Genomic DNA, 56,212 nt, shown 5'->3' with positions numbered 1-56,212 from the left:
TGGGGCGGGTCGTCGGGCAGCCGGGCGGCTGTCAGCCGGCCCGCGCCGAGCGGCAGCGACACGGCGGCGTCGGGTTCCTCGTCGATGCCGTAGGCGATCTCCAGGGAGCCGCCGCCGATGTCGAGGACCAGCAGCCTGCCCGCGGACCAGCCGAACCAGCGGCGGGCGGCGAGGAAAGTGAGCCGGGCCTCGTCCTCGCCGGTGAGGACGGTCAGCTCGACTCCGGTGTCGGCACGCACGCGCGCGAGGACGTCGTCGGCGTTGCCCGCCTCGCGCACGGCCGAGGTGGCGAACGGCAGGAGGTCCTCCACGCCCTTGTCCTCGGCGGCCTGCAGGGCCTCGCGCACGACCGCGACCAGCCGGTCGACGCCGTCGGGGCCGATCGCCCCGTCCTCGTCGAGGAGCTGGGCGAGGCGCAGTTCCACCTTGTACGAGTGGGCGGGCAGCGGGCGGGCGCCGGGGTGCGCGTCCACCACCAGCAGATGCACCGTGTTCGAACCCACGTCGAGGACACCGAGTCTCATGTACGGAACGCTACTGCGGGCGGCGCCCGCGGTGGTCCCGTCCCCGCGCTTCGGCGACTTACCCTGGAGCCGTGCCAAAGACGAAAAAGGCGAAGGACGAAAAGTCGGCCAAGAGGGACAAGAAGGACGCGCAGGGCTCGAAGGACGCGAAGGACGCGCAGCGCGTCACGGGCGGGGCGGGTGACGAGAAGGGGCTCGACTTCGCGCGCGCGTGGGTGGAGTTCCCGGACCCCGCGGACGACGAGCAGGTCTTCCGGTGCGACCTGACCTGGCTGACCTCCCGCTGGAACTGCATTTTCGGCAGCGGCTGCCAGGGCATCCAGGCGGGCCGCGCGGACGACGGGTGCTGCTCGCTGGGCGCGCACTTCTCCGACGAGGACGACGAGAAGCGTGTCGCCGGGCATGTGGCGAGGCTCACCCCGGACATCTGGCAGCACCACGCCGAGGGCACGCGCGACGGCTGGATCACCGAGGACGACGAGGGCTCCCGGCAGACCCGGCCCTTCCAGGGCTCCTGCATCTTCCAGAACCGGCCGGGGTTCTCCGGGGGCGCGGGCTGCTCGCTGCACATCCTGGCGCTCAAGGAGGGCCGGGAGCCGCTGGAGACCAAGCCCGACGTGTGCTGGCAGTTGCCGGTGCGGCGGACGTACGAGTGGATCGACCGGCCCGACGACACGCGCGTGCTGCAGGTGTCGATCGGTGAGTACGACCGGCGGGGCTGGGGTCCGGGCGGGCACGACCTGCACTGGTGGTGCACGTCGGCGACCTCGGCGCACGGCGCGGGCGAGCCCGTGTACGTGTCCTACCGGCCGGAGTTGATCGAGCTGATGGGCAAGGCGGGGTACGACCGGCTGGTCGAGCTGTGCGAGGAGCGGCTGGCCTCGCAGTTGCCGTTGGTGGCACCGCATCCGGCGGATCCCGGGGGGCGGTGAGGCCGCGGGCCGGGGTTCGGTGAGACCGAGGGGCGGGGTTCGGTGAGACCGAGGGGCGGTCTCGTGCCGGGTTACGGGTCCGACGGGCTCGGGGTGCCGCTTCCCGGCGGGGGTGACGAGTCGTCCGGGCCGCCCGTCGGGGACGGTTCACCGGTCGTCGGGTCCGGGCCGGGCGAGGTCGGCGGCGGGTCGTCGGTGGGCGTCGGGTCCGGGTCGCCCGGATGCGGGGTGGACGGGCCCGGGCCCGGGGTGTGACCCGGGAGGGACGGACGCGTGGCGCCGTCGGGGGTGCTGGGACGCGGGTCCGGGCGGGACGGGGTGGGTGCGCGGCCGTAGCCCTGGATGGTGACGACGGCGTGGCCGGGCGACACGGCCACCCGTGCGCTCCAGTGGCCGGACGGCTCGCGCAGGTGGTCGACGTACACCCGGACCGTCACGGACTCGCCGGGGCGCAGGGTGCCCGAGGACTGGCTCAGGTAGAGCCAGTCGGCACCGGCGGACACGGACCAGCGCACCGCGACGTCGCCGGTCGCGGTCAGGGTGACCAGCGTGGTCCCGCCCCGGTGGCCGGCCGTCACCCCGAGGTGGCCGGTGCCCTTCTCGCCGGTACCGGGGACGCCGACGACCTCCACGGAGACGTCGGCCCCGCCGTTCCCGCCGAAGCCCGGGCCCGGGGTGGTACTCGCGTTGCCCGCGTTCTCGTAGCCGCCGCCCGCCGGCTCGCGGGCCGGGCCGTCCGGATCCTGTGCCTCGCTGGCGCTGGCCGGGCGGCCCTCCTCCCCCTCGACGACGGGGGTGCCCCGGTGGGCCGCCCACAGGGCCAGCACCGGGGCCGCCACGACGGTGGCGACGACGGTGGTGGTGACGGCACGCGCGCGCATGCGGTCCCGCCGGGCGGCGCGGTCCTTGGGGTCCATCGGGAAGCCGCGCCGGTCGAAACGGGGGGCGTTGCCCCGCGCGCGCGGGGTGTGGGGCGGGGCTTTGTGCAGGACCGCGCGGGGGGCCTCCAGGACGGGCAGCTCGGCCGGGGTGACGCTGGTGCCGGGCCAGCGGCCGGGGATCGCGCGCTCGGCGGTACGACGGCAGCGGGGGCAGTCGTCCACGTGCCGGACCAGTTCGCGGCGCAGGGCGCTGCTGAGGACGTAGCGGTTGTCGCCGGTGAGGCGGGCGACACCGGCGCAGGTGCCGGTCTCGACGACGGCGAGGGCGGCGCGGGTGCGTTCCACCTCGCAGGCGGCGGAGGCGAGCAGTTCACGGGCGGCGGCGAGGTCCATGCCGAGGACGGCGGCCACCTCGTGCGGGGCGAGGTGGTGGCGCACGGCGAGTTCGAGCGCCTCGCGCTGCTCGGGGGTGGTGCCGGCGGCCTCCGGCCAGGCGAGGAGGGCGAGTTGGCTGCGGTGGCGCTGGTGGGTGTCGTCGTTGGCGGGGGTGGCTGCGGTGGTGGGGTTGGCTGGGGTGGTGGGGTTGGGCGAGGTGGTGGGGTTGGGCGAGGTGGTGGGGCGGCCTGCCGCGTGGCTGCTCGGACGTTTCTGCTTGGCCTCGGCCAGGTGGCGCAGGCAGGCCCAGCGGGCAAGCGCGTACAGCCAGGCCCTGCGGTCGGCCGGGGACGCGGGGGCACGGTGGCCGCGGCGTTCGGCGAGCGCGAGGACGTCGCCCAGGGCGGTGGTCGCGGCGTCGTGGTCGCAGAGCACGGAGAGGCAGTACGTGAACAGGCCGTCCAGATACGCGTCGTACGCGGCGTACCGCGCGGGCGGACGCTGCGCCGGGGGCTGTGCCAGCGCCCTCGCCGCGGCGCGGTCACGCGCTTCCCGGTGCGCCCGGTGTGCGCCGGTCGTGCGGGTCGTGGTTTCCGGACTGCTCCTCATCACTCGGCGACCGTAGGGGGCTATGGGTGGCGCGAACTGGCGCGTTGGGCACTTTTAATCCGTACGGGTGAAACGATCCCTCATAAGGGGACAGGAACCCGCCCTTCCGTGGCCGGGACGGGGTTGTCGTCGTCCGTTCGGGGTGTGTGCCACGGGTGCGGAGTGCCTGCGGCGTCTGCGGGGTGGGTGGGGGTGCGCGGTACCTGCGGCGCCTGTGCGTGTTGTGGGTCGGGGCCGCGCCGGGGGGGGTCCGTCCTCGGAACGGCGCGGAATCGGTCGGCCACAGATCTTTCCCGGCGCGGACGCGCCAACCGCTGCGGGCGGACACCCCCCGACACGACCCCTCCTCGCCGTACGCGGCTACCGGCCGCGTAGCTGCGGGCAGTCGTGCCGCTGGGGCGGCACGGGTGGGCGCAGCGGCACCCCGCCAGCGCCAGGCCCGCGACCCCGCCCCGCACCCACCCCGGGCAACCCCGAACGCCGGACCACGTGGCCCACCCCCACCCCCGGGTCCGCTGTCAGTGGGGGCGGTTACCGTTCGTGCATGGCTGCCCGTACGAAGTCCGCCAAGGAACGGCCGTCCTACCGCTGCACCGAGTGCGGCTGGCAGACGGCCAAGTGGCTCGGCCGCTGCCCCGAATGCCAGGCATGGGGCACGGTCGAGGAGTACGGCGCGCCCGCCGTGCGTACGACCACGCCGGGGCGCGTGACCACCTCCGCGGTGCCGATCGGCCAGGTCGACGGCCGTCAGGCGACCGCCCGCTCCACCGGCGTGCCCGAGCTGGACCGCGTGCTCGGCGGCGGCCTGGTGCCCGGTGCCGTGGTGCTCGTCGCGGGCGAGCCGGGCGTCGGGAAGTCCACGCTGCTGCTGGACGTGGCGGCCAAGTCCGCGAGCGACGAGCACCGGACGCTGTACGTCACCGGTGAGGAGTCGGCAAGCCAGGTGCGGCTGCGGGCCGACCGGATCCACGCCATCGACGATCACCTGTACCTCGCCGCCGAGACCGACCTCGCCGCGGTGCTCGGGCACCTGGACGCCGTGAAGCCCTCGCTGCTGATCCTGGACTCCGTGCAGACCGTCGCCTCGCCCGAGATCGACGGCGCCCCGGGCGGCATGGCGCAGGTGCGGGAGGTGGCCGGTGCGCTGATCCGCGCCTCCAAGGAGCGCGGCATGTCCACGCTGCTGGTGGGGCACGTCACCAAGGACGGGGCCATCGCGGGGCCGCGGCTGCTGGAGCACCTCGTGGACGTCGTGCTGCATTTCGAGGGCGACCGGCATGCCCGGCTGCGGCTGGTGCGGGGAGTGAAGAACCGGTACGGGACGACCGACGAGGTCGGCTGCTTCGAGCTGCACGACGAGGGGATCACGGGGCTCGCCGATCCCAGCGGGCTGTTCCTCACGCGGCGGGCCGAGCCGGTGCCCGGCACCTGTCTGACCGTCACCCTGGAGGGGCGCCGGCCGCTGGTCGCCGAGGTGCAGGCGCTGACCGTCGACTCGCAGATCCCGTCGCCGCGGCGTACGACCTCCGGGTTGGAGACCTCGCGGGTGTCGATGATGCTGGCCGTGCTGGAGCAGCGCGGGCGCATCAGCGCACTGGGCAAGCGGGACATCTACAGCGCGACGGTGGGAGGAGTGAAGCTCTCCGAGCCCGCCGCCGACCTCGCCGTGGCGCTGGCGCTGGCGAGCGCGGCCAGTGACACTCCACTGCCCAAGAACCTCGTCGCGATCGGGGAGGTCGGTCTCGCCGGGGAGGTGAGACGGGTCACGGGCGTGCAGCGCAGGCTTTCCGAGGCGCACCGGCTGGGCTTCACGCACGCGCTGGTACCGGCCGATCCGGGCAGGGTGCCCGACGGCATGAAGGTGCTGGAAGTCGCGGACATCGGGGACGCCCTGCGGGTGCTTCCGCGCTCGCGTCGCCGAGAGGCCCCACGGGAGGAGGGGGACCGCCGGTAGACTTTGCCCTGGTCTCGCCCGTCCGTACGGCCGAATGTGCGACACGGGAGCGCCAGAAGAACCTGCGACCGGAGGAGTGCAGTGGCAGCCAACGACCGGGCAGCAGCTCCCGGAAAGTCCGGTGGGAGTGCCGGTGCCGATGGCCTGATGCGCGCCTCACTGAGCGCCGTGGCGCCCGGCACGTCCCTGCGCGACGGCCTGGAGCGGGTCCTGCGCGGCAACACCGGCGGTCTGATCGTGCTGGGTTCCGACAAGACCGTCGAGCAGATGTGCACGGGCGGTTTCGTGCTGGACGTCGAGTTCACCGCGACCCGGCTGCGGGAGCTGTGCAAGCTCGACGGCGGCATCGTGCTCTCCTCGGACCTGTCGAAGATCCTGCGGGCTGGGGTGCAGCTCCTTCCGGACCCGACCATTCCGACCGAGGAGACCGGTACCCGGCACCGGACTGCCGACCGGGTCAGCAAGCAGGTCGGGTTCCCCGTTGTGTCGGTGTCGCAGTCGATGCGGCTGATCGCCCTGTACGTGGACGGGCAGCGCAGGGTGCTGGAGGACTCCGCCGCGATCCTGTCGCGGGCCAATCAGGCACTGGCGACCCTGGAGCGCTACAAGCTGCGCCTCGACGAGGTCGCGGGCACGCTGTCGGCGCTGGAGATCGAGGACCTGGTGACGGTGCGGGACGTCTCGGCGGTCGCGCAGCGGCTGGAGATGGTGCGCCGGATCGCCACCGAGATCGCCGAGTACGTGGTGGAGCTGGGGACCGACGGGCGGCTGCTCGCCCTGCAGTTGGACGAGTTGATCGCCGGGGTGGAGCCGGAGCGCGAGCTGGTCGTGCGCGACTACGTGCCCGAGCCGACCGCGAAGCGGTCGCGGACGGTCGACGAGGCGCTCGCCGAGCTGGACAAGCTCAGCCATGCCGAGCTGCTGGAACTGTCCACGGTGGCGCGGGCCTTGGGGTACACCGGGTCGCCCGAGACACTGGACTCGGCGGTGTCGCCGCGCGGGTTCCGGCTGCTGGCCAAGGTGCCGCGGCTGCCGGGCGCGATCATCGACCGGCTGGTGGAGCACTTCGGCGGGCTGCAGAAGCTCCTCGCCGCCTCCGTCGACGACCTCCAGACGGTCGACGGCGTCGGCGAGGCGCGGGCCCGCAGCGTGCGCGAGGGACTGTCGCGGCTGGCGGAGTCGTCGATCCTGGAGCGTTACGTCTGAACTCCCGGCCGGCCGCGGTCAGTCGCTGGTGAGGACGAAGGACGTCTGCACCTTCTCGAACCCGGCCGCCTTGGCCTCCACCAGGTAGGTGCCCGCCTTGGCCGAACCCGCCGGGGGCGTGCCGCACTCGGGGGTGCTCGGCTTGCGGTCCCACTTCACGGTGTAGGTGATGCCGCTGCCCGCGGCCACCCGGTAGGGCAGGCTGCCCCCGCCCTTGACGCAGTCGTCCGAGGCCCAGTAGGCGTCGTCGGCGTCGGCCGGGGTGATCGTGAAGACCGCGTGCTCCGGGCCGAGATCGACCTTGCAGTCGCTGCCGGAGGTGTTCCGCGCGGTCAGTTCGAAGGCGGGGGTCTGGCCGGGCGCGTAGCTGTTGCGGACACTGCGCAGGCTCAACTTCACCGCTCCCGGAGTGCAGTTGGGCAGGGACGACCCGGCGGGCAGGGTGTCGCCCGCGCCGACGCCCGTCACCGCGCCGCCGCCCGCACCGCCGGACGACCCGTCCGATCCGTCGCCGCCGGACTGCCCGCCGCCGGAACCGGACGACCCGGCGCCCGACCCGGCGCCGCCCGAACCCGCCCCGGAACCCGAGCCGTTGGAGTCACCGTCCCCGGACTCGTCGCGCCCGCCCGGGGCCTGGCTGATCGCCGGCCCGGAACCCGAGGGGCCCGGGGTGATGGACGGTGCCGGGTTCTTGCCGTCGGCCCCGCTCTTGCCGCCGCTGCCGCCGTCCCCGCCGCCGGAGACCACGATCCAGGTGATCAATAGCGCCAACAGGGCGAAAAGAGACAGCAGTACGGCCCTCCGTCGCCAGTAGATGGAGGAGGGAAGCGGCCCGACCGGATTGCGCAGTGATCCCACGGCGCAAACTGTACGAGAGATCGGCGCGTTCCCTTGTCCCACCCGCCGTTCGGGTTCGCAACTTTTACGGATCATCATTCCGGCAGACCGGCCCCTGGGCCGCCACCTGGTGGCGGTGTTCCCGCGCGGCGGCCCTCCCGTGGCAGGATCGGAGGGTCATGACTGCGCCCACGAAGCCCTCGCCAGGCGGACCCTCCGACCCCGCCGCGTCCGGTGTGCCGCTGCACGCCCCCGTCATCGACTGGTTCGACGAGCACGCCCGCGACCTGCCGTGGCGGCGCCCCGAGGCCGGCGCCTGGGGCGTGATGGTCAGCGAGTTCATGCTCCAGCAGACGCCGGTCAGCCGCGTCCAGCCGGTGTACGAGCAGTGGCTGGCCCGCTGGCCGCGCCCCGCCGACCTCGCCAAGGAGGCCCCCGGCGAGGCCGTCCGCGCCTGGGGCCGGCTCGGCTACCCGCGCCGCGCCCTGCGGCTGCACGGCGCCGCCGCGGCCATAACGGAACGGCACGGCGGCGACGTACCGTCCGACCACGCCCAGTTGCTGGCGCTGCCCGGCATCGGCGAGTACACGGCCGCCGCGGTCGCCTCCTTCGCCTACGGCCAGCGGCACCCCGTACTGGACACCAACGTCCGCCGGGTCTTCGCCCGCGCGGTCACCGGCGTGCAGTACCCGCCGAACGCCACCACCGCCGCCGAGCGGAGGCTCGCCCGGGCGCTGCTGCCCGAGGAGGAGGCGAGCGCCGCCCGCTGGGCCGCCGCCTCGATGGAGCTGGGCGCCCTGGTCTGCACGGCGAAGAACGAGTCGTGCCACCGCTGTCCGATCGCCGCCCAGTGCGCCTGGCGGCTGGCGGGCAAGCCCGCGCACGACGGGCCGCCGCGGCGCGGGCAGACGTACGCGGGTACCGACCGGCAGGTGCGCGGGCGGCTGCTCGCGGTGCTGCGGGAGGCGCCCGGGCCCGTGCCGCAGGCCGCCCTCGACCAGGTGTGGCAGGAGCCGGTCCAGCGCGCCCGCGCCCTGGACGGCCTGGTCGCCGACGGCCTGGTGGAACCGCTGGCGGACGGGCTGTACCGGCTGCCGCTGGGCTGACCCACCGGTGGCTCCGGGGCGGCGGACACCTCCGTGACAGCCTGGCCGCCGTCCCGGTGACGGCTCCATCGGTGGGCAAATCACCCGATGTCGCCATCAAGTGGGCTGCCGTCTTACCCGGTTCCTACTTCCGTTACACAACCGACGGACAGCCGAGGGTTTGCCGCAGGCTGCTTCGCACAGCGCCGTGACAACGCTTCCCTACCTTCGTTTGCGTGCCCAGGGGGCACGGACGACCAGGGACCACAATCAGTGGGCCGGCGGATGACCACCGTCGGCATACGGGGATCGGAAGGCGGTTGACATGGGCGAGGTGCTCGAGTTCGAGGAGTACGTCCGCACCCGGCAGGACGCGCTGCTGCGCAGTGCCCGGCGCCTGGTCCCCGACCCCGTCGACGCCCAGGACCTGCTGCAGACCGCGCTGGCGCGGACGTACGGGCGCTGGGAGACCATCGAGGACAAGCGGCTCGCCGACGCCTACCTGCGCCGGGTGATGATCAACACCCGGACCGAGTGGTGGCGGGCGCGCAAGCTCGAGGAGGTGCCGACCGAGCAGCTCCCGGAGTCCCCCATGGACGACGCCACCGAGCAGCACGCGGACCGCGCCCTGCTGATGGACGTCCTGAAGGTGCTCGCCCCGAAGCAGCGCAGCGTCGTGGTGCTGCGACACTGGGAGCAGATGTCGACGGAGGAGACCGCCGCCGCGCTCGGCATGTCGGCGGGAACGGTCAAGAGCACGCTGCACCGGGCGCTCGCCCGGCTCCGCGAGGAGCTGGTCGCCCGCGATCTGGACGCACGGGCGCTGGAGCGTGAGGAGCGGGAGCGTTGCGCGGCCTGACCGACGGTCGGACTCCCGGGGAGGCCCGGAGAACCACGCAGGCGGCGAGTACGGCGGTGGCCGTGTTCGTCGCCCTCGGCGTTTCCCTGTCCGGCTGCGGGACCGGCGGCACCGGCGCCCGCGACGAGGGCCCGGCCCACGCGGACGCGGTGGGCGGTCCCGCCTCCTCCCCCGAGCCCGCGGCGAAGAACTCTCCCTCGAAGGTCCCCGACCGCGTGGACGCGGTGCGGCTCGTCAAGGCCGACCCCAAGGTGTCCCCCGAGGTCAAGCGGGGCCTGAAGCCGTGTGTCGCCGACGAGTACCCCCTCGACGTGTCCTACGGCAGGCTGACCGGCGGCTCGGCGGACGACGTCGTCGTCAACGTGCTGACGTGCGGTGACGCGGTGGGCGTGGGCAGTTACGTGTACCGCGAGAAGGACGGCGGGTACCAGAATGTGTTCAAGGCGGAGGCGCCCCCGGTCTACGCGGAGATCGACCGCGGGGACCTGGTGGTGACCAAGCAGGTGTACGACAAGGGGGACCCGGTCTCGAGCCCGTCCGGCGAGAACGTGACCACGTACCGCTGGTCGTCGAACCGGTTCACCGAGGAGTACCGCACGCACAACGACTACAGCAAGGCCGCCGGGAACGCGCCCACCCCGGCACCCGAGCCGGACGGCTGACCCGGCCGTCGCGCCGGCCGCCGTGAACCGGTGGGGCCGCTCGCACCGATGACCCAGTGAGAGCGCGAAAGACGACCGAGTGACAGCGCGAAAGAGGTGCACGGCCGGTCCCGGCACCCCGTTCGACCCGACCACACCCTGAGGACTGAGAGCACCGGGATGGCAGACCAGACCCACGTCCTGTTCGTCGAGGACGACGACGTCATCCGCGAGGCCACCCAGCTCGCCCTGGAGCGGGACGGCTTCGCGGTCACCGCGATGCCCGACGGGCTCTCGGGCCTGGAGTCCTTCCGGGCCGACCGCCCCGACATCGCCCTCCTCGACGTCATGCTCCCCGGCCTCGACGGCGTCAGCCTGTGCCGCCGCATCCGGGACGAGTCCACGGTGCCGGTGATCATGCTGTCGGCGCGGGCCGACTCCATCGACGTGGTGCTCGGCCTGGAGGCGGGCGCCGACGACTACGTGACCAAACCGTTCGACGGCGCGGTGCTGGTCGCCCGCATCCGGGCGGTGCTGCGCCGCTTCGGGCACGCCGGGGGCGGCGGCCGGGGGGATGCGGCCGGCGCCGCGGAGACCGGGGGCGTGCTCACCTTCGGCGACCTGGAGGTGGACACCGACGGGATGGAGGTGCGCCGGGCCGGGCGGCCGGTGGCGCTCACCCCGACCGAGATGCGGCTGCTGCTGGAGTTCTCCTCGGCGCCGGGCACCGTGCTCTCGCGCGACAAGCTGCTGGAGCGCGTGTGGGACTACGGCTGGGGCGGTGACACCCGGGTCGTCGACGTCCATGTGCAGCGGCTGCGCACCAAGATCGGCCAGGACCGGATCGAGACGGTCCGCGGCTTCGGCTACAAGTTGAAGGCCTGAGCGGGGGCACAGGGATATGCGGGGGTTCTTCCGACACCGGACCGCCTCGCCCTCGGGGCAGCCGGACGAGCCCACGAGGCCGGGCGGGCGTGCGCACGTCCTGCACGCGGGGCGCATCGGCGCGGACGGCGTCGGCACACACGGTCCCGCCGCCCGGACGCGCGGCGCGCGGACTCTCGGCGCCCGCCTGCCCGGGGCCCGCCTGCTGGGTGCCCGACTGCTGGGTGCCCGCGGCATCCGCACCGGGCTGCGCTGGAAGCTGAGCGCGGCCATCGCGCTGGTCGGCGCGCTGGTGGCGGTCGCGCTGAGCCTGGTCGTGCACAACGCCGCCCGGGTCTCGATGCTCGACAACGCCCGTGACCTCGCCGACGACCGGGTCCTGATCGCCCAGCGCAACTACGAGCTGTCCGGTCGGCAGAACTTCCCCAACGCCCAGATCGACGACCCCGAACTGCCGCCGGAGCTGCGCCGCAAGGTCGAGGCGGGGCGCCGGGCCACGTTCGTCTCGGAGCAGCCGAACGGCGTGACCCACATCTGGGCGGCCGTGCCGCTCAAGGACGGGCACGTGATGTCGCTGCACTCCGGTTTCACCGACCGCAGCGCCGACATCCTCAAGGACCTGGACCAGGCCCTGGTGATCGGCTCGATCGCGGTGGTGCTGGGCGGCAGCGCGCTCGGGGTGCTCATCGGCGGTCAGCTCTCGCGGCGGCTGCGCAAGGCCGCCGCCGCCGCGAACCGGGTCGCGGGCGGGGAGGCGGACGTCCGGGTGCGGGACGCCATCGGCGGTGTCGTGCGGGACGAGACGGACGACGTCGCGCGCGCCGTGGACGCGATGGCGGACGCCCTGCAGCAGCGGATCGAGGCCGAGCGCCGGGTCACCGCGGACATCGCGCACGAGCTGCGCACCCCGGTGACCGGCCTCCTGACGGCCGCCGAGCTGCTGCCGCCGGGCCGGCCGACCGAGCTGGTCCTCGACCGGGCGAAGGCGATGCGCACACTCGTCGAGGACGTCCTGGAGGTGGCCCGGCTCGACGGCGCCTCGGAGCGGGCCGAGCTGCAGGACATCATGCTCGGCGACTTCGTCTCCCGGCGGGTCGCCGCCAAGGACCCGGCCGTCGGGGTGCGGGTGATCCACGAGTCGGAGGTCACCACCGACCCGCGCCGGCTGGAGCGCGTGCTGTTCAATCTGCTCGCCAACGCCGCCCGGCACGGCCGTGCGCCCGTCGAGGTCAGCGTCGAGGGCCGGGTGATACGGGTCCGCGACCACGGGCCGGGCTTCCCCGAGGACCTGCTGGCCGAGGGCCCGAGCCGGTTCCGCACCGGCAGCTCCGACCGGGCGGGTCACGGTCACGGCCTCGGCCTGACCATCGCGGCCGGTCAGGCCCGGGTGCTGGGCGCCCGCCTCACCTTCCGCAACGTACGCCCGGCCGGGGCGCCCGCCCACATACCGGCCGAGGGCGCGGTCGCCGTCCTGTGGCTCCCGGAACACGCGCCCACGAACACCGGGAGCTATCCGATGCTGCCGGACCGCTCGGGCGGCGGGGCGTCGCCGTCCCGGGAGGCGTCCTCGAAGCGCTGACGTCCGGCACCGGGGCCGGACCACCGGGCTGAGGCCCGAAAACCGGGGGCCCGCACGGGTCCCGCCGTGGGATGCTCGCCACCGGGTCCGGAGCGACGCACCGGCCATGCGAGGGGACGACGACATGGAGCCCGCACACCTCCGGCGTGCCATCGAGGCAGGCCGGGCGACCGCGGCGGAGCTGGGCCTGGAGGCCGACGCCGTGAGTGTCGTCCACGACTCGGACCGGGTCGCGCTGCGCCTGCTGCCGTGCGACGTGCTGGCCCGGGTGGCGCCCGTGGGTCAGCGGGCCGACGCCGAGTTCGAGGTGGAGGTCGCCCGCCGGCTCTCCGAGGCCGGCGCCCCGGTGGCGGAGCTCGATCCCCGGGTCGTCCCGCGGGTTCGTACGCGCGACGCCTTCGCCGTCTCCCTGTGGACCTACTACGAGCCGCTGGCCTCGCCGGTCGCGCCGGCCGCCTACGCGGACGCGTTCCGGCGCCACCACGCCGCCCTGCGCAGGACCGAGCTGTCCGCGCCGCACGTGACCGACCGGGTGGCCGCGGCGCTGCGCGAGGTGAGTGACCGTCGGCGCTCCCCGGATCTGCCCGACGCCGACCGGGAGTTCCTCCGCGACACCCTCCGCGGCCTGGGCGCCTCGCTCGGCACCGGCCTGAGCGGCGAGCAGTTGCTGCACGGCGAGCCGCATCCGGGCAACCTCCTCAACACGAGGAGGGGACCGCTCTTCGTGGATCTCGCCACCTGCTGCCGGGGACCGGTCGAGTTCGACCTCGCCCACGCCCCCGAGGAGGTGGCACAGCACTACGCGGGGGCCGACCCGGACCTGGTCCGCCGGTGCCGGGCCCTGAACTGGGCGCTGTTCTCCGCCTGGCGCTGGCGCCGCGAGGACGGAGGGCCTCCACCGGGTCCGGGCCGCCCTCGGCCCGCGCTGACCCGGCGGAAAACCACACCGGCTGTCCGCCCACCCCGCCGTCGGCACCGGACGCCACGGGGCGGGGGCCACGGGGCAGTCGTTGAGGGGCAGGCGCCGCGAGGGCCCCAAGCGGACGCGGCGGCCGACCGGGAGGACGGAGGGCCTCCACCGGGTCCGGGGCGGACGCGGCGGCCGACCGGTCCGGTGCAGGCTCCCCGCCTGGCGCCGGCGCCGCGACGACCGGATGCCGGACCGGGCCCACTGGAGGACGGAGGGCCTCCACCGGGTCCGGGCCGCCCTCGGCCCGCGCTGACCCGGCGGGAAACCACACCGGCTGTCCGCCGACGCCGCCGTCGGCTCCGGGGGCCCACGGGGCAGGCGGGCGCGGTGGCCTGCCGGTCCGGTGCGGGCGCCCCGCTCACGGTTCAGCGCACGCGGAGCCTCCCGTGCGCGGACGCGCTCAGCCGGATCCGGGTGGCCGCGGTGTACGGCGCGCTCGCGCGCTCGGCCTCGGCGACCACGGCGTGGAGCGCGGGCAGGACGGAGTCCGGGGGCGTGCCCGGGTGCAGCCAGACCCGGAGACCGACGTCCAGGCGCTGTCGGCGGCCGGGCAGTACGCGGGCACGGGCGCGGGCGACCCCGGACACGGCGGCGGCGCGGGCGGTCAGGGCCTCCGCCAGGGCCTGGGGGCGCACCGCGGAGCCGGGCGCGGGCAGGGCCAGGTCCCGGGTCGGACCCGAGCGGAGCTGTGCGAGGGACCAGTACGCGAGGAACACGGTCAGGGCGAGGGCCACGGCCAGGACGGTGGGGGTCCACCAGCCCTCGGTCCGGAGCTGTGCCAGACGGGCGCGGTCCAGCAGGACGGCGCCCGTGCCCGCGGTCGGCCACCACGACGGCAGCCGCTCCCGGAGGGGACCGCCCGTCAGGGCGAGCCACGCGCCCGCCAGGAGCGGCGGGAGCCCGGCGACGGCGAGGACGGTCCGGTTGACGGCGGTACGAGCGCGGCGCCTCACCTGCCACCCGCCGGGGTGCGGGCGGGCACCGGCACGGGCCGGTCCGGCGTGGGACCGGAGGGCGCCTCCCGCCCCGGGTCCAGGGGCGGGCGCCAGACCGGCTCCGGGACGACGGTGACCCGCAGCCGGGGGACGCGGCGCAGTTCGCAGGCGGCGAGGGCGGCGCCCGCGGCGGAGCCGACGGCGTCCCGCGTCCGCGCCCGGTCGCCGAAGCGGAGGCCGGCCCGGACGCCGACGCGACGCCTGCGCACGCGTACGCGCACCGCTCCGGTCCCCGCCACGTCCGCCACCGCGTCACGGACCAGGGACCGCACCACGGAACGGTCCACGGCAGCGTCCACGCGGGCCGCCGGGGCCCGGACCGTGGACTGGTGGCGCCGGCCCGGGGTCACCGCGAGGAGGATCAGCCAGACGCCGAGCAGGGCGGTCAGCACGCCGGCGGCGACCACGGCCGGGTCTCCCGGTCCGTGACCGGAGAGCCAGTCCACGGTCCCGGCCCGCCACGCCGCGGCCGTCCGGTGAGCGGCGTGCACCTGGACCATGTCGAAGGCGAGCGCGCCGCAGGCCGCGGCACCCACCGCGGTGAGCACCGCGACCGGCACCCGGCGCTCGGACCACCAGCGGCGGGGCGTACGGCCCGCGTCGCCCTCCGGAGCGGGGGGCACCGGTACCCGGGGCACGGCCAGCGAGGTGACCGTGACCCGCGTGGACGCCACGTCCAGACCGGTCAACTGCCCCGTGCGGGCGGCGACATGGCGCTGGACGTCCCGCACGGTGTCGGCGAGGGGCGGCGGGTAGGGCAGAACCGCCCCGAGGGACAGTTCCGCCCGCCCGCCGCGCACGGAGGCCGCGGCCCCGGTCGCCCGGGAGGCGTTCCCCCCGGGGAGCGCCTCGGTGACCGCCCGCTCGGCGATCCGGCGCACGGCCCGTTCGGAGACGGTGGTGGTGCCCCGCCCGGCCGGGGCCGTCATCGCCGGCTCCGGCCGAAGGCGTCCCGCACGTCCTGGACGCCACCGCCGTCCTCGACCCACCGGCCCAGCGCCCAGCCGAGGCCGCCGAGTGCGGCCACGAGCAGGAAGGCGCCGAATCCGCCGAAGTAGCCCGCGAACGCCAGCGTCATGCCCGCGGCCATTCCCACCACTGGTGTGCTCATGTCCCTCCGCCTCTCACCGCGTACGACCTCTCACCGCGTACGACCCGCCGTGTGCTCCGTGCCCGGGCGGCGTCACTCCACGCGGGCCCCGGTGCTCTCGGACTCGTCCTCGTCGGGCAGGTGGACGTCGTTGACGGTGATGTTGACCTCGACGACCTCCAGGCCGGTGATCCGCTCCACCGCGTCGACCACGTTCTCCCGGACGTCCCGGGCCACGTCCATGACGGAGACGCCGTACTCGACGACCAGGTCCAGGTCGACGGCCGCCTGCCGTTCGCCGACCTCGACCTTGACGCCTCGTCCGACGTTGGCGCGGCCGCCGGGCACGCGGTCGCGCACGGCGCCGAGGGTGCGGGAGAGGCCGCCGCCCATGTCGTGCACGCCCGGGATCTCGCGGGCCGCGATGCCCGCCACCTTCACGACGACGACGTCGGCGATCGAGGTGCGGCCCCGGTCGGCCGCGGGCTGGTCGGCCCCGGCCGTGCCGCCGGACACCGCCGTGGTGCGGGGCGCCCGTCCGATCTGCGGGGCGGACGGGTCCTTGGGGGCGGGCGCGGTCTGCGTCGTCTCCTTGGGAGCGGATGCGGTCTGCGTCGTCATCGTGGGTTCCTCTCGGCTTCGTCCTCGACGTGCTCTCACTGGTGAGACCCGGCCCGCGCGGTTCTGTGACGCGGGACCGGGACCGGAAACGCATCGGCGGGGTGCCACAGGTGTGACACCCCGCCGACGCGCCGCGTCAGCCGGCGGGCGTCAGGACGCTGTCGATGATGTAGACGGTGGCGTTGGCGGTCGGGACGTTGCCGCAGACCACCTTGGCGGAGTCGTTGACGGTGTAGGACTCGTCGGAACCCGAGGTCGTCACCTTCGACTTCTCCAGGGTGTCGAAGGAGCCCTTCTCCAGGTCCTGCGGCGTGAGCTTCCGGCCCACGACGTGGTAGGTGAGGATCTTGGTGAGCTGGGCCTTGTCGTTGAGGATCTTGTCCAGGTCGGCCTTGGGGACCTTTGCGAAGGCGTCGTTGGTCGGCGCGAACACGGTGATGTCCTGGGCGTTGTTGAGGGTGTCGACGAGCCCGGCCTTCTTCACCGCGGACACCAGCGTGGACAGGGCCGGGTTGTTGGAGGCGGCGGTGGCGACGGGGTCCTGGGCCATGCCCTCGAAGGAACCGGCGCCGCTCTTCGGGACCGCCGAACAGGCCGTGCCGAAGGGCTGGTCCGCCGAGGTGGCGCCGTCGGAGCCGGCCATGCCGTCGTCCGGGGCGGAGGCCGACGCCGACGACTTCGACGAGGAGTCCGACTCGTTGGAGTCGGAGCCGCTGTCGGAGCAGGCGCTCAGGGCGAGGGGCAGGACGGCCGCGGCGGCCAGGGTCACGGCGGTACGGCGGATACGGGTGCTCATGGTGTCTCTCCTGTTGCTGACGCAGCCTCGGCTGCCTCGACTTGAGTGGGGAAAGGGGCTTGGGGGGTCACTCGACGGTCACGACCACGGAGTGCCATCCGCTGGCGCCGTCGGGGACGGTGCGGGCGCGTTTCCCGGTCTGCACCGCGCCGGTGCGGTCGGTGGCCCGGACGGTGAGGGTGTGGCCGCCGGGGGTGGCCTGCCAGGGGAAGGTCCACTGGCGCCAGGTGTCGGCCGTGTCCTCGGCGGCGAGCCGGGCCTCCTGCCACGGGCCGTCGTCCACGCGGACCTCGACCTTGTCGATGCCGCGGTGCTGGGCCCAGGCGACGCCGGCGACCATCACCGTGCCCGCGCCGGGCCGGGCGAACGGCTTCGGTGTGTCGATGCGCGACTGGGTCTTGACCGGCGCCCTGCGGGCCCAGCCGCGCTCGACCCAGTAGGGGTCGTAGGAGTCGAACGTGGTGAGCTCGATGTCCTCGATCCACTTGCAGGCGGAGACGAAGCCGTACAGGCCTGGCACCACCATGCGGACGGGGAAGCCGTGGGCGAAGGGCAGGGGTTCGCCGTTCATGCCGAGGGCGAGGAGGGCGTCGCGGCCGTCCATGACGTCCTCGACCGGGCTGCCGATCGTCATGCCGTCCACGGAACGGGCCACGAGCTGGTCGGCGGGACCGCCCTTCGAGGGCGGCCGCACCCCGCACTCGGCCAGCAGACCGGCCAGGCGTACGCCGGTCCAGCGGGCGTTCCCGGCGTAGGGGCCGCCGACCTCGTTGGAGACGCAGGTCAACGTGATGTCCCGCTCGACCAGGTCGCGGCGCAGGAGGTCGTCGTAGGAGAGCGTGACGGGGCGGTCGACGCCCTTGCCGTGGATCCGCAGCGTCCAGGCCGTCGCGTCCACCTTGGGCACCACGAGGGCGGTGTCGACGCGGTAGAAGTCCGCGTTGGACGTGACGAACGGGCTGAGGCCGGGGACCCGTGGTCCCGCGCCCTTCGGCACGGCGGGGGCGGGGGACGCGGGCGGGGGCAGCACGGCGTTCCGCCGGGAGGCGACCGCGTCCCGGCCGCCGGCCCCGGCCAGGGACCGGCCCAGCAGTCCGGCTCCCGCCGAGGCCACGGCCGCAGCGCCCGCCGCGATCACGAAGCCCCGGCGGTCCCAGTCCCCGTCGGCCGGGAGCGCCCGCGGGGACTGGGACTCCGCGCGGGGTTGGAGGCGGCCCACGACGAGGCGGCCCGTGACGAGGCGGCCCGTGAGCACGTACAGGAGTACGGCTCCGGCGACCGCCCCGGCCGCCGAGGGCAGCGCGTCCGTGGCCCCGGCCGAGTCGGGCCTCCCGGTCGCCGCGACCGCTCCCACGACACCGAACAGCAGCACCCCGGCCGCCGCCGTGCGGCGGAACCACAGTCCGGCGATTCCCAGAAACACCGCGAAAAGCGCCAGGACGGCGAGAATTCCCAGCCGCAGAACCAGTTTGTCGTCGGTGCCGAAACTCCGGATCGCCCAGTCCTTGACGGCGGCCGGCGTGCGGTCGATCGCGGCGCCGCCCACCGCGACGACCGGACCGGCCTGCGGACGGACCGCGCCCGCCACGGCCTCGGCGACCGCGAGCGCGGCGCACCCGGCCAGGGCGCCGCTGAGCGCGCCCAGCGGCAGCCGCACCGGCCCGGGGCGGTGGCGGGGTTCCTTCTCCTCGTCGGTCACGTGGGGAATCCGGTTCTGACACGCCGCCGGATGGGTGGCACCCACGATCGGATGAATTTTTTTCTTTCACCAATCCGCGCCCGTTCCGGCTACGGATCACTTTCCGACCGTCTTACCATTTCGCCGGTCGTCGCTTGGGACGTCCCGCGTCACGGGGACCGCTCCGCGGTGTCCAACCTGGAGAAGACCGGCCTTCGGAAGACCCGACGAGAGGAGCCGCCCAGTGGCGGGGGCCCGCAGACCGAGCGCACCACCGGACAGCTCACCACCGGACAGCTCAACACCGGACGGCGCACCACCGGACGGCGCACCGCCCGGCAGCACTCCGCCGGGGCCGGACACCCCGACCGACACGGACGACGCCCTGCTGGCGGTCCGCGCCGCGGAGGGCGACGAGGACGCGTTCGCCGTGCTCGTGCAACGGCACGCGCCGGCGCTCATCCGGCTCGCCACCCGGCTGCTGGGCACCCGGAGCGAGGCGGAGGACGCGGTCCAGGACGCCTTCCTCAGCGCCTGGCGGCGGCTGCCCGAGTTCCAGGGACGTTCCTCCTTCGGCACCTGGACGTACCGGATCGTCACCAACCGCTGCCTGAACGTGCTGCGTTCCCGCAGGCCCACGGCCCCGCTGGAGGCGGCCGGCGACGTGGCCGCGGCCGAGCACAGCACCTCCCCGGCCCGGATCGCCGAGGGCCGGAACGCGGTACGGGAACTGCGCGAGGCCCTGGACCTGCTCTCGGCCGAGCAGCGCGCCTGCTGGGTGCTGCGGGAACTGGACGGGCGGTCCTACGAGTTCGTCGCGGAAGCGGTCGGCATCAGCCAGGAGGCCGCCCGCGCCCGGGTCTTCCGCGCACGCCGTTGTCTGACACAAGCACTGGGGGCCTGGCGATGACCGACCCGACCGAGCCGTCGTACGGCGCCTCCGCACACGGGGATGGCGACGACGAACTCCTGCCCTGCGGAAGGCTCCTGTCCCGGGCGTGGGCCGACTGGGAGGAGCAGACCGAGGACGCCCACGCCCGGACCTGCCCGCACTGCCGGCAGGCGGTGCGCGAGCTGGACGAACTGGAGACCGCGGCAAGCGGCTTGCGCACGGAGACGGCGGACACCGGCTCCTACGACGCCGAGCCGCTGACCCGGCGGATCATGGACGTCGTCCGCCTCGAACTGCGCCCCGGCCGCCCGCTGCCGCTGGGCGAACCCGGCGAGGACCTGTGGATCATGGAAGCGGTCGCCGCCCGGTCCCTGCGCGCCGCGGCGGAGACGGTCCCGGGCGTCCGCGCCGGTTCCTGCCGCCTCCTCGACGTCCGCGAGGACGGCACGGTCGAGGTCCGGCTCGACATCCACGCCCCGTCCGGCGTGCCCCTGCCCGACCTCACCGCGCGGGTGCGGCAGCGGGTCGGGCAGGCCGCCGACCGCGACCTGGGCGTGGGCGTCGCGGCCGTCCACGTCCGGGTCGCCGACCTGCTCCCCCCGACGGCCGACGACGGCCGGGAAGGCCGTACGCCATGACCGAGCACACCGCGGGGACCCCGCACAGCGCGCTCGCCGAGGAACTCGCCGCCGCCGTGACGGATGTGCCGGGCGTGGCCTTCCTCCGCCCCGGCCTGACCGACCGGCTGCGCGGCACCCTGTCCCGGCCGGCGCGGAACCCGGCCGGGGTCCGGGTGACCCGACCGGACGGCGCGGGGCCCTGGCACGTCGAGATCCACGTCGTGGCGCTCCGGCAGGCACGGACCGTGGAGGTGGCTCGCGGTGTCCGCGACGCGGTGGGGCGTCGCCTGGACACCCTGGCCCCCGCCGGCTCCCCGCCCCGGGTCACCGTGACGGTCACGGGGCTCCTGTGAGGCGGACCCCGCCCTACCGCAGGGCGTCGACGAAGGACTGCCAGGCATGGGCCCCGACGGTCACGACCGGACCGCCCGGGTTCTTGCTGTCCCGCACGGGGACGGTGCCGGTGGGGCAGCCGTCGGAAACCTCGACGCAGTCACCGCCGTTGCTTCCGCTGTACGAAGAGGTACGCCAGGCGGCACCGCCGCGGACGGTGCACTCCACGCATTCGCCGCCGTTGCTTCCGCTGTAACTGGACTTGCGCCACTCAACGTTGCTCAGTGCAGTGTGGGACCGCATAGCGTTCCTCCATGACGCGGGTGATCAGTCTCGCCGAGTCCTCGGGGGAGAGGGCTGAGGCTTGCAGCCGAGCGTAGCCGAACGAGCGTTCCTTGATCACGTCCGGATCGGCCGTCATGTGCCCACGGTCGTAGCCGTCCATGTAGAAGAGATCGGGATCGGCGTCGAACCTCAGAAGGTTGAACGTACCCATCATTCCCGCGTGTTGCCCCACCGCAAGCGGCAGGATCTGGATCTGGACCCAGGGGGCGGCCGCGAAGCCCAACAGGTGGACCAGTTGGCCGCGCATGACGTCCGCCCCACCGATCTCCCGCAGCAGAGCGGCCTCATCCAGGATGACCCACAGCGCAGGTGGGTGATCGCGCTGGAGGATGCGCTGACGTTCCAGCCTGGCGGCGACCATCTCGTCCACGTTGCCGCCCTCGACGCTGAGCACCGCCCGCGCGTACTCCTCCGTCTGCAACAACCCGTACACCAACTGCGCCTGGTACGTGGAGATGTACGCCGCCTTCGCCTCCATCTCCGCGTACGGCTGGAACCACGTGGGGAGTTGGCTGCGCAGCACCAGGCCGATCAGCCGCGAGAACAAGCCGTCCGTGCCCAGCGCGGCGTCGACCCGCTCGGAGAAGTCCCGCGTCGGGACCTTCTTCGTGGTCTCGATCTGGCCGATCAGCGAACCGGTGCAGAAGATGATGTCGCCGAGCTGGCCCTGTTTGAGGCCGTGGGCCTCGCGCTGGCGGCGCAGTTCCCAGCCGTAGTAGTCGAGCGGCGAGGCGGTCGGGTCGAGGGACTGGATGTTGGCCACTGCGGCACCTCACTCCAAACTGCGGGACTGCGGACGGCAACGCCTCACGGCGTTCGTTTCTCTCCGTAGCCGAGCGTACGCAGTACGTCGCAGAGTTGTGGCGTGAATCACGCAACAGGTCCGCAGGCGGCGGACGTCGAGAGCCAGTACCACGCCGAGTTCGCGCTGGGCGCGCACTCGGCCCGCCATCTGCGCCGCGTCCTGCGGCTGTACCTCGTCCGCTCGGGCCTGTCCGACGTGGCCGACGCCGCCGAGCTGGCGCTCACGGAGCTGGTCGCCAACGTCGTACGGCACGTGCCCGGCCGCCGGGGCCGCGTGTGCGTCCTGCTCCGGCCGGGCGGCGTACGGGTGGAGGTCGCCGACGGCTGCCCCGACCTGCCCGTTCCGGCGGCTGCCGACGCGCTGGGCGAGGGCGGCCGGGGACTCGTGATCGTCGCGGCGGTCACCGACCGGTGGGGCGTCACACCGCACGCGGACGGCCGGGGCAAGACGGTGTGGTTCGAGTGCGCCGGCACAGCGGGTCCGCCACCGGGCCCGTGAGTGACCGGCCCCCACCGCACCGTGAGGCGCACGACGAGGCCCCCGGGCGGACGGAGCCACCCGGGGGCCTGGTGCGGGACGGACGGCGGGTCAGACCGTCTCGGGCACCGGTGCCTTCTTCGCCGCGAGGTCGGGGCCGCCGTCGGACGGGGCCTCGGACGCCTTCGGGCCCGCGCCCTTGAGCGGGACCTCCTTGACGAAGACCGCCGCGACCAGGGCGACCACGGCCACCACGGAGCCGAGCAGGAACGCGCCGTGGGTGCCGGCGGACACCGCGTGCTGGTAGGCGTCGCGGACCGCCGCCGGCAGCGCGTTCAGCGCCTCCGCGGTCAGCGTCGCCGACTGCTCCGTCGCCTTGGCGCCCGAGGCGGGGGCGCGCTCGGCCATCGTGTCCTGGACGCGGTGGTTGAACAGCGCGCCCATGATCGCCACGCCGAAGGAGGAGCCGAGCGTACGGAACAGGGTGGTGGACGAGGACGCGACACCCATGTCCTTCATCTCCACGCTGTTCTGCGCCACCAGCATGGTGATCTGCATCAGGCAGCCCATGCCGAGGCCGACCACGGCCATGTACAGGCCGGAGGTGAAGCGGGTGGTGCCGGTGTCCATGGTCGACAGCAGGAACAGGCCGACCGTCATCAGCGCGCCGCCCGCCACCGGGAACACCTTGTAGCGGCCGGTGCTGGTGGTGATCCGCCCCGCCACCATCGACGTGACGAGCATCGCACCCAGCATCGGCAGGAGCAGCAGCCCGGAGTTGGTGGCGGACGCGCCCTGCACCGACTGCTGGTACAGCGGCAGGAAGAGCGTGGCGCCGAACATCACGAAGCCCACGACGAAGCCGATGACCGACATCAGCGTGAAGTTGAGGCTGCGGAAGATGCGCAGCGGCAGGATCGGCTCGGCGGCCTTCGTCTGCCAGAACACGAACCCGACCAGCGCGGCGACGCCGATGCCGATCAGCTCCATGATCCGCGCGGAGGTCCAGGCGTACTCGGTGCCGCCCCAGGTCGTGACGAGCACGATGGCGGTGATGCCGACGGTCAGCAGCGCGGCGCCCAGGTAGTCGATCCGGGCCTGGCTGCGCTTCTTCGGCAGGTGCAGTACGGCGCTGATGGCGACCAGCGCGATCGCGCCGAGCGGCAGGTTGATGTAGAAGGACCAGCGCCAGCCCCAGTTGTCGGTGATGGTGCCGCCGACCAGCGGACCGCCAATCATCGCGAGCGCCATGACGCCCGCGATCATGCCCTGGTACTTGCCGCGCTCACGGGGCGGTATCAGGTCGCCGATGATCGCCATGACGCCGACCATCAGACCGCCGGCGCCCAGGCCCTGGACCGCGCGGAAGCCGATGAGCTGACCCATGTCCTGGGCCATGCCGCTGAGCGCCGAGCCGATCAGGAAGATCACGATCGACGTCATGAACGAGCCCTTGCGCCCGTACATGTCGCCGAGCTTGCCCCACAGCGGGGTGGCGGCCGCGGTGGCCAGCGTGTAGGCGGTGACGACCCAGGAGAGGTGCTCCAGGCCGCCCAGTTCGCCCACGATCGTCGGCATCGCGGTGCCGATGATCATGTTGTCGAGCATCGCGAGCATCATCGCGATCATGAGGGCGAGCAGGACGACCCGCACGCTCCTCGGCTGTTTGCCGGCGACGGTGTCACCGGTCGCCGCCTCCGTCTTCTCCGCCATGTCCCCTACTCCCCCAGCCACTGCTGTGACACTTGCACTTACTTGCCGACCGGCAAGTTGCCTACACTGGGGAAGGTAGGCGCGTAACTAGCCGGGCGTCAAGTAAGTTTTTCGGAAAGTGCGCGGGGCAGGAGGTGCGTAGGAGGATGGGCGGCACGATGAACGGCACCAAGCAGCAGCGACGCCGCGGGGACACCCGCCAGCGCATCCAGGACGTGGCACTCTCCCTCTTCGCGGAGCAGGGGTACGAGAAGACCTCCCTGCGCGAGATCGCGGAGCGTCTGGACGTCACCAAGGCCGCGCTCTACTACCACTTCAAGACCAAGGAAGAGATCCTCGTCAGCATCTTCGAGGACCTCTCCCGGCCGCTTGAGGAGCTGGTCGACTGGGGGCGGGAGCAACCGCACACCCTGGAGACGAAGCAGGAGATCATCCGCCGCTACAGCCAGGCACTGGCCGGCGCGGCGCCGCTGTTCCGCTTCATGCAGGAGAACCAGGCGACGGTGCGGGACCTGCGCATCGGCGAGCTGTTCAAGACCCGGATGTTCGGCCTGCGCGACATCCTCATGGACCCCGACGCGGACCTGGTCGACCAGGTCCGCTGCGTCAGCGCGCTGTTCACGCTGCACGCCGGGATGTTCGTGCTGCGGGACCTCGAAGGCGACCCCGAGGAACAGCGTGCTGCCGTTCTCGAGGTCGCCACCGATCTGATCACCCAGGCCCACCAGGGAGCCGCGGGCGCGTGACCCTGCCGGTCAGACGGTCACACCCTTGGACTTCAGGAAGGCGACCGGGTCGACGGCGGAGCCGTAGTTCGGGGTCGTCCGGATCTCGAAGTGCAGGTGCGGACCGCTGGAGTTGCCGGTGTTGCCGGACTTGGCGATCGACTGGCCGGTCTTCACGACCTGGCCTATCTTCACGTTGATCTTGGACAGGTGCGCGTACTGGGAGTACGTGCCGTTGCCGTGCTTGATGACGATCGCGTTGCCGTAGGCCGGGCCGTCACCGGCGCCGTTGCCGCCGGCCTTGACGACGGTGCCGCCGTGGGTGGCGACGACGTCGGTGCCGATCGGCACGGCGAAGTCCTGGCCGCTGTGCTTGTGCGCCCACATGCCGCCGTTCTGGGCGAAGCTGGCGCTCAGCGTGTACTTCTTGACCGGGTCGACCCAGGTGGCGGCCTTCTTGGTGACGGCCGTCCTGGTGGCGCTCTCGGCCTTCGCCGCCTTGGCCTGCGCCGCGGCCTGGGCCTGCACGGCGCTCGCGGCGGCGGTGGTGCTGGTGGAGGCCGCCGTGGTGCCGGTGGCGGCCGCGACCCCGGCTCCCAGTGCGACCGAGGCTCCGAGGCCGGCGGCCATCACCGCGGCGCGGGTGCGGATGGTCGTACGGGAAGAACGGGACGTGACACGCGGGAACATTCGAACCTCATGGGGACGGGTGCAGAGGACTGCCCACCGGCGGGACGCACCAGGCGCTCACCGGGCGGGCTCAACCTTGGTAACCCGGGGACCCCGAACCGCACAAAGGTGTGACCTACGACCCCATTTAGTACTTGATGCCGAAACTTCCTGACTCATGCCAGAGCCGTCATTACGGACACAAGCAGGTCAGAACCCCGCGAATCCCCCCATCCGGCGTCCCAATATGCCCGTTTTCGTAGTTCTTGCGGGCTCCACTATTCCTTCTAGTACCGGCCAATCGACCTGTGCGGCACATCACCGACGCCCGCGTCCGAGGGGCCCGTGAATGTGACCGGGGCTACTCCCGTTCCGGGGGTCGCGACCCCCTGCGGCACGGTCCGCCGCCGGCTCCTACTGCCCAGTAACCCAATCGTTGCCGTCCGGCCACTTGCCGGGGCGAGCATGCACGCGACAACTTGCCGTCAGGCATCCGCGCAGGCATGAGAGGACCCCGCCCCCCATGACCGACCAGACCGGACAGACCAGGCCGACCCGGCGCACCTGGTGGCGCGCCGCGGGCACGGCAGCCGTCGTCGCGGCGGCGCTCACCGCGACGGTCACGCCGTCCGTCGCCGCCCCCGCCGAGGTGCCCCGCGCGGCCGCTCCCGCCGTTGCCTCCGCGGCGGCGGCCGACGTCGACTACGACACCTGGCAGCGGGACTGCCGGGCCGTGATGGACGCGGCCCTGCCGTACGTCAGGGAGCGGATCGCGGACTCCGCCCCCGGTGAGAAGCAGGCGATCGTCCTCGACATCGACAACACCTCCCTGGAGACCGACTTCGGCTTCCGCTACCCCCAGCCCGCCAACCGGCCCGTCCTGGACGTCGCCGAGTACGCCCAGGAGCACGGCGTCGCCCTCTTCTTCGTGACCGCCCGCCCCGGCATCGTCGAGGCGCCCACGGAGTGGAACCTCGCCCACGCCGGGTACGAGTCGTCGGGGCTGTACGTCCGCGGGTTCCTCGACCTGTTCAAGGACGTCGCCGTGTACAAGACGGAACAGCGCGCGAAGATCGAGGCGAAGGGCTACACGATCATCGCCAACATCGGCAACAGCGCCACCGACCTGTCCGGCGGCCACGCCGAGCGGACCTTCAAGCTCCCGGACTACGACGGCCAGTTGTCGTGAGGCTGTCGTGACGGCGGTGTCCGGACGGCGGTGTCCGGACGGCGGTGTCCGGACGCCGGATAGGCTCCCGGGGACGACGACCGACCACGGGGGTGGCGCATGGAACCGGCTGTGCTCGGCGGGAAGTTGGCGTCCGCCGCGATCGCCCCGCTGGTGAGGAAGCTGTTCGTGACGGACGGGCCGGGCGCCGCCCTGGTCGACCGCCCCGTCCGGCTGACCCACCTGGTGTCCTTCCGGGGCGAGCGGCGCCGCCTCGGCGCGGCGGAGGTGCGCAGGCTCGCCGGGCACCTGGTCGGGGCCTCGCTGGACTCCCGGGGCGAGGCGCCCTTCCCGCGCGACGAGGAGACGGCCGTCGCCGACGCCCTCGCCGCGCGGCTGCTCGCCCTCGGCGACCTGGACATGGACGACGTCCAGGCGGTGCGCCTCGGCCACCGCGAACTGGCCGCCCGGCTGCGCCGTCAGGCGTCCGGCGCCGGGGCGGGCGCCGGTCTGTCCGCCGACGCGGGTCACTTCCTCGACTCCGCGACCGAGTGGGCCTGCCTGCACGTCCTGGAGTTCTTCACCCGGCGCTCCACGTTCGTCGCGCGCACGCTGGTGGCCCAGACCCGCGGCCAGGCCGAGCTGATCGCGAAGGTCGACGAGCTGATCACCCGCGTTCCCCGCCCGGACGCCCGGGACACGGCGTTCGAACGCCGCTACCGGTCGTACGTCGCCGACCGCCACAACCACCTCACCATCTACGGCCTCGACCTGCGCGACGCCCCGGACCGGTGGCCGCTGGAGGTCGCCTACCTGAGCCTGGAGGCGACCGGCACGGAGGAGCCCGCCGCCGCCCTCCCCGGGGAGCCTCCGGAGCCGGAACGCACCGTCCGCCTCTCCGCCGAGGACGCCCTGCACAGCCACGACCGTGTGCTGCTGCGCGGCGACGCCGGCTCCGGCAAGACGACCCTGGTGCAGTGGCTCGCGGTGACCGCCGCGCGGGACGGCGACCGGATCCCGTACGTGCTCCCGCTGCGCACGCTGGCCCGCGCGGGCGCGCTGCCCGCCCCCGCGGCCTTCCTCACCGCCGTCGGCTGCCCGCTCACCCCGCCGGAGGGCTGGGCGGAACGGGTGCTGGGCGCCGGCCGCGGCCTGGTCCTCGTCGACGGCCTCGACGAGATCCCGGCCGCCGAACGGCACCACGCCCGCGACTGGCTCCTCGCCCTCGTCCGCGCCTTCCCCGGCAACCGCTGGCTGCTCACCTCCCGCCCCACCGCCGTACGCGCCGACTGGCTGGCGGCGGAGGGCTTCCGGGAGCTCACCCTCACACCGATGCGCCAGGACGACGTGACGACCTTCGTGAGGCGCTGGCACGCGGCCGCCGGGGCAGCCGAGTTCGAGACCCGGCTGCTGGACTCCCTGCGCACCAAGCGCGACTTGGCCCGGCTCGCCACCAACCCCCTGATGTGCGGCCTGATCTGCGCCCTGCACCGCGAGCGGCGGGGCTACCTCCCCACCGGCCGCAAGGAGCTGTACGACGCCGCCCTCACGATGCTGCTGGCCCGCCGGGACCGGGAGCGGGGCATGGAGACGGTGGAACTGAGCGAGGATGCGCAACTGGAGCTGCTCCAGCGGCTCGCGTACGCGCTGGTGCTGAGCGGGCGCACGGAGATGTCGGTGGAGGCGGCCGAGGGCATCGTGGAACGCGCCCTGCCGTCGGTGGCCTCGGCGGCGGGGCAGGGCGACGCCGTGACGGTCCTGCGGGCGCTGGTCCTGCGCAGCGGGCTGCTGCGGCGGCCCGGCGAGGATTCGCTCGACTTCGTCCACCGCACCTTCCAGGACTACCTGGGCGCCCGCTACGCGGTCGAGGAGGGCCACCTGGACGTCCTCGCGGGCCGTGCGGACGACCCCCTGTGGGAGGACGTCATCCGCATGGCGGTGGCCCACGCCCGCCCCGGCGAGCGGGCGGTACTGCTGCGACGGCTGCTGGCGGCGGACGAGCCGCGGCTCACCCTGCTGGCGCTGGCGTGCCTGGAGCACGCGACCGCGCTGGACCCGGCGGTGCGGGCGGAGGTGGAGGGGCGGGCCGGGGCGCTGATCCCGCCGGGGACGACGGAGGAGGCCCGGGCACTCGCAGCGGCGGGGCCACTGGTGCTGGAGCTGCTGCCGGGTCCCGAGGGGCTCACGGACGCGGAGGCGCACGCGGTGACCGTGACGGCCTCGCTGCTCGCGGGTCCGGAACCGGCCGGTGCGCTGGCGGTACTGCGCCGGTTCCGGAAGCACGCGGCTCTGACGGTGCGGCGGCAGCTCGTGGGCACGTGGGAGCGGTTCGACGCGCGGGGGTACGGGCTGGAGGTGCTGGACCACCTGGATCAGGTGCAGTTGTTCCTGACGTGCACGACAGCGGCGCAGCGCACGGTGCTCCCGGACCTGCGGGCGTGGCGCAAGCTCCAGTTCCGCGGCGCACACCCCCTGGACGACATCCTGGCGCGTGTACGGGACCCGGACGCGGTCGAGGAGCTGTCCCTGCTCGACAATCCGGAGGTGAGCGACCTCGACGGGCTGGCGGCCCTCGGCTCCCTGCGGCACCTGGCCCTGTTCGACTGCGGACCGGTGCGGGGCGTCGGGCGGCTCTCCGCACTGCCCCTGGAAGGCCTCACGATCGTCGGCGACGCCGACCTCACCGGCCTGAACGAGCTGGCCCGGCTTCAGCACCTGTCCGTGAGGCAACGGCTCCCGGGCGCCCGCCTGACGGACTGCCTCCCGTTGTCGGCGCCCCTGAACCAGCTCTACCTCGGTCGCGAGGCCACCGTGGACACCGGCCTCCGGGGCCTGTCCCACTGGTCCACGCTGCGTGAGGTGAGCCTGCCCGGCCTCCGTGTCACCGCCGCCGACTGGACGGAGCTGTCCCGGCTGCCGGAGCTGGCGTTTCTGCTGCTGGACGCGTCGGTCCTGGAGAACGACCCGGACGCGCTGGCGGCCCTTCCCGGCGTGCGCGTCGTCCAGGTCCTCGGTGCCGGCGAGTGGGACACCGCCCCGCTCAGCCGACTCTTCCCCCAGGGCCGGGTCCTCCGCATCTGACCGCGCGGACGGGAAAGGGGGCTGCCCGGGACCGGAGTCCCGGGCAGCCCCCTTTCCAGGCTCACCCCGGAGGGCTACGCCTCCTTGCTCAGGTTCGGGCCCGCGCCGCCCCCGGCCGCCTGCTCGATCGGCGGGACGTCGGGGAGGGCCGACTTCTCCTCACCCCGGAAGGTGAAGGTCGCCGTGTCGCCCTCGCCCTCGGTGTCCACCACCACGATGTGACCGGGACGCAGCTCGCCGAAGAGGATCTTCTCCGACAGCGTGTCCTCGACCTCGCGCTGGATCGTGCGGCGCAGCGGACGCGCGCCCAGCACCGGGTCGTAGCCCTTCTTGGACAGCAGCTCCTTGGCGGACTGGGAGAGCTCGATGCCCATGTCCCGGTCCTTGAGGCGCTCGTCCACCTTCTGGATCATCAGGTCGACGATCCGCAGGATGTCGTCCTGGCTGAGCTGCGGGAAGACGACCACGTCGTCGACGCGGTTGAGGAACTCGGGCCGGAAGTGCTGCTTGAGCTCGTCCTGGACCTTGTTCTTCATGCGCTCGTAGTTGGTCTTCGTGTCGCCCGCGGCGGCGAAGCCGAGGTTGAAGCCCTTGGAGATGTCCCGGGTGCCGAGGTTGGTCGTCATGATGATGACCGTGTTCTTGAAGTCCACGACCCGGCCCTGGGAGTCGGTCAGGCGACCGTCCTCCAGGATCTGCAGCAGCGAGTTGAAGATGTCCGGGTGGGCCTTCTCGACCTCGTCGAACAGGACGACCGAGAACGGCTTGCGGCGGACCTTCTCCGTGAGCTGGCCGCCCTCCTCGTAGCCCACGTAGCCGGGGGGCGAACCGAAGAGGCGCGAGACCGTGTGCTTCTCGCTGAACTCCGACATGTCGAGGGAGATCAGCGCGTCCTCGTCGCCGAAGAGGAACTCCGCCAGCGCCTTGGACAGCTCGGTCTTACCGACACCGGACGGACCGGCGAAGATGAACGAGCCACCGGGACGCTTCGGGTCCTTCAGACCGGCACGGGTACGGCGGATCGCCTTGGACAGCGCCTTGACGGCGTCGACCTGGCCGATGACCCGCTTGTGGAGCTCGTCCTCCATGCGCAGCAGGCGGGACGACTCCTCCTCCGTCAGCTTGAAGACCGGGATGCCCGTCGCCGTGGCGAGGACCTCGGCGATCAGCTCGCCGTCGACCTCGGCGACGACGTCCATGTCGCCGGCCTTCCACTCCTTCTCCCGCTTGGCCTTGGCGGCCAGGAGCTGCTTCTCCTTGTCGCGCAGGGAGGCGGCCTTCTCGAAGTCCTGCGAGTCGATCGCGGACTCCTTGTCGCGGCGGACACCGGCGATCTTCTCGTCGAACTCGCGCAGGTCCGGCGGCGCGGTCATCCGGCGGATGCGCATCCGGGAACCGGCCTCGTCGATCAGGTCGATCGCCTTGTCCGGCAGGAAGCGGTCCGAGATGTAGCGGTCGGCGAGGGTGGCCGCCTGGACCAGGGCCTCGTCCGTGATGGAGACGCGGTGGTGGGCCTCGTAACGGTCGCGCAGACCCTTGAGGATCTCGATCGTGTGCGGCAGCGACGGCTCCGCGACCTGGATCGGCTGGAAGCGGCGCTCGAGGGCGGCGTCCTTCTCCAGGTGCTTGCGGTACTCGTCCAGCGTGGTCGCACCGATGGTCTGCAGCTCACCGCGGGCCAGCATCGGCTTGAGGATGCTCGCGGCGTCGATGGCGCCCTCGGCGGCACCCGCACCGACCAGCGTGTGCAGCTCGTCGATGAACAGGATGATGTCGCCGCGGGTGCGGATCTCCTTGAGCACCTTCTTCAGGCGCTCCTCGAAGTCACCGCGGTAGCGGGAGCCGGCGACCAGGGCGCCGAGGTCCAGGGTGTAGAGGTGCTTGTCCTTGAGGGTCTCGGGCACCTCGCCCTTGACGATGGCCTGCGCGAGGCCCTCGACGACGGCGGTCTTGCCGACGCCGGGCTCACCGATCAGCACCGGGTTGTTCTTGGTACGGCGGGACAGCACCTGCATGACCCGCTCGATCTCCTTCTCGCGCCCGATCACCGGGTCGAGCTTGGACTCGCGAGCGGCCTGGGTGAGGTTCCGGCCGAACTGGTCGAGGACCAGGGACGTCGAGGGCGTGCCCTCGGCAGGGCCGCCGGCGGTGGCGGTCTCCTTGCCCTGGTAGCCGGAGAGCAACTGGATGACCTGCTGCCGCACCCGGTTGAGATCTGCGCCCAGCTTCACCAGGACCTGGGCGGCGACGCCCTCGCCCTCGCGGATCAGGCCGAGCAGGATGTGCTCCGTGCCGATGTAGTTGTGACCCAGCTGGAGGGCCTCGCGGAGCGACAGCTCCAGGACCTTCTTGGCACGGGGGGTGAAGGGAATGTGACCCGACGGGGCCTGCTGGCCCTGCCCGATGATCTCCTCCACCTGCTGGCGGACCGCCTCGAGCGAAATCCCGAGGCTCTCAAGGGCCTTGGCGGCGACACCCTCACCCTCGTGGATCAGGCCCAGGAGGATGTGCTCGGTGCCGATGTAGTTGTGGTTGAGCATCCGGGCTTCTTCCTGAGCCAGGACGACAACCCGCCGCGCGCGGTCGGTGAACCTCTCGAACATCGTTAATCGCTCCTCAGAGCGGTCAGGCAGTAAGGGGAACTTCCCCTCCCTGTCCTTCCGCAGCTTAGTCCCGCAAGCGGGGACCGCTCATTCCAACTGCCGACACCGTCGATGGCCTCCTGACCCCTGACGCCGACATCTGCCACAACCCGATGGTGCGAGACGATGTTCCCGCAGGCCAGGCACTTACCCCACTCGCCAGTACGCCGATGGCGAACGCGAGACGGCCCGATCTGCAAGTCGCCCCCTCCCACTAGGGATGTCTTACCCGCGGGGACTGACACTCCATGCCGCGCGCACCGGTTCCCTCCGCTACGGGCGAACAACCTTGTGCCTCCCCGCACCCCCGCACGCCCCCTCACGCCTCCCCGATTCGGCACCCTGTGCATTCGTCTCGCCACCCAGCGTAACCCGAGCGCTCTTTCGACTGTTGCACTTGGCATGGTCGGCGCCTCGCACTCGCTTCCCGCCACTTCGGCGTCTCCCGCGTCCCCTGTGCCCCCTGCATCCCCTGTGCCCCCCGCACCCTCCGTGGCCACCGCGCCTCCCGTCGTGCCCGCGCCGCGCCGGCCCGACGGACGGGGCGGCCCGGGCCGGGAGCGGACGCGGTGGTGGTACGAGAGCGTGCTCGGGTGGCCGACGGCGCCCGGTGAGGGTGAGCCGGTGCGGCTGCGCACCGGCGTCCGCTTCGACGTCCTCGACGTGCCGGCCGCGGCCGGGTACGCGACGCTGGAGCGGCTCGGGCGGGCCGGGGCGTTCGGGGCGTCCAGTGCGTGCGGGGCGCCAGGTGCCTGCTCGCCGGTGCCGGGCTTTCCGGTGGCCGTCCGGGAGGAACGGATGCTATTCCTCGTGGCGACGGGTGGCGCGGAGGAGCTGCCGGGGCTGCTGGAGTGGCTCGACTGGGGATCACTGGCGCTCGACCTGACGGCGGTCGGAGCGGGGGGTCTCGTGGTCGCGCCCCCTGCCCCGGCGCCCGATCCGGACGGATTCGTCACGGACGGCCCGGACGACCCAGCGGGCTGCGGGTCGGACAGTCTGCCGTCGCGTCCCCCGGACCGCGACGGCCTGCGGGGGGCCGCCGTATGGCTGCGGCCCCCGGAGCCGGGGCGCGAGGTCGAATCCTCGCTGCCCGCCCTGTCGGCCCTCGGACGGCCCGGGGGCGCCCCCGATCTCGCCCGCCTGGTCCACACCCTGGCCACGCAGTGCCACCGTGTGCGACTCACCGCGGGCGCCCCACCACGGGCACGTCCCGTGGCGCGGGTCGGGTGATCAGCCGTTGGCCTGCTCGTACGCCTCGCGGACCTTCGCGGGGACACGACCCCGGTCGTTGACGTCCCAGCCGTTCTCCTTCGCCCAGGCGCGGATCGCCGCGGTGTCCTGGCTGCCGCCGGAAGCGGCGCGCGCCTTGCCGCGACCGCCCGAGGCGCGGCCCCCGGTACGACGGCCGCCCTTCAGGTACGGGTCGAGAAGGGAGCGGAGCTTGTCCGCGTTGGCGGTGGTGAGATCGATCTCGTAGGTCTTGCCGTCCAGTGCGAACGTCACGGTCTCGTCTGCCTCGCCGCCGTCGAGGTCATCGACAAGAAGGACCTGAACCTTCTGTGCCACCGGATTTCCTTTCATCGATAACTTGAGGGCCGGGGGTCCGCCGGCGTCCGCCGTATCGCCGTCCCTTGTTATATGCAGTACTGCAGTACGCCGGAAAGCAAACCGCTTTTGCCGGAAAAACACAAACCCCCGGCGGAGACCGGTAGCCCGGCTCCGGGCCGGAAACGTGCGCGTTTCGGACATAGGGAACCCGCGAAGGGCGCGTCGGTGGAATAAACCTCGAAGGATCGTGGCGGCGTGCGCCCCCGGGATCGGCGATCGGCGATCACAGATGCAGAAGCATCCGGCTGTTCCCCAAGGTGTTCGGTTTCACTCGTTCGAGACCCAGGAACTCCGCAACGCCCTCGTCATAGGAACGCAGCAGCTCCGCGTACACATCGGTGTCGACCGGCGTCTCCCCGATCTCCACGAAGCCGTGCTTGCCGAAGAAGTCCACTTCGAAGGTCAGACAGAAAACGCGGCGAACACCGAGCCAGCGCGCCGTGTCCAGCAACTTCTCCAGCAGCTTGTGACCGACACCGGCGCCCTTGAGACCGGGCTTCACCGCGAGAGTCCGCACTTCCGCGAGGTCTTCCCACATCACGTGCAGGGCACCGCAGCCGACCACCTCGGCGTTGTCGTCCCGTTCCGCGACCCAGAACTCCTGGATGCTCTCGTAAAGCGTCACCATCGCTTTGTCGAGCAGGATGCGGTCACGCACGTACGCGTCGAGCAGCCGGCGTACGTCCGGGACATCGCTGGTGCGGGCCCGCCGGACGCTGATGGCATTTGGCATGGGGGGACGCTATCGCTCGCCGTCGTCGGGGACGGCGCCGGGTCCCGGCGCGGGGGTTTCCGGTCCCTGCACGATGCGGATGGCGTCCTGGAGGGCCTGACGCTGTTCCTCGCTCATCATGCCGAAGAAGGCGACGAGGGCCGCGGCGGGGTTGTCGCTCTGGGACCAGGCGTCGTTCATGAGGGCGGCGGCGTAGGCGGCGCGAGTGGAGACCGCCTCATATCGATAGGCGCGGCCTTCGGACTCGCGACGCACCCAGCCCTTCTGATGGAGATTGTCCAAAACGGTCATCACGGTGGTGTACGCGATGGACCGTTCCTGTTGGAGGTCTTCCAGGACTTCTCGAACGGTCACGGGGCGGTTCCACTTCCACACCCTCGTCATGACCGCGTCTTCGAGTTCTCCCAATGGGCGAGGCACGCTTCGAACGATAGTGGGGGATCGCGACGATCGCGTGCCGGACGTGCGCAAACGGGGCGTACGGCTCCGCCGGGAGGGCGGTCGGGAGCCGTGCGCTTCGCGTCGTCGGTGCGGTGGCTACAGGGGCGGCGGTCAGGCCTCGGGGTGCGGGGACGCCTGGCGGGCGCCCTCCGCCCGGGCGAGGGCGGCGTCGACGGCCGCGTCCTCCTTGGCCTTCTGGGTGCCGCCCTGGGTCTTCACGATCACCCGGATCACGCCGATGAAGAAGATGGCCATGACGGCCGGGGGCAGGAGCGCGGAGACGTAGTCCATGGGACCAGAGTAGCCAGGCGCCGTCAGCCGGCGGCGAGGTGGTGCCGGGAGCCCGGGGCCGGCGGTGCGGGCGGGGCGGGGGGCCGGCTTCTGCGCGGGCTTCTGCGCGGGCTCGCCCTCGGGGCGGCGGCCGCCGGGGACGGCCTGGAGGCGGGTGCGTGCGGCGGGGAGTGTGACCGTGACGGTGGTGGACGTCGTGGACGTCATGGACGCCGTCGCGGGTGTCGCGGGGCCGCAGCGGGACAGGAGGGCCGCCGCGGCGGGGTTGCCGCGCAGGGCGCCCAGGGCGGCGAGGTCGTCCGCCCCGGGGCGGTGGCCGGCGTCCAGCGCCTCGTCCAGGAGCGCGAGGTACCCGGTGGCGGTACCGGGGAGGGCGGCGCGGTACCTGGCGAGGTCGGCCACGAGGAAGGCGCGGTGCCTGGCCCCCTCTCGCATCGCCTCGTCCAGCGACTCTGCGAGGTGGAGGCAGTCCTCGGCCTCCTGGGCCGTGACCGGGCTGGGGTTCAGGGCGAGGGCGAGGGCTCGCCGGAGCACGCGCAGCTCCTGAGCACCGAACGCCATGCCGCCGCGGGGTCCGTAGGGCGTGGGCATGGGGCGACGATACGCGCTAATCAGACAAACCAGGCATAGGGGGCTCTGGTAATCGGTCGGCCACAGATCTTTCCCGGCGCGGACGCGCCAACCGCTGCGGGCGGACACCCCCCGACACGACCCCTTCGCGCCGTACGCGACTGCCGGCCCCGTAGCTGCGGGCAGTCGTGCCGCTGGGGCGGCACGGGTGGGCGCAGCGGCACCCCGCCAGCGCCGGGCCGCGCTCTCCCCGCCCCCGCATCCACGCCGGGCAACCCCGCAACGCCGGACCACGTGGCTCCCGGGGCACCTACATGCGGGACACGTTGCGTTCGTACACCAGCCGCAAACCCATCAGCGTCAGCCACGGCTCGTGTTCGTCGATGACCGAGGACTCGCCCAGCACCATCGGAGCCAGTCCGCCCGTCGCGATGACGGTCACGTCGTCCGGGTCGTCGGCCAGCTCCCGCGCCATGCGGTTGACGACCCCGTCGACCTGCCCCGCGAAGCCGTAGATGATGCCCGACTGCATCGCCTCGACCGTGTTCTTGCCGATCACGCTCCGCGGCCGGGCCACCTCGATCTTGCGGAGCTGGGCGCCCCTGACGCCGAGCGCCTCGACCGAGATCTCGATGCCGGGGGCGATCACGCCGCCGATGTACTCCCCGCGCGCGCTGACCGCGTCGAACGTCGTCGCCGTACCGAAGTCCACGACGATCGCCGGACCGCCGTACAGCTCGACCGCGGCGACGGAGTTGATGATGCGGTCGGCGCCGACCTCCTTGGGGTGGTCGGTGAGGATCGGGACGCCGGTCTTGACGCCCGGTTCGACCAGGACCGCGGGGACGTCGCCGTAGTAGCGGCGGGTGACCTCGCGCAGTTCGTGCAGGACCGAGGGGACCGTGGCGCAGATGGCGATGCCGTCGATGCCGTCGCCCAGTTCCTCGCCGAGCAGCGGGTGCATGCCCATCAGGCCCTGGAGGAGCACCGCCAGCTCGTCGGCCGTACGCCGCGAGTCCGTGGAGATGCGCCAGTGCTCGACGATGTCCTCGCCGTCGAAGAGGCCGAGGACGGTGTGCGTGTTGCCTACGTCGATCGTCAGCAGCATGGCTCTACTCCGCCGCTCGCAGGTCCAGGCCGATGTCCAGGATCGGGGAGCTGTGGGTGAGCGCGCCCACGGCCAGGTAGTCGACGCCCGTGTCGGCGTACGCCTTGGCGTTCGCCAGGGTGAGGCGGCCGGATGCCTCCAGCGCGGCCCGGCCGGCGACCAGGGCCACCGCCTCCTCGCACTCGTCCGGGGTGAAGTTGTCCAGCAGGATCAGGTCGGCGCCCGCGTCGACGACCTCGCGGAGCTGGTGCAGGGTGTCGACCTCGACCTCGATGGGCACGTCCGGGAAGCGTTCGCGCACGGCGTGGAAGGCCTCGGCGACGCCGCCCGCCGCGACCACGTGGTTGTCCTTGACCAGCGCCGCGTCCGAGAGGGACATGCGGTGGTTGACGCCGCTGCCGCAGCGGACCGCGAACTTCTCCAGGCTGCGCAGGCCGGGGGTGGTCTTGCGGGTGTCGCGGACCTTGGCCTTCGTGCCGTCCAGGACGTCCGCCCACGCGCGCGTGGCCGTCGCGATGCCCGACATGCGGCACAGGAGGTTCAGGGCGCTGCGCTCGGCGGTGAGGATGTCGCGGGTACGCGTGGTCACGGAGAGGAGCTTCTGGCCCTCCGCCACGCGGTCGCCGTCCTCGACGTGGCGCTCCACCTCGAACTCGTCCGTGCAGACGATCGACAGGACCGCCTCGGCGACCCGGAGGCCCGCCACGACGCCCGCCTCGCGCGCGGTGAAGTCGGCCGTGGCCACGGCGTCCTCGGGAATGGTCGCGACGGTCGTCACGTCCACGCCGCCCGCCAGGTCCTCCTGGACGGCGACGTTGGCGATGTCCTCGACCTCGACGGGGTCGAGGCCGGAGTCCAGCAGGAGCGCGGCGAGGGCCGGGTCGAGGCCGCACTCCATGTAGGTGTCTTCTTCGGTGTCCGCGCCGCAGGCACAGCCGTCGCCGCAGCCTCCGCCGGAGGCGAGGGGGAGTTCGTTGGGGTCGGAGGGGTTCACTGGCTCACTGCTCCTGGGGACGGTGCGTCGGCTGGGTGCCGTGGACGGTCGGGGGGAATTCTGGCGTGTCCGTGGCCCGCACGGCGAGGGAGCGGTCAGGGTTCAGCCGTACGACGACGTGGCGGCGCCAGGACGTGTCGTCGCGGTCCGCGTGGTCCTCGCGCCAGTGGCAGCCGCGGGTCTCCTCGCGCAGGACCGCGGCGGCGACCAGGACGCGGGCCACGCACAGGAGGTTGGTGGCCTCCCAGGTGTCGACGCCCGGCTCGGAGGTCTTGCCGTTCTCGTGCAGGGCGTCGCGGGCCTCCGTGTGGAGGGCGTTCAGCCGGTCGGCCGCGCGGGTGAGGGAGTCCGCCGAGCGCAGGACTCCGGCGCCCTCCGTCATGATCCGCTGGATCGTGAGGCGGGCCTCGGGCGGCAGGAGGGGGTGCGCCGGGTTCGCCGGGCGGGGCAGGGGCGCGGGCACGCGCGCGTGGAGGGTGCCCGCCGTGTGGCCGGCCGCGATGTCGGCGGCGATGCGCTCGGCGTAGACCAGGCCCTCCAGGAGCGAGTTGGAGGCCAGGCGGTTGGCGCCGTGCACGCCGGTGCAGGCGACCTCGCCACACGCGTACAGGCCGGGGACGGTGGTGCGGCCGTGGGCGTCGGTGCGGACGCCGCCCGAGGCGTAGTGGGCGGCGGGCGCGACGGGGACCGGCTCGGTGACCGGGTCGATGCCGTGGGCCCGGCAGGCGGCGAGGATCGTGGGGAAGCGGTGCTCCCACATGTCGGCGCCGAAGTGGCGGGCGTCCAGGTACATGTGCTCGGCGCCCTGCTCCTGCATGCGGCGCGTGATGGCCTTGGCGACGATGTCGCGGGGGGCCAGTTCCGCGAGCTCGTGCTGCCCGGCCATGAAGCGCACACCGTCCGCGTCCACCAGGTGGGCGCCCTCACCGCGTACCGCCTCGGAGACCAGCGGCTGCTGTCCCTCGGCGTCCGGGCCCAGGAAGAGGACGGTGGGGTGGAACTGGACGAACTCCAGGTCGCTCACCTCGGCGCCCGCGCGCAGGGCGAGGGCCACTCCGTCGCCGGTGGAGACCGAGGGGTTCGTGGTCGCCGAGAAGACCTGGCCCATGCCGCCGGTGGCGAGGACGACCGCGGGGGCGTGGACCGCCCCGACCCCGTCGTGCTGGCCCTCGCCCATGACGTGCAGGGTGACGCCCGCCGTACGCCCCTCGTCGTCCGTGAGGAGGTCCAGGACCAGGGCGTTCTCCACGGTGCGCAGGCCACGCGCGCGTACCGCCTCGACCAGGGCGCGGGATATCTCGGCGCCCGTGGCGTCGCCGCCCGCGTGGGCGATGCGGCGGCGGTGGTGGCCGCCCTCGCGGGTGAGGGCCAGGCCGCCCCCGGCGGACTCGTCGAAGTGCGCGCCGGTCGCGATGAGGCGGCGTACGGCGCCGGGGCCCTCGGTGACCAGGGTGCGCACCGCCTCCTCGTCGCACAGGCCGGCGCCGGCGACCAGGGTGTCGTCGAGGTGCTGCTCGGGGGTGTCGCCCTCGCCGAGGGCCGCGGCGATGCCGCCCTGCGCCCAGCGGGTGGAGCCGTCGTCGAGGCGGGCCTTGGTGACGACGACCGTCGTGAGACCGGCCGCCTCACAGCGCAGGGCCGCGGTGAGGCCCGCGACGCCGGAGCCGACGACCACCACGTCCGCGGCGACGGCCCAGCCGGGGGCGGGGGCGTGCAGACGTATGCCTGTGCTGGTCACGAGGCGGCTCCGCGGGGTCCGAAGGTGAGGTGGACGTTGTCGATCAGGCGGGTGGCGCCGACCCGGGCGGCGACGGCGAGGACGGCCTCGCCGGTGTGGTCGTCGCCGATCTCGGTGAAGTCGGACGGGTCGACCAGGGCGACGTAGTCCAGCTCCAGGGGCGGGGTGGCGCGGGCGGCGTCGTCCAGCACCAGGCGGGCGGCGTCCCGGACGGCCGTCGCGCCGCCGGGGGCCGAGGTGGCGACGGCGTGGGCGTCGGCCGCCGCGCGGGACTCGCCCAGGGCGCCCAGCGCCTCGGCGCGCGCCTGTGTGGCGGGCACTTCGCGGGCCCGCGCGCGCAGGGCCTCCTGGGCGGCGTGCCGGTCCTGGCCGGCGAAGAGGGCCTGGGAGAGCGCGAGGGCGGTGCGGCGTTCCGCGGTCGAGAGGTAGCGGTTGCGGCTGGAGAGGGCCAGGCCGTCCTCCTCGCGCACGGTGGGGACGCCGACGATCTCCACGCCGAAGTTGAGGTCGCGCACCATGCGGCGGATCAGCGCGAGCTGCTGGGCGTCCTTCTGCCCGTACAGGGCGAGGTCGGGGCGGGTGAGGTGGAGCAGCTTCGCGACGACGGTGAGCACGCCGTCGAAGTGGCCGGGGCGGGAGGCGCCCTCCAGGCGTTCGCCCATGGGGCCGGCCGTGACGCGCACCTGGGGTTCGCCGCCCGGGTAGACCTCGTCGACCGCCGGGGCGAAGACGGCGTCGGCGCCCGCCCTTCCGGCGATCTCCAGGTCGGCGTCGAGGGTGCGCGGGTAGCGGTCGAGGTCCTCGCCGGCGCCGAACTGGAGCGGGTTCACGAAGACGGTGACGACGACCTCGCCGTCGGGTCCGGCGAGGTCGCGGGCCGCGCGGATCAGGGTGGCGTGGCCCTCGTGCAGGGCGCCCATCGTCATCACGACGGCCCGGCGGCCGTGGCGCACGCGCGCGTGCAGCTCGTCGGCGGTGCGCAGGAGGGCGGGCGGGGTGGTGGTCATCGGGCGCCTCCGTCGGTGCCTTCGGGGCCGTCGGTGCCTTCGGGGCCGTCCGGGTCTTCGGGGTCGGGGGTTCCGCCGGGGCCGGGCTTCCCGTCCGTGGCGGTGGGCCGCGCGGGGCCCGTGGTGCCGGTGGGGCCCGCGGTGCCGGTGGCTCCGTCGGCCAGTACGCCGAGCAGGTCCTCGGCGAGTTCGGGCTTCAGCAGCCCGTGGTCCAGGGCGCGGTCGGCCGTCGCGCGGGCCATCGCCAGGTAACCGGCGACGGCCTGGGGGGCGTGCGCGCGCAGCTCGGTGATGTGCGCGGCGACCGTGCCCGCGTCCCCGCGCGCGACGGGGCCGGTGAGGGCCGCGTCGCCGGAGCGCAGGGCGTTGTCGAGGGAGGCGCCCAGCAGCGGGCCGAGCATCCGGTCGGGGGCGCTCACTCCGGCCGTGCGCAGCAGCTCCATGGACTGGGCGACCAGGGTGATCAGGTGGTTGGAGCCCAGGGCGAGCGCCGCGTGGTAGAGCGGGCGCCGGTCCTCGGCGATCCACTCCGGTTCGCCGCCCATCTCGATGACCAGGGCCTCGGCGGCCAGCCGCAGCTCCTCGGGTGCGGTGACGCCGAAGGAGCAGCCGGCCAGGCGCTGGACGTCCACCGGCGTGCCGGTGAAGGTCATCGCCGGATGCAGGGCCAGCGGCAGGGCGCCGGCGCGCAGCGCGGGGTCCAGGACCCGGGCGCCGTACCGCCCGGAGGTGTGCACCAGCAGGTGGCCCGGGCGCACCGCCCCGGTCTCGGCGAGCCCGGTCACCAGGCCGGGCAGGGCGTCGTCGGGGACGGTCAGCAGGACCAGTTCGGCGTGTTGCAGGACCTCGGCGGGCGTCATGAGCGGCACGTCGGGCAGGAGGGCGGCGGCGCGCCTCCTGGAGGCGTCGGAGACCCCGGAGACGGCCACCGGGCGGTGCCCGGCGAGCTGGAGGGACGCGGCCAGCGCGGGGCCCACCCGTCCGGCGCCGACCACGCCTACGGTGAGCCGCGCGGGGCGGTCCTTGGGGTCTGACTGTGGGGTTGTGTTCACGCGACGGCGGCCTTCCCGTTCCAGTCCGCTCGGGGTACCGGACGATTTCTCGTCATGTTAACGCGATCGGTCCGGGCGACGTCCGGTTGTCCACAGGCTGTGGGTTTCCGCGCGGCATCGGGACACACACCCGCGCGCGGGTGTCGGAACCTGTGGAGAAACGGGGGTGCCGGGCGGGCGGCCGACGCGACATGATCCCTGCATGAGCGACACGGCAGAGCGAAACGAACAGGCGGAACCGGCGGAACCGGAAGGGCACGGACAGGCGGACCCCGACCAGCGGCGCGACGAACTCCGCAAGCGGCGTGTGGCCGCCCTCCGCGACGCACGGCGCGTGCTCGCCCGCCCCGGCTTCACCGCCACCCTGCGCGAGCGCATCGCCCTGCTGGACGGGGCCGGCGAGGTGTACGACCTCGACGAGATCTCCGACATGTACGGCAACGGCGTCGTGGCGGCCCTGGAGGAGAGGACCGCCGCCCTGCTCGGCACGGAGGCCGCCGCCTTCTTCCCGACCGGCACCATGGCCCAGCAGGTGGCCCTGCGCTGCTGGGCGGGCCGTACCGGCAACCCGGCCGTCGCCCTGCACGGGCTCGGCCACCCCGAACGGCACGAGCGCAACGCCTTCAGCCGGGTGAGCGGGCTGCACCCGGTACGGCTGACCGACGCCCCCCGCCCGCCGACCGCCGACGAGGTGCGCGGCTTCGGGGAACCCTTCGGGACGCTGATGCTGGAGCTGCCGCTCCGCGAGGCCGGCTACCTGCTGCCCACCTGGGAGGAGCTCACCGACGTCGTGGAGGCCGCCCGGGAGCGCGACGCGGTGGTCCACTTCGACGGCGCCCGCCTGTGGGAGTGCACCACCCACTTCGGGCGCCCCCTGGCCGAGATCGCGGGCCTGGCGGACAGCGTGTACGTCTCGTTCTACAAGTCCCTCGACGGCTACGGCGGCGCCGCCCTGGCCGGTCCCCGGACGCTGGTCGAGGAGGCGAAGGCCTGGCGGCACCGGTACGGCGGCCAGGTGTTCCAGCAGTTCCCCACGGCGCTGTCCGCGCTGGCCGGCCTGGAGCGCGAGCTGCCCCGGCTGCCCTCGTACGTGGCCCACGCGCGCGTGGTGGCCGCCGCGCTGCGCGAGGGCCTCGCGGCGGCCGGGCTGCCGTGGGCGCGGGTGCACCCCGAGGTGCCGCACACGCACGAGTTCCAGGTCTGGCTGCCCTGTGCCCCGGACGCCGCGGAAGAGGCGGCGCTGGAGCAGGCCGAGGAGACCGGGGCGATGCTCTTCTCCCGCCCCTGGGACGAGGGCGGCCCCGGTCTCGCCCTCACGGAGGTCTCCGTGGGCGGGGCCGGTCTGGAGTGGACGGCCGACGACGTCCGCGCGGCGGTCGCCGACTTCGCGGCCCGGCTGACCGCCTGACCGGGGTCACCCGGCCGGCCGCCCCAGGGCGCGCGGCCACAGGGACCACCACCGGCGCAGGGCCCGCCGTACACGGCCCTGCGCGGGGCGGCCGGCGAGGACCGCCTCGAACTGGCGGCGGTCGCGCCACTCGCGCACGACCTGCCAGTCGTGGGCGCCGGGCGCGGGCGGCGCGGGCTCGCCGAGCTGCCGGGCGCGGTAGGTGTCGAGGAGGTACTGCTGCGTGATGCTCATGGCGGACCGCCCTTCCGGGAGAGTGTGAATGAGGGATGGGGTGAGGGTGGGGGAGGGTGGGGCGGGGCGCGGGCTCCGCGGCTGCCCCGACGTCCCCAGGCTGCTCCGGCCCGTGCCCCGCGGTCGCGCCGATTGACGGGGGCGGTCAATCGGCGGCTGCGTTGTCAGTGGCCGCGTGCACCATGGGGGCATGAGCGTGCGCATCGACATCACGGGGCTGCGGCCGGAGAGGGTCGCCGTCGTGCCCTCCCCGCTGGCCGAGCTGGGCATGGCGCTGCACGCGCTGTCCGAGCCGGGGCACCACCCGGGGCTGCAGGGCTGGGTGACGGGCGTGACCGCGCGGCTGGACTCGCACCTGGCGGACCGGATGTGCGAGGCCGACTTCCTGTGGCGGACGACGTTCTCGGACCTGTTCATGCCGTTCGCCGGGGTGCCGGGCCGCAGCACCCTGCCCGGCGCCACCCTCGCCGACGACCTGGACCTCCTCGACAAGCTGTCCGACGAGCAGTTCGTCGACGCGGCCCTGGAGTTCACCTGCGCGCTGCCGTACAGCACGGGCGGGGCCTCGGCGCTGGACGACCCCGTGGCGCGGCGCCGCGCGCTGGACCTGGCCGCCGCGCGGGGACCGCAGCAACTGCGCTTCAGCGAGCGCCTGCTCGCCGATCCGCCGCGCATCCGGGACTGGCTGCGGCAGTTCGCGCGGGACTGCGACGAGGCGTTCTTCGCCGAGACCTGGTCCCGGGTGCGCCACCAGCTCGCGGCGGACGCCCGGCTCAAGACGGACCTGCTGCGCCACAAGGGCCTCGCCGAGGCGCTGGCCGCCGTGTCCGCGGCGGTGACGCTGGAGGAGGGCGCCGCCCGGATCACCGTCGACAAGCTGGGCGACGGCCGCACCGCGACGGCGGACGGCGGCCTGCTCCTGGTCCCGACCAGCCTCGGCTGGCCGCACCTGATGGTCCTGCACCGGTACGCCTGGCAGCCGGTGCTGCACTACCCGGTCGGCTCCCCCGAGCTGGCCGCACCGCCCTCGGTCGAGCAGCTCACGATGCGGCTGTCCGCCCTGTCCCACCCGGTGCGGATGCGGATCTGCCGGTATCTGGCCCGCAGCGCGTACACCACGGGCGAGCTGGCGCAGGTGCACGGCATGACGGCTCCCGAGATATCCCGGCACCTGGGCGTGCTGAAGAAGGCGGGCCTGATCACCACCCGCCGGCGCGGCCGGTACGTCCTGCACCAGTTGGACGTCGGCGTGGTGGCCCGGCTGGGCAGCGACTTCCTGGAGGGCATCCTGCGGTAGCCGCCCCGCCGCGGCCGAAGGCCGGTCAGTCGAACCGGATGTGCCGGATCCCGACCCGCACCTGCCTCATCCGGGTGCGCAGCGCGCCCTCGGTGTTGGGTTCCAGGGTGAGTCCCGCGAGGACGGCGATGCGGTCGGCGGTCTTGGGGACGGTCGTGCGGTCCGTCCACAGGTGCTCGGCGAACTCGGGCTCGGCCAGCTTCTCCAGGCAGTGGTCGAGCCGTCGCACGGCCCAGCTCTCCCGGCGCGGTCCGCCGCCCTTCCCCGACACATACCGCAGGGCCTGCCCGAGCCCGCGTTCGCGCAGCCGCCGCAGGACGGTCTCGCGTTCGGCGAGGAGGGTGAAGTGGTGGACGTCGTGGCCCAGTTCGCGCAGCCGGCCGACGGTCTCGGCGAAGTACCCGGAGTCGGTGACCGTCATGGGCACGACCACGACGCCGTCGTGCCGGGTGAGGGCCAGGTCCAGCACCTCCACGACGCCCTGCCGCCAGGAGACCAGGTCCTGGAAATCGTCGATCAGCGGCCCCGGGCCGCGGGCTTCCCGCAGCTCGGGCGGCAGCATGCGGCGCAGGCCGAAGCCGGCGTGCTCGGGGTCGCAGACGACGCTGCCGGGGAGCCGGCGCCGTATCTCGTACGCGGTCTGTGTTTTTCCGCCCCCGAAGGGGCCGTTGATCCACAGGAGCATGCGCAGACCCTACCGACGCGGGGCCCCGCGCACAGGCCCGTCAGCCCGTCGGTCTCGGTCCGTCGGTCCGTCGGTCCCCGGCCGTCAGCCGTGCCCGCCGCCGGCCCGCACCAGCCCGGTCTCGTAGGCGAGGACCACCACCTGCACGCGGTCGCGCAGGCCCAGCTTGGTCAGGATGCGGCCCACGTGCGTCTTCACGGTCGCCTCCGACAGCACCAGGCGCGCCGCGATCTCGCCGTTGGACAGGCCCTGCGCCACCAGCACCATCACCTCGCGCTCCCGCTCGGTGAGCCGCTGCAGCTCCTTCTGCCGGGGCTCCTGTCCGGTGGCCGGCAGCATCGGCGCGAACCGGTCCAGGAGCCGCCGGGTGGTGGAGGGGGCGACCACCGCGTCGCCGCTGTGCACCGAGCGGATCGCCGCGAGCAGTTCGCCGGGCGGCACGTCCTTGAGCATGAAGCCGGAGGCGCCCGCCTTCAGCGCCGAGAACGCGTACTCGTCGAGGTCGAAGGTGGTCAGGATCAGCACCTTCGGGGCGTCCGGGTCCACGCAGATCCGGCTGGTGGTCTCCACGCCGTCGAGCTTGGGCATGCGGACGTCCATCAGGACGACGTCCACGGCGGTCGAGCGCAGCACCTGGAGGGCCTCGACGCCGTCGCCCGCCTCCGCGACGACTTCCATGTCCGGCTGGGCCGCCAGCACCATCCGGAACCCGGTGCGCAGCAGCACCTGGTCGTCGACGAGCATCACGCGGATCGCCATCGGGTCTCTTCTTCCTTCGCCTTACAGGTGTCAACGCCGTACACGCGTACGGGCGCGGTGGTCACGCGGGCTTCAGCGGCAGCAGCGCGCTGATGCGGAATCCTCCGCCGGGACGCGGGCCCGCGTCCAGGGTGCCGCCGACCATGCCGATCCGCTCCCGCATGCCGATCAGGCCGTGGCCCTGGCCGTCGAGGCCGCCCTCCTCGTACAGCTCGTGCGGGGCGCCCTTGCCGTCGTCCTCGATGAGCAGCCCGAGACCGTCGTCGAAGTAGACCAGGCGCACGCTCGCGCCCGCGTTCTCCCCGCCGTGCTTGCGGGTGTTGGTCAGCGCCTCCTGCACGATGCGGTACGCGGTCAGCTCCACACCGCTGGGCAGTTGTCTGGGAGTGCCCTCGACCTTGAAGTCGACGGGCAGCCCGGAGGAGCGGCACTGCTCGACGAGGTCCTCGATCTGCTGGACGTCGGGCTGCGGGACGTACTCCCCCGCCTCCTGGTGCTCGCCGGTGCGCAGCACGCCGAGCAGGCGGCGCATCTCCGCGAGGGCCTGCCGGCCGGTGGAGGAGATGGTCTCCAGTGCCTTCCTCGCCTGGTCGGGCGCCGCGTCCATGACATAGGCGGCGCCGTCGGCCTGCACCACCATGACGGAGACGTTGTGGGCGACCACGTCGTGCAGCTCGCGCGCGATCCGGGCGCGCTCGGCGGCGACCGCCACCTTGGCCTGCGCCTCGCGCTCCTTCTCCAGCCGGGTCGCACGCTCCTCCAACTGCGCGAAGTAGGCGCGGCGGGTGCGGACGGAGTCGCCGAGCACCCAGGCGAGGGCGAAGGGGACCGCCTGGAAGACGGTCACGGCGACGGTGGGGCCCATGCCCAGCTCGCTGTCCGCCCAGCGCAACTGGGCCAGCGGTGCCGCGCACAGCCCCGTGACCAGTGCGGTCCGGGAGGCCCAGCGGGCGCCGGTCGCCGCCACGGTGTAGATGATCACCAGGAAGGCGAAGTCGGCGGGCATCGTCGAGACGTCGAGTACGAGCTGCCCCAGGCCCAGCGCGACGGCGAGCAGCAGCATCCACTCCGGCATCCGCTGGCGCAGCGCCATCACGACGCCGAGCAGCACCACGATGGGCAGGATCAGCGCCAGGCTGTCCGTGCCGTCCGCCCGCGTCCCCGGGGTCGCCGCGGAAACGACGGAGATTCCGAGCACGACGAGGGCCCAGAAGGTGTCGACCCCGGTCGGGTGTCTGCGGAGGAAGTCGTAGAGGCGCTGCACGTAACCCAGCGTAGGGAAGCGAAATAGGTGCAGGGGTCAACCGAAGGACCGATCCGCGCCCCCCGCGCGTACTCCGCAAGGTGGAGGCTCCGCTCTTCTGTGCCCCCGTCGCACCCCTAACCTGAGCCCGTGACACCAGGGACGGCGGGACACAGCGGGGCTCGCGAGACGCATGGGGAGTGGCGGGGCTGGCGCCGGGCCGCGCAGGACGCCCTGTACGGACCCGGGGGGTTCTACCGCACCGCGGCCGAGGGCCCGGCCGGGCACTTCCGGACGTCCGTGCACGCCTCGCCGCTGTTCGCGGGGGCGGTGGCCCGGCTGCTGTGCCGGGTCGACGAGGCCCTGGGGCACCCGGCCGCGCTGGACTTCGTCGACATGGCGGCGGGTCGGGGCGAGCTGGTCACCGGTGTGCTGGCGGCCCTGCCGGCCGGGGTGGCCGCCCGCACGCGCGCGTACGCCGTCGAGGTCGCCGCCCGCCCCGAGGGCCTCGACCGGCGGGTCCGCTGGCTCGCCGAGCCGCCGGACGGCGTCACCGGGCTGCTGTTCGCCAACGAGTGGCTGGACAACGTACCGGTGGAGGTGGCACAGGTCGACGCCGCGGGTGTGGCGCGGCGGGTGCTCGTCCGCCGCGACGGGGCCGAGCGGCTCGGGGAGCCGGTGACCGGGGCGGAGGCCGAGTGGCTGGCCCGGTGGTGGCCGCTGGCCGGCGAGGAGGGGCTGCGGGCGGAGATCGGACTGCCCCGCGACGCGGCCTGGGCGTCCGCCGTGGCGACGCTGGAGGCCGGGCTGGCGGTGGCCGCCGACTACGCGCACACCGCGACCGCCCGCCCGCCCTTCGGGACGCTCACCGGCTTCCGGGACGGGCGGGAGACGGAGCCGGTGCCGGACGGGTCGTGCGACCTCACCGCACACGTGGCGCTGGACGCATGCGCGGCCGCCCCCACCGCGTGCGCGACCGCCGCCCCCGCAGGAGCTGCGACCGGACCCACCGCGAGGTGCGCGCCGGAGCACACGCCCCCGGACGCGCTTCTGCGCCCCCAGCGCGAGGCCCTGCACGCGCTCGGTGTCACCGGCGCACGACCCCCTCTGGCGCTGGCCTCCACCGACCCGGCGGCGTACGTACGGGCCCTCGCGGACGCCTCCGAGGCCGCCGAGCTGACCGCGCCGGGCGGGCTCGGCGACTTCGTGTGGCTGTTGCAGCCGGTGGGGGCGGTGGACGCCGCCGCGCTACTTGTCGATGTCGCCGACCACGAAGAACAGTGACCCCAGGATCGCCACCATGTCCGCGACCAGCGTCCCGGGCAGCAGGTCCGCCAGCGCCTGGATGTTGTTGTACGACGCCGAGCGCAGCTTCAGCCGGTACGGGGTCTTCTCGCCCTTGCTGACCAGGTAGTAGCCGTTGATGCCGAGCGGGTTCTCGGTCCAGGCGTAGGTGTGGCCCTCGGGCGCCTTCAGCACCTTGGGGAGCCGCTGGTTGACCGGCCCGGGCGCCAGCTCGGCCAGGCGGTCCAGGCAGGCGTCGGCGAGGTCGAGGGCGTTGTGCGTCTGCTCCAGGAGGCACTCGAAGCGGGCCAGGCAGTCGCCCTCGGTGCGGGTGACGACCTTCAGGGTGTCCTGGAGCTCGCCGTAGGCCAGATAGGGCTCGTCGCGGCGCAGGTCGAAGTCGATGCCGGACGCCCGCGCGATCGGCCCGCTGACGCCGTAGGCGTGCACGGCCTCGGGGGACAACACGCCCACGCCCCGCGTGCGCCCCCGGAAGATCTCGTTGCCGAGGACCAGGTCGTCGAAGACGTCCATGCGCGGGCGCACGGCGGCGACGGCGGCACGCGCGCGCGTGGTCCAGCCCGCCGGAAGGTCCTCCTTGAGGCCGCCGACGCGGTTGAACATGTAGTGCATGCGCCCGCCGGAGACCTCCTCCATCACGTTCTGGAGGACCTCCCGCTCCCGGAAGGCGTAGAAGACCGGGGTGATGCCGCCCAGCTCCAGTGGGTACGACCCCAGGAACATCAGGTGGTTGAGCACCCGGTTCAGCTCGGCGAGCAGCGTGCGCGTCCACACCGCGCGCGTGGGGACCTCCATGCCGAGCATCCGCTCGACGGCGAGGACGACGCCCAGCTCGTTGGAGAACGCCGACAACCAGTCGTGGCGGTTGGCGAGCATGATGATCTGACGGTAGTCACGGGCCTCGAACAGCTTCTCCGCGCCGCGGTGCATGTAGCCGATCACCGGCTCGGCGCTGGTGATGCGCTCGCCGTCCAGGACCAGCCTGAGCCGCAGCACCCCGTGGGTGGACGGGTGCTGGGGGCCGATGTTGAGCACCATGTCGGTGCTCTCCGCGGCACCGCCGATTCCGACCGTGGTCTCCGTCGTGGGAGTCATGAACCCAGTCTCCCCTACGTACGCTGGCCCCATGGAGACGGGGAGCCCGGACGGCACGGGCACGGCGGGGTCGGCGCATGCGACGGGTCCCTCGCGGGAGGAACCGGAGTGGACCGGCCTGCCACCGGGGCTGTTGCACATGCGGCGGCTGTTGCTGGTGGTGTGGCTGGGCCTGCTGACACTCGCGGCGGGCGTGCTGCCCGCGCTGTTCCTCGGCCCCGCCTGGTCCGCCCTGGCGCTCCCGCCACTGGCCCTGCTGGCCTGGGGCTGGTCGATGCTGGCCCGCAACTGGCGCTCCTGGCGGTACGCCGAGCGCGCCGACGACCTGCTGATCAGCCGGGGCGTGCTGTGGCGGGAGGAGACCGTCGTCCCCTACGGGCGCATGCAACTGGTCGAGGTGACCTCCGGGCCGGTCGAGCGGCACTTCGGCCTGGCCAGCGTGCAACTGCACACGGCCGCCGCCGCGACCGACGCGACCATCCCCGGCCTCGACCCGGCCGAGGCGGAACGCCTGCGCGACCGGCTCACCGAACTGGGCGAGGCCCGATCGGCCGGGCTGTGAACGGGTCCGGAGAGGAGTACGACGCCCTCGGCAGGCCCGGGTCCGGCCCGGCCGGGACCCCGGCGGAAGCCGCCCGCACTGCCGCCGACGCGCCCGCCGACGGGGTCACCGAGCGGCGCCTGCACCCCGTCACGCCCCTGCGGCGGGCCTGGGCGCCCGTCGCCGTGCTCGTCGGATGGGCCGTGCACGACCCCGACCAGGCGCAGCGCCAACTGACCCGGCTGACCACGACCCACCTGCTGCTGGGCCTGGCCGTCCTGATCCCGGCCGCCGCCCTGTACGGCTTCCTCACCTGGTGGTTCACCCACTACGCGGTGACCGCCACCGAGCTGCGCATCCGCACCGGACTGCTGTTCCGCCGCACCGCGCACATCCGCCTGGAACGCCTCCAGGCCGTCGACGTCACCCAGCCCCTGCTGGCCCGGGTCGCGGGGGTCGCCAAGCTCAAGCTCGACGTCATAGGCACCGGCAAGAAGGACGAACTGGCCTTCCTCGGCGCCGACGAGGCCCGCGCGCTGCGGGCCGAACTGCTCGCGCGCGCGGCGGGCTTCGCACCCGAGACCGCGCACGAGGTCGGCGAGGCCCCCGCGCGGCAACTGCTGCGGGTGCCGCCCGGCGTCCTCGCCGTCTCCCTCCTGCTGACCGGCGCCACCTGGGGCACGCTGCTCGCCGCCGCCGTCGTACCGACGCTGCTGTGGCTGGCCACCCACAACCTGTGGACGGTGCTGGCGACCGCCGTACCGCTGGTGGGCGCCGCGGGCGCGCGCAGCGCCGGCCGGTTCGTCGGGGAGTACGACTGGACGGTGGCCGAGTCCCCGGACGGGCTCCGCATCGACCACGGCCTGCTGGACCGCGCCCACGAGACGGTGCCGCCGGGCCGGGTGCAGACCGTGCGCATCGTGGAGCCGCTGCTGTGGCGGCGGCGCCGCTGGGTGCGGGTGGAGCTGGACGTGGCCGGATCGTCGAACTCCCTCCTGCTGCCGGTCGCCCCGCGCGAGATCACCGAGTCGGTCGTCGCGCGGGTGCTGCCCGGGGTGACCGTGCCGACGGGGCAGGCGCTGTCCCGACCACCGCGACGGGCGGGGCGGTGCCGCCCGCTGTGGTGGCGCGGCCACGGACTTGCCGTCACCGGCGCCGTCTTCGCCGCCCGGCACGGCCTGCTGCGCCGCAGCCTGGCGCTGGTGCCGCACGCCAAGGTGCAGAGCGTCCGCCTCACGCAGGGACCCCTGCGGCGTGCCCTGCGGCTGGCCGACGTCCATGTGGACACCGGGGCGAACAACACGGTGACCGCGGGCCTGCGCGACGCCGCCGAGGCCGCGGAGCTGCTGCGCGGGCAGGCGGAACGCTCCCGGACCGGCCGCCGGGACGCCCCGCCGGACCGCTGGATGGCCTGAGCGCGATCAGGAGACCGCGCTGCGCAGCCCCTGTACGTCGATCTGCTCGGTCTCGTCGTGCGCCGTCAGGTCGATCACCTGGCTGACCTCCCGGGACTCCTCACCGGCCGGCTTGAAGGAGACCTCGGCCTCGGCCTTGTGCAGGGCGAGCGCCTCCTGGCCGACCACGTCGGCGAGGTCCTCGTTCTGGACGGTCTCCAGGGCGGCGTCGGAGGCCGCCGCGTTCACCGCGCCCTCGGGAGCCTTGGTCCCGAAGAAGTCGAAGCCGCCCTCGACCACCGGGCGCCGCGCGGGAGCCGCCGGTACGACAGCCACCGCGGTCGGCACCGTGAAGTGCCCGTCGGCCCGCCGGGTGGGCTGCGCGGGCGACGCGTCCGACGGGCTCGCCGGGGAGGCGGCGGTGCGCCCGTGCCCGTCGGCCGCCTCGGACCGCCCCTGCGCGCCGCCCTCCGGCGCCTGCGGCCCCGCGTCGGCCGCCGCGCCCTCGCCGCCGCCACCGTCCCCGTCGTCGTCGCCACCGCCGGAGCCACCGGCCCGGTGATCACGGCCCCGCCCGGCCAGGCGGACCAGCGCGACGTCCGCGCGCAGGTACAGCCCGGAGCCCTCGGGCGAGAAGGCCCGGGGAAGGGCGACCTCTTCCTCGGCGGCCTTCTCCTCGGCCACCGTCCCTGCCGTCCCCGGCGTCTCCGGCACCGGCGCGGACCGGGCCGCCGGCAGTGCGGGCACCTGCGGCACGGCCTCTATCTCCAGCAGGCGGCGGCCCTCCAGCGCGCTGGCGCGCTCGGTCTCCGCCGTGGCGTAGCGCCGCAGCAGCGAGGCGTGCTCGTTGCGCAGCCCGGCCAGTTCGGTGCGCTTGGCGCGCAGCCGGTGCTCCAGCTTCTGCCGCAGCTCGCGCGACTCCTCCAGGTCCGACTCCAGTTCGGCGACCCGCTCCTCGAACCGCCACTCGTCACTGGCCCGCGCGCGCGTGAGGTCGGCCACCTTCCGACCCGCCTGGGCGTCCCAGTGCCGCATGACGACGGCGCCGACCACGGCCGTCACCGCGGCGGCGGCGGCCAGTGCGCGCAGGATCAGGGCCTCGCTGAACAACCAGGGCCCGACGGCGCAAACGACCGAAACGCCTGCGATCGCCGACGGAGGAAGCAGCCTGTGCAGAGGCGGGGAATGGCGGTGACGTCCACGTGGCATGGCCAGAAACTTACCGCGCGTAGGCGATTCTTGGCGCCCCGCCCCGTAAAAACACCGCCGTCCCGGCCGTGTTCACAGGACACCCGTAATCCACACCCCGGCGAAGACGGAATCAATACCCCCGGATTCCATGATCATTTACAACTCGCGCCCCTCGCCCAGCCGCTCGTCCAGCCACCGCAGCGTCGCGGGAATCTCCCGCCGCCAGGTATTGAAGTTGTGCCCGCCGCTTTCCAGGATGATCGACGAGATCCGCGTCGGCTTCCTGCCCTTCACCAACTCGATGAACTTCATCGTGTCCTTGTAGTTCGTCTCGCCGCTCCGGCTGCTGGTGACGAGCAGCGAAGTGTCCGGCGCGGGCAGGTTCTTGAAGCTCCACCACAGGCTGGCCCGGTTCTCGCGGTCCTTGTCGCCCTGGAAGAGATCACCCGTGGTGGGGTCGTTCGGCGCGTCGTAGTACGGCGAGAGCCCGGCCCCGGCGGCGAACACGTCCGGATGGTGCGCGGCCAGCTTCAGGGCGCAGTAACCGCCGGTCGAGTTGCCGACGACACCCCAGCTCCGCGGCCCCTTGTCCACCCGGTAGTGGGCACTCACCGCCCGGGGCAGGTCCTCGGCGAAGAACGTCTCCGTCTGCGGCCCGCCCGGCACGTCGACGCACTCCGTGTCGCGCGGCGGCGCCACCGTCGGCCGCAGCATCACGAGGATCATCGGCCGCATCCGCCCGGCCTTCGCCAACTCCAGTGCTGTACGCGGGTAATGGAGCTTTTCCACCAATGCCTCGGCGGTACCCGGATAGCCGGTCAGGACGACGGCCGCGGGAAAGGTGCGGTCCCGGTGGCGCGCCTGGAAGTACTCCGGCGGCAGGTACACGAACGCGGGAGAAACGATCCGTGACGCGCGCCCGGCGACCTGTATCTCCTCGACCCGCCCCGAGACCTCCGGGCGTGTCCCGCCCGCGGGCGTCACCCGCCGCTTTCCGACCACCTGCAACGGCCCGCCGTCCGCGTCGGCCGAGTGGTCCACGACCACCCCCTGGCCGTCCTCCTGTCCGAACAGGTCGGCCCAACTGCCGTAGAAACCGAAGGACTGATTGGCCACCAGTCCCACCGCCGCGAAGACCGCCACCTGGGTGGCGAGCAGCAGACCCACCCTGGCGAGCACGGCCCGCACACTCCGCCGCGCCAGGCGCGGCCACAGCCACACCGTCCCGGCGAACAGCAGCACACCCGCCGCCACCGCCAACGCCAGCACCTTGTCGCTCGTCAGCCCCATGCCCTTGCCTACCGCCTGCTTCCCTGTGCCCGTTCGCCCGGGCTTTGTGACCGGGAGAGTGAACCTCTCCCTCCAAGACACCGTCCTAGAGGGCGCAATGTCGCCGGATGCCCGTTACGGGCCCGGATCCACGGTCTCTCGCAGAACTAACAGGTGCGATGTCTGTCAGGACAGATGAGGAAATGTCGGGCGGGGTTCCGACGACTCCCACCCGCATACGCCGCGTGGTGCGCGGCCCCCGCCCGGAGAACGTCCCCCTCTTCGTCGGCCGCGCCTGCGTGCTCGTCGGCCTGCTGGACATCGCGGCCGGCGTCTTCCCGCGCTTCCGGCACAGCCGCATGCACGCGCTGGCCGAGGTCCTGCCCGGCGCCTTCGGCCCCTTCGCCGCCGCCCTCTCCCTCAGCGCCGGCGTCCTGCTCCTCCTGCTCGCCCACGGCCTCAAGCGCCGCAAGCGCCGGGCCTGGCGGGCGGCCGTGGCCCTGCTCCCGCTCGGCGCCGTCGCACAGCTCACCTACCGCCACTCCTTCCTCGGCGTACTGATCTCCCTGGCCCTGCTGGCCCCCCTCCTGCGCCACCGCGACCAGTTCGCCGCCCTTCCCGACCCGCGCAGCCGCTGGCGGGCCCTGACCAACTTCGTCCTGATGTCCGCCGGTTCCCTCCTCCTCGGCCTGCTCGTCGTCAACGCCCACCCGCACCGCATGCTCGGCGACCCCAGCCTGGCCGACCGGCTCACCCACGTCCTGTACGGCCTGTTCGGCGTCGAGGGCCCGGTCGACTACCGGGGCAACACCTCCTGGACGGTGGCCTTCTCCCTCGGCGCCCTCGGCCTCCTGACCGCCGTCACCACCATCTACCTGGCCTTCCGCCCCGAACACCCCGCGGCCCGCCTCACCGAGGACGACGAGACCCGGCTGCGCGCCCTCCTCGCCCGGCACGGCGGCCGCGACTCCCTCGGCCACTTCGCGCTGCGCCGCGACAAGGCCGTCGTCTTCTCCCCCAGCGGCAAGGCCGCCGTCACCTACCGCGTCGTCTCCGGCGTGATGCTGGCCAGCGGCGACCCGATCGGCGACGTGGAGGCGTGGCCCGGCGCCATCGAACGCTTCATGGACGAGGCCCGCTCCCACTCCTGGACGCCCGCCGTCATGGGCTGCTCCGAGACCGGCGGCGAGGTCTGGACCCGCGAGACCGGCCTCGACGCCCTCGAACTGGGCGACGAGGCGGTGGTGGACGTGGCGGATTTCTCCCTCGCCGGCCGCGCGATGCGCAACGTGCGCCAGATGGTCAAGCGCATCGAGCGGGCCGGTTACGAGACCCGGGTACGGCGCGTGGCTGACCTGTCCGAGGCCGAACTGGACCGCGTCCGCCGCGCCGCCGACGCCTGGCGCGGCACCGACACCGAGCGCGGCTTCTCCATGGCCCTGGGCCGCGTCGGCGACCCGGCCGACGGCGACTGCCTGATAGCGACGGCCCACAAGCAGGACACGGAACCCGGCGAGTTCGGCGACCTGAAGGCGGTCCTGCACTTCGTGCCGTGGGGCCCGGACGGGGCGTCCCTGGACCTCATGCGCCGCGACCGCGCGGCCGACCCCGGCATGAACGAACTCCTGATCGTGGCCGCGCTCCAGGCCGCCCCGAAACTGGGCATCGCGCGGGTGTCGCTGAACTTCGCGATGTTCCGCGCGGCGCTCGCACGGGGCGAGAAGATCGGCGCGGGCCCGGTCCTGCGCGCGTGGCGCGGTCTGCTGGTGTTCCTGTCCCGCTGGTTCCAGATCGAGTCCCTGTACAAGTTCAACGCGAAGTTCCGGCCCCGGTGGGAGCCGCGCTTCGTCGTCTACCGCCGCTCGGCCGACCTCCCCCGCATCGGCTTCGCGGCGATGCAGGCGGAGGGCTTCGTCACGGTGCCGCTGCCGCGGTTCCTGCGCCGCCGTACGCCGACACGGCGCCCTTGCCCCCACCAGACGCCCGCCCGGGCGGCGTGAGAATCGCCCGGCGCGGGGCCGCGTTGCCCGGTACGGCGGGGTTGGGCACGTGGCCCGGTGTTTCGGGGTGCCGCGCGTGGGTGCGGGGGCGGGGGCACGTGGTCCGACGTTGCGGGGTTGCCCGGCGCTGATGCGGGCGGGGTGGGGTCGCGAGCCCGGCGCCGGCGGGGTGCCGCTGCGCCCACCCGTGCCGCCCCAGCGGCACGACTGCCCGCAGCTAGGGGCGGCTGGCGACCACCCGCAGCCGCGGCGGGAAGGGCGA

52 protein-coding genes and 1 pseudogene (1 of these 53 cut by a window edge) are annotated in these 56,212 nt (G+C 73.5%); 23 read left to right on the top strand and 30 right to left on the bottom strand.

Annotated features, from left to right (window positions below):
• Positions 1–524 carry the 5' portion of a Ppx/GppA phosphatase family protein gene (locus tag IG88_RS0135550; RefSeq protein WP_031050320.1) on the bottom strand. It extends 409 nt beyond the left edge of the window, so 524 of the gene's 933 nt are visible here — the first part of the coding sequence; its start codon is at positions 522–524; the stop codon falls past the left edge of the window.
• Positions 525–595: 71 nt separating this feature from the next.
• Between IG88_RS0135550 and IG88_RS0135545 the strand changes: the two genes are divergently transcribed.
• Entirely contained in the window at positions 596–1,456 is an 861-nt protein-coding gene (locus IG88_RS0135545; protein WP_031050318.1) for a hypothetical protein, read from the top strand.
• 71 nt (positions 1,457–1,527) lie between these two features.
• Here IG88_RS0135545 and IG88_RS0135540 read toward each other — a convergent pair whose 3' ends face one another.
• A complete protein-coding gene (locus tag IG88_RS0135540) occupies positions 1,528–3,321 on the bottom strand; it encodes a BACON domain-containing protein (RefSeq protein ID WP_031050315.1) in 1,794 nt (597 codons plus the stop codon).
• A gap of 544 nt (positions 3,322–3,865) precedes the next feature.
• Between IG88_RS0135540 and radA the strand changes: the two genes are divergently transcribed.
• Positions 3,866–5,275, top strand: coding sequence for a DNA repair protein RadA (radA, locus tag IG88_RS0135535; RefSeq protein ID WP_031050312.1), 1,410 nt, complete (start codon positions 3,866–3,868; stop codon positions 5,273–5,275).
• Positions 5,276–5,356: 81 nt separating this feature from the next.
• On the top strand, positions 5,357–6,481 hold the full coding sequence (disA, locus tag IG88_RS0135530; RefSeq protein ID WP_030404779.1) for a DNA integrity scanning diadenylate cyclase DisA: 1,125 nt from the start codon (positions 5,357–5,359) through the stop codon (positions 6,479–6,481).
• Between the two features lie 18 nt (positions 6,482–6,499).
• Here the strand turns inward: disA and IG88_RS43985 are convergent, their stop codons facing one another.
• On the bottom strand, positions 6,500–7,339 hold the full coding sequence (locus IG88_RS43985; protein WP_031050309.1) for a hypothetical protein: 840 nt from the start codon (positions 7,337–7,339) through the stop codon (positions 6,500–6,502).
• Positions 7,340–7,497: 158 nt separating this feature from the next.
• Here IG88_RS43985 and IG88_RS0135520 point away from each other — a divergent pair, with 158 nt between their 5' ends.
• From IG88_RS0135520 to IG88_RS44735, 6 genes and pseudogenes are all read left to right on the top strand, one after another.
• Positions 7,498–8,424 carry an A/G-specific adenine glycosylase gene (locus tag IG88_RS0135520; protein WP_031050305.1) on the top strand — a complete coding sequence of 309 codons (927 nt, stop codon included), beginning with the start codon at positions 7,498–7,500 and terminating at the stop codon, positions 8,422–8,424.
• 304 nt (positions 8,425–8,728) lie between these two features.
• Positions 8,729–9,262 (top strand): SigE family RNA polymerase sigma factor, encoded by a 534-nt coding sequence (locus IG88_RS0135515; protein WP_003975479.1) that lies wholly within the window; start codon positions 8,729–8,731, stop codon positions 9,260–9,262.
• Positions 9,250–9,924: a hypothetical protein gene (locus IG88_RS0135510; RefSeq protein ID WP_031050303.1), complete on the top strand. Its 675-nt coding sequence runs from the start codon at positions 9,250–9,252 to the stop codon at positions 9,922–9,924. The genes IG88_RS0135515 and IG88_RS0135510 overlap by 13 nt, the downstream gene beginning before the upstream one ends.
• A gap of 159 nt (positions 9,925–10,083) precedes the next feature.
• Positions 10,084–10,788 (top strand): two-component system response regulator CseB, encoded by a 705-nt coding sequence (cseB, locus tag IG88_RS0135505; protein ID WP_031050300.1) that lies wholly within the window; start codon positions 10,084–10,086, stop codon positions 10,786–10,788.
• A gap of 16 nt (positions 10,789–10,804) precedes the next feature.
• On the top strand, positions 10,805–12,367 hold the full coding sequence (gene cseC / locus IG88_RS0135500; protein ID WP_031050298.1) for a two-component system sensor histidine kinase CseC: 1,563 nt from the start codon (positions 10,805–10,807) through the stop codon (positions 12,365–12,367).
• Positions 12,368–12,491: 124 nt separating this feature from the next.
• A pseudogene (locus IG88_RS44735) lies at positions 12,492–13,280 on the top strand (phosphotransferase family protein); the annotation flags it as partial.
• A gap of 422 nt (positions 13,281–13,702) precedes the next feature.
• Here IG88_RS44735 and IG88_RS0135495 read toward each other — a convergent pair.
• From IG88_RS0135495 to IG88_RS0135470, 6 genes are all read right to left on the bottom strand, one after another.
• Complete coding sequence (locus tag IG88_RS0135495; RefSeq protein WP_031050296.1) at positions 13,703–14,290, bottom strand: hypothetical protein; 588 nt, start codon at positions 14,288–14,290, stop codon at positions 13,703–13,705.
• Positions 14,287–15,261: a DUF6286 domain-containing Asp23/Gls24 family envelope stress response protein gene (locus tag IG88_RS0135490; protein WP_031050295.1), complete on the bottom strand. Its 975-nt coding sequence runs from the start codon at positions 15,259–15,261 to the stop codon at positions 14,287–14,289. Before IG88_RS0135490 ends, IG88_RS0135495 begins: the two co-directional genes overlap by 4 nt.
• Positions 15,258–15,443 (bottom strand): hypothetical protein, encoded by a 186-nt coding sequence (locus tag IG88_RS43610; protein WP_158854181.1) that lies wholly within the window; start codon positions 15,441–15,443, stop codon positions 15,258–15,260. The genes IG88_RS0135490 and IG88_RS43610 overlap by 4 nt, the downstream gene beginning before the upstream one ends.
• A gap of 72 nt (positions 15,444–15,515) precedes the next feature.
• A complete protein-coding gene (locus tag IG88_RS0135480) occupies positions 15,516–16,043 on the bottom strand; it encodes an Asp23/Gls24 family envelope stress response protein (RefSeq protein WP_031050292.1) in 528 nt (175 codons plus the stop codon).
• A 136-nt stretch (positions 16,044–16,179) separates the two neighbouring features.
• Positions 16,180–16,839: a fasciclin domain-containing protein gene (locus IG88_RS0135475; protein ID WP_031050290.1), complete on the bottom strand. Its 660-nt coding sequence runs from the start codon at positions 16,837–16,839 to the stop codon at positions 16,180–16,182.
• A gap of 67 nt (positions 16,840–16,906) precedes the next feature.
• Positions 16,907–18,538, bottom strand: a complete 1,632-nt coding sequence (locus IG88_RS0135470; protein ID WP_031050288.1) for a sulfite oxidase — start codon at positions 18,536–18,538, stop codon at positions 16,907–16,909.
• A 364-nt stretch (positions 18,539–18,902) separates the two neighbouring features.
• On the opposite strand from IG88_RS0135470, the gene IG88_RS0135465 reads away from it, so the two are divergent.
• Genes IG88_RS0135465 through IG88_RS0135455 form a run of 3 tightly spaced genes read left to right on the top strand, consistent with a single transcriptional unit; the run spans position 18,903 to position 20,382 of the window.
• On the top strand, positions 18,903–19,427 hold the full coding sequence (locus tag IG88_RS0135465) for an RNA polymerase sigma factor (protein WP_051852189.1): 525 nt from the start codon (positions 18,903–18,905) through the stop codon (positions 19,425–19,427).
• Positions 19,424–20,047 carry an Asp23/Gls24 family envelope stress response protein gene (locus tag IG88_RS0135460; RefSeq protein WP_031050284.1) on the top strand — a complete coding sequence of 208 codons (624 nt, stop codon included), beginning with the start codon at positions 19,424–19,426 and terminating at the stop codon, positions 20,045–20,047. The genes IG88_RS0135465 and IG88_RS0135460 overlap by 4 nt, the downstream gene beginning before the upstream one ends.
• Positions 20,044–20,382: an Asp23/Gls24 family envelope stress response protein gene (locus tag IG88_RS0135455; protein WP_031050282.1), complete on the top strand. Its 339-nt coding sequence runs from the start codon at positions 20,044–20,046 to the stop codon at positions 20,380–20,382. Before IG88_RS0135460 ends, IG88_RS0135455 begins: the two co-directional genes overlap by 4 nt.
• Before the next feature lie 13 nt (positions 20,383–20,395).
• Here IG88_RS0135455 and IG88_RS0135450 read toward each other — a convergent pair whose 3' ends face one another.
• Positions 20,396–20,665: a DUF397 domain-containing protein gene (locus IG88_RS0135450; RefSeq protein WP_031050280.1), complete on the bottom strand. Its 270-nt coding sequence runs from the start codon at positions 20,663–20,665 to the stop codon at positions 20,396–20,398.
• Positions 20,634–21,470, bottom strand: a complete 837-nt coding sequence (locus tag IG88_RS0135445; RefSeq protein ID WP_031050278.1) for a helix-turn-helix domain-containing protein — start codon at positions 21,468–21,470, stop codon at positions 20,634–20,636. The genes IG88_RS0135450 and IG88_RS0135445 overlap by 32 nt, the downstream gene beginning before the upstream one ends.
• 102 nt (positions 21,471–21,572) lie before the next feature.
• Here IG88_RS0135445 and IG88_RS0135440 point away from each other — a divergent pair, with 102 nt between their 5' ends.
• Entirely contained in the window at positions 21,573–22,010 is a 438-nt protein-coding gene (locus IG88_RS0135440) for an ATP-binding protein (RefSeq protein WP_031050276.1), read from the top strand.
• A 90-nt stretch (positions 22,011–22,100) separates the two neighbouring features.
• Here IG88_RS0135440 and IG88_RS0135435 read toward each other — a convergent pair whose 3' ends face one another.
• On the bottom strand, positions 22,101–23,702 hold the full coding sequence (locus tag IG88_RS0135435; RefSeq protein ID WP_031050274.1) for an MDR family MFS transporter: 1,602 nt from the start codon (positions 23,700–23,702) through the stop codon (positions 22,101–22,103).
• Positions 23,703–23,848: 146 nt separating this feature from the next.
• On the opposite strand from IG88_RS0135435, the gene IG88_RS0135430 reads away from it, so the two are divergent.
• Positions 23,849–24,448, top strand: coding sequence for a TetR/AcrR family transcriptional regulator (locus tag IG88_RS0135430; RefSeq protein WP_031050272.1), 600 nt, complete (start codon positions 23,849–23,851; stop codon positions 24,446–24,448).
• A gap of 9 nt (positions 24,449–24,457) precedes the next feature.
• Here IG88_RS0135430 and IG88_RS0135425 read toward each other — a convergent pair whose 3' ends face one another.
• Complete coding sequence (locus IG88_RS0135425; RefSeq protein ID WP_031050271.1) at positions 24,458–25,117, bottom strand: M23 family metallopeptidase; 660 nt, start codon at positions 25,115–25,117, stop codon at positions 24,458–24,460.
• 502 nt (positions 25,118–25,619) lie between these two features.
• On the opposite strand from IG88_RS0135425, the gene IG88_RS0135420 reads away from it, so the two are divergent.
• Both IG88_RS0135420 and IG88_RS0135415 read left to right on the top strand, forming a co-directional pair.
• The gene (locus IG88_RS0135420) at positions 25,620–26,285 is read left to right on the top strand and encodes an HAD family acid phosphatase (RefSeq protein ID WP_031050268.1); all 666 of its coding nucleotides are present in this window, start codon (positions 25,620–25,622) and stop codon (positions 26,283–26,285) included.
• Positions 26,286–26,384: 99 nt separating this feature from the next.
• A complete protein-coding gene (locus IG88_RS0135415; RefSeq protein WP_031050264.1) occupies positions 26,385–29,345 on the top strand; it encodes an NACHT domain-containing protein in 2,961 nt (986 codons plus the stop codon).
• 74 nt (positions 29,346–29,419) lie between these two features.
• On the opposite strand, the gene IG88_RS0135410 is transcribed toward IG88_RS0135415, so the two are convergent.
• A complete protein-coding gene (locus IG88_RS0135410; RefSeq protein ID WP_031050261.1) occupies positions 29,420–31,948 on the bottom strand; it encodes an ATP-dependent Clp protease ATP-binding subunit in 2,529 nt (842 codons plus the stop codon).
• 441 nt (positions 31,949–32,389) lie between these two features.
• On the opposite strand from IG88_RS0135410, the gene IG88_RS0135405 reads away from it, so the two are divergent.
• A complete protein-coding gene (locus IG88_RS0135405) occupies positions 32,390–33,217 on the top strand; it encodes an SCO3374 family protein (protein WP_420712114.1) in 828 nt (275 codons plus the stop codon).
• Here the strand turns inward: IG88_RS0135405 and IG88_RS0135400 are convergent, their stop codons facing one another.
• From IG88_RS0135400 to IG88_RS0135360, 9 genes are all read right to left on the bottom strand, one after another.
• Entirely contained in the window at positions 33,218–33,553 is a 336-nt protein-coding gene (locus tag IG88_RS0135400; RefSeq protein WP_030404797.1) for a histone-like nucleoid-structuring protein Lsr2, read from the bottom strand.
• Positions 33,554–33,818: 265 nt separating this feature from the next.
• Entirely contained in the window at positions 33,819–34,328 is a 510-nt protein-coding gene (locus tag IG88_RS0135395; RefSeq protein WP_030404798.1) for an amino-acid N-acetyltransferase, read from the bottom strand.
• Between the two features lie 9 nt (positions 34,329–34,337).
• A complete protein-coding gene (locus IG88_RS0135390) occupies positions 34,338–34,712 on the bottom strand; it encodes a BlaI/MecI/CopY family transcriptional regulator (RefSeq protein ID WP_031050256.1) in 375 nt (124 codons plus the stop codon).
• 168 nt (positions 34,713–34,880) lie between these two features.
• Positions 34,881–35,651, bottom strand: coding sequence for a hypothetical protein (locus tag IG88_RS43980; RefSeq protein WP_234332441.1), 771 nt, complete (start codon positions 35,649–35,651; stop codon positions 34,881–34,883).
• A 289-nt stretch (positions 35,652–35,940) separates the two neighbouring features.
• Entirely contained in the window at positions 35,941–36,738 is a 798-nt protein-coding gene (locus IG88_RS0135380) for a type III pantothenate kinase (RefSeq protein ID WP_031050250.1), read from the bottom strand.
• 4 nt (positions 36,739–36,742) lie between these two features.
• A complete protein-coding gene (gene nadC / locus IG88_RS0135375; RefSeq protein WP_031050247.1) occupies positions 36,743–37,732 on the bottom strand; it encodes a carboxylating nicotinate-nucleotide diphosphorylase in 990 nt (329 codons plus the stop codon).
• Between the two features lie 4 nt (positions 37,733–37,736).
• Positions 37,737–39,470, bottom strand: coding sequence for an L-aspartate oxidase (locus IG88_RS0135370; RefSeq protein ID WP_031050244.1), 1,734 nt, complete (start codon positions 39,468–39,470; stop codon positions 37,737–37,739).
• Positions 39,467–40,477 carry a pantoate--beta-alanine ligase gene (gene panC, locus IG88_RS0135365; protein WP_031050242.1) on the bottom strand — a complete coding sequence of 337 codons (1,011 nt, stop codon included), beginning with the start codon at positions 40,475–40,477 and terminating at the stop codon, positions 39,467–39,469. The genes IG88_RS0135370 and panC overlap by 4 nt, the downstream gene beginning before the upstream one ends.
• Entirely contained in the window at positions 40,474–41,529 is a 1,056-nt protein-coding gene (locus tag IG88_RS0135360; protein WP_031050240.1) for a Rossmann-like and DUF2520 domain-containing protein, read from the bottom strand. Before IG88_RS0135360 ends, panC begins: the two co-directional genes overlap by 4 nt.
• Positions 41,530–41,731: 202 nt before the next feature.
• On the opposite strand from IG88_RS0135360, the gene IG88_RS0135355 reads away from it, so the two are divergent.
• Positions 41,732–42,937 (top strand): threonine aldolase family protein, encoded by a 1,206-nt coding sequence (locus IG88_RS0135355; RefSeq protein WP_031050237.1) that lies wholly within the window; start codon positions 41,732–41,734, stop codon positions 42,935–42,937.
• Positions 42,938–42,943: 6 nt separating this feature from the next.
• Here the strand turns inward: IG88_RS0135355 and IG88_RS43975 are convergent, their stop codons facing one another.
• A complete protein-coding gene (locus IG88_RS43975) occupies positions 42,944–43,171 on the bottom strand; it encodes a hypothetical protein (RefSeq protein ID WP_031050234.1) in 228 nt (75 codons plus the stop codon).
• 190 nt (positions 43,172–43,361) lie between these two features.
• Here IG88_RS43975 and IG88_RS0135345 point away from each other — a divergent pair, with 190 nt between their 5' ends.
• On the top strand, positions 43,362–44,468 hold the full coding sequence (locus IG88_RS0135345; protein WP_031050232.1) for a DUF5937 family protein: 1,107 nt from the start codon (positions 43,362–43,364) through the stop codon (positions 44,466–44,468).
• 25 nt (positions 44,469–44,493) lie between these two features.
• Here IG88_RS0135345 and IG88_RS0135340 read toward each other — a convergent pair whose 3' ends face one another.
• The 3 genes from IG88_RS0135340 to IG88_RS0135330 form a co-directional block, all read right to left on the bottom strand.
• A complete protein-coding gene (locus IG88_RS0135340) occupies positions 44,494–45,153 on the bottom strand; it encodes an AAA family ATPase (RefSeq protein WP_031050230.1) in 660 nt (219 codons plus the stop codon).
• A gap of 84 nt (positions 45,154–45,237) precedes the next feature.
• Entirely contained in the window at positions 45,238–45,912 is a 675-nt protein-coding gene (locus tag IG88_RS0135335; RefSeq protein ID WP_030404811.1) for a response regulator, read from the bottom strand.
• Between the two features lie 61 nt (positions 45,913–45,973).
• The gene (locus tag IG88_RS0135330) at positions 45,974–47,176 is read right to left on the bottom strand and encodes a sensor histidine kinase (RefSeq protein WP_031050228.1); all 1,203 of its coding nucleotides are present in this window, start codon (positions 47,174–47,176) and stop codon (positions 45,974–45,976) included.
• A 129-nt stretch (positions 47,177–47,305) separates the two neighbouring features.
• Here IG88_RS0135330 and IG88_RS0135325 point away from each other — a divergent pair, with 129 nt between their 5' ends.
• On the top strand, positions 47,306–48,439 hold the full coding sequence (locus IG88_RS0135325; protein WP_031050225.1) for an SAM-dependent methyltransferase: 1,134 nt from the start codon (positions 47,306–47,308) through the stop codon (positions 48,437–48,439).
• Here IG88_RS0135325 and IG88_RS0135320 read toward each other — a convergent pair.
• A complete protein-coding gene (locus tag IG88_RS0135320) occupies positions 48,404–49,555 on the bottom strand; it encodes an NADH-quinone oxidoreductase subunit D (protein ID WP_031050224.1) in 1,152 nt (383 codons plus the stop codon). The two genes, IG88_RS0135325 and IG88_RS0135320, sit on opposite strands and share 36 nt — an antisense overlap.
• A gap of 31 nt (positions 49,556–49,586) precedes the next feature.
• Here IG88_RS0135320 and IG88_RS0135315 point away from each other — a divergent pair, with 31 nt between their 5' ends.
• Together IG88_RS0135315 and IG88_RS0135310 are read left to right on the top strand one after the other, a co-directional pair.
• Positions 49,587–50,117 (top strand): PH domain-containing protein, encoded by a 531-nt coding sequence (locus tag IG88_RS0135315; RefSeq protein WP_031050222.1) that lies wholly within the window; start codon positions 49,587–49,589, stop codon positions 50,115–50,117.
• A 119-nt stretch (positions 50,118–50,236) separates the two neighbouring features.
• Entirely contained in the window at positions 50,237–51,511 is a 1,275-nt protein-coding gene (locus tag IG88_RS0135310) for a PH domain-containing protein (protein ID WP_051852188.1), read from the top strand.
• Positions 51,512–51,517: 6 nt separating this feature from the next.
• Here the strand turns inward: IG88_RS0135310 and IG88_RS0135305 are convergent, their stop codons facing one another.
• Complete coding sequence (locus IG88_RS0135305) at positions 51,518–52,699, bottom strand: hypothetical protein (RefSeq protein WP_051852186.1); 1,182 nt, start codon at positions 52,697–52,699, stop codon at positions 51,518–51,520.
• Positions 52,700–52,837: 138 nt separating this feature from the next.
• Positions 52,838–53,971 (bottom strand): alpha/beta hydrolase, encoded by a 1,134-nt coding sequence (locus IG88_RS0135300; RefSeq protein WP_031050214.1) that lies wholly within the window; start codon positions 53,969–53,971, stop codon positions 52,838–52,840.
• Positions 53,972–54,153: 182 nt separating this feature from the next.
• Between IG88_RS0135300 and IG88_RS0135295 the strand changes: the two genes are divergently transcribed.
• Positions 54,154–55,950: a phosphatidylglycerol lysyltransferase domain-containing protein gene (locus tag IG88_RS0135295; RefSeq protein ID WP_031050211.1), complete on the top strand. Its 1,797-nt coding sequence runs from the start codon at positions 54,154–54,156 to the stop codon at positions 55,948–55,950.
• Positions 55,951–56,212: the final 262 nt, after the last annotated feature.

It is taken from the genome of Streptomyces sp. NRRL F-5650 (assembly GCF_000721365.1).
GTDB lineage: Bacteria > Actinomycetota > Actinomycetes > Streptomycetales > Streptomycetaceae > Streptomyces > Streptomyces ardesiacus.
This window is presented reverse-complemented; position numbering and strand designations above follow the sequence as displayed.

Coding starts and splice junctions, on each gene's coding strand:
- IG88_RS43975 (WP_031050234.1), bottom strand. CDS start 43,171: ATGAGCATCACGCAGCAGTACCTCCTCGACACCTACCGCGCCCGGCAG.
- IG88_RS0135295 (WP_031050211.1), top strand. CDS start 54,154: ATGTCGGGCGGGGTTCCGACGACTCCCACCCGCATACGCCGCGTGGTG.
- IG88_RS0135460 (WP_031050284.1), top strand. CDS start 19,424: ATGACCGACCCGACCGAGCCGTCGTACGGCGCCTCCGCACACGGGGAT.
- IG88_RS0135345 (WP_031050232.1), top strand. CDS start 43,362: ATGAGCGTGCGCATCGACATCACGGGGCTGCGGCCGGAGAGGGTCGCC.
- IG88_RS0135490 (WP_031050295.1), bottom strand. CDS start 15,261: ATGACGGCCCCGGCCGGGCGGGGCACCACCACCGTCTCCGAACGGGCC.
- IG88_RS0135425 (WP_031050271.1), bottom strand. CDS start 25,117: ATGTTCCCGCGTGTCACGTCCCGTTCTTCCCGTACGACCATCCGCACC.
- cseC (WP_031050298.1), top strand. CDS start 10,805: ATGCGGGGGTTCTTCCGACACCGGACCGCCTCGCCCTCGGGGCAGCCG.
- IG88_RS0135540 (WP_031050315.1), bottom strand. CDS start 3,321: ATGAGGAGCAGTCCGGAAACCACGACCCGCACGACCGGCGCACACCGG.
- radA (WP_031050312.1), top strand. CDS start 3,866: ATGGCTGCCCGTACGAAGTCCGCCAAGGAACGGCCGTCCTACCGCTGC.
- IG88_RS43610 (WP_158854181.1), bottom strand. CDS start 15,443: ATGAGCACACCAGTGGTGGGAATGGCCGCGGGCATGACGCTGGCGTTC.
- IG88_RS0135410 (WP_031050261.1), bottom strand. CDS start 31,948: ATGTTCGAGAGGTTCACCGACCGCGCGCGGCGGGTTGTCGTCCTGGCT.
- IG88_RS0135380 (WP_031050250.1), bottom strand. CDS start 36,738: ATGCTGCTGACGATCGACGTAGGCAACACGCACACCGTCCTCGGCCTC.
- IG88_RS0135450 (WP_031050280.1), bottom strand. CDS start 20,665: ATGCGGTCCCACACTGCACTGAGCAACGTTGAGTGGCGCAAGTCCAGT.
- IG88_RS0135340 (WP_031050230.1), bottom strand. CDS start 45,153: ATGCTCCTGTGGATCAACGGCCCCTTCGGGGGCGGAAAAACACAGACC.
- IG88_RS0135455 (WP_031050282.1), top strand. CDS start 20,044: ATGACCGAGCACACCGCGGGGACCCCGCACAGCGCGCTCGCCGAGGAA.
- IG88_RS0135435 (WP_031050274.1), bottom strand. CDS start 23,702: ATGGCGGAGAAGACGGAGGCGGCGACCGGTGACACCGTCGCCGGCAAA.
- IG88_RS0135430 (WP_031050272.1), top strand. CDS start 23,849: ATGGGCGGCACGATGAACGGCACCAAGCAGCAGCGACGCCGCGGGGAC.
- IG88_RS0135480 (WP_031050292.1), bottom strand. CDS start 16,043: ATGACGACGCAGACCGCATCCGCTCCCAAGGAGACGACGCAGACCGCG.
- IG88_RS0135515 (WP_003975479.1), top strand. CDS start 8,729: ATGGGCGAGGTGCTCGAGTTCGAGGAGTACGTCCGCACCCGGCAGGAC.
- IG88_RS0135315 (WP_031050222.1), top strand. CDS start 49,587: ATGGAGACGGGGAGCCCGGACGGCACGGGCACGGCGGGGTCGGCGCAT.
- IG88_RS0135395 (WP_030404798.1), bottom strand. CDS start 34,328: ATGCCAAATGCCATCAGCGTCCGGCGGGCCCGCACCAGCGATGTCCCG.
- IG88_RS43980 (WP_234332441.1), bottom strand. CDS start 35,651: ATGCCCACGCCCTACGGACCCCGCGGCGGCATGGCGTTCGGTGCTCAG.
- IG88_RS0135520 (WP_031050305.1), top strand. CDS start 7,498: ATGACTGCGCCCACGAAGCCCTCGCCAGGCGGACCCTCCGACCCCGCC.
- panC (WP_031050242.1), bottom strand. CDS start 40,477: ATGACCACCACCCCGCCCGCCCTCCTGCGCACCGCCGACGAGCTGCAC.
- IG88_RS0135475 (WP_031050290.1), bottom strand. CDS start 16,839: ATGAGCACCCGTATCCGCCGTACCGCCGTGACCCTGGCCGCCGCGGCC.
- cseB (WP_031050300.1), top strand. CDS start 10,084: ATGGCAGACCAGACCCACGTCCTGTTCGTCGAGGACGACGACGTCATC.
- IG88_RS0135300 (WP_031050214.1), bottom strand. CDS start 53,971: ATGGGGCTGACGAGCGACAAGGTGCTGGCGTTGGCGGTGGCGGCGGGT.
- IG88_RS0135355 (WP_031050237.1), top strand. CDS start 41,732: ATGAGCGACACGGCAGAGCGAAACGAACAGGCGGAACCGGCGGAACCG.
- IG88_RS0135305 (WP_051852186.1), bottom strand. CDS start 52,699: ATGCCACGTGGACGTCACCGCCATTCCCCGCCTCTGCACAGGCTGCTT.
- IG88_RS0135420 (WP_031050268.1), top strand. CDS start 25,620: ATGACCGACCAGACCGGACAGACCAGGCCGACCCGGCGCACCTGGTGG.
- IG88_RS0135390 (WP_031050256.1), bottom strand. CDS start 34,712: ATGACGAGGGTGTGGAAGTGGAACCGCCCCGTGACCGTTCGAGAAGTC.
- IG88_RS0135415 (WP_031050264.1), top strand. CDS start 26,385: ATGGAACCGGCTGTGCTCGGCGGGAAGTTGGCGTCCGCCGCGATCGCC.
- IG88_RS0135405 (WP_420712114.1), top strand. CDS start 32,390: ATGGTCGGCGCCTCGCACTCGCTTCCCGCCACTTCGGCGTCTCCCGCG.
- IG88_RS0135335 (WP_030404811.1), bottom strand. CDS start 45,912: ATGGCGATCCGCGTGATGCTCGTCGACGACCAGGTGCTGCTGCGCACC.
- IG88_RS0135320 (WP_031050224.1), bottom strand. CDS start 49,555: ATGACTCCCACGACGGAGACCACGGTCGGAATCGGCGGTGCCGCGGAG.